The sequence below is a fragment of the Chryseobacterium sp. DT-167 genome, assembly GCF_058310155.1.
This window is the reverse complement of the sequence record NZ_JBZEEQ010000007.1, coordinates 173,015-230,332: the sequence shown is the minus strand read 5'-3', so window position 1 is coordinate 230,332 and position 57,318 is coordinate 173,015. Positions and strand designations below refer to the sequence as shown.

The window sequence follows — 57,318 nt, the reverse complement described above, 5'->3', positions numbered from 1 at the left end:
AGCATATATTGAAGGTATCGAGATGATGAAAGAAGTTGATCCTTCGGTAAGAATTTTAATTACCGAACCTTTAGTCAGCATTGTTTCAAACGACCAGAGTCAAGCAGCAGCAGTTTTATCTGCAGAAAAGAAACATTTTGAGCAATTTCAGGTTCATGATATTTTATCAGGAGCAATGTGTCCAGAACTCAGAGGTAAACCGGAATATCTTGATATTATTGGTGTTAATTATTATTATCATAACCAGTGGATCAATGAGACACACGAGTTTTTACCCTGGGCAAAGGAGCCTCCTCATCCTTTGTCACGTACACTTCATTCTTTAATAGAAACTGTTTTCAGCCGTTATGGAAGACCAATCGTGATTTCAGAAACCAGTCATCCCGGTGAAGATCGTGCAAAATGGATCAACGCGATAGCCAGGGAATGCCTTTCAGTCATAAAAACAGGTATTCCTCTTTTAGGATGCTGCTATTATCCGATTGTTGACCGCCCAGACTGGGATCATGTGAATGTATGGCATCATAGTGGACTTTGGGATGTATTTGATCCGATTTCGCTCACCAGAGAAGCAGATACAGAGAGTATAAATGCTGTCAGTCAATTCAGATCAGAACTTAAAAATATTCATGCTGATGCCTGAATAATGAAAATCAAAGCCTTCTAATTGTATGAAGGCTTTTTTTCTGATAGTATTTGAATGAGCAATCAATGTTGTTGAGGAGGATGAAATATTATATGTTTTTGATGATACACTCCACAATAAGAATCGTTTTTAATAATAAAGATATTTAAAATTCTCCAAAATATCACTGCATTATTCTGCTGATTCTCTGCCTTTTTTATCATCATTACGATGTGTATGATTTAGATCATACATATGAAATGCCCTATACTACTAAATTTGAATAACGGCATAAAATCACTTTTTAGTGATGTATTTATTGTTTAGTATAGGTAGATTTAGATGCATTTTGTTTTTCTTAATTATTTTTAACCAGCATGTTAGTCGATGAAGATTTACTCCTTCTTTACGGAGGAGAACTAGTGAGTTTTGCCAAAAATGATATGATCTTTCGAGAGTCGGAAACTCCGAAATTTTATTATCAGATAAAGCATGGCAATGTGAAGATCAATAATTATCATCAGGAGGGGAAAGAGTTTATCCATAGTTTTCCTTCAGCAGGGCACTGCCTTGGTGAGACTTTCATATTTTCCGACAGACCTTATCCGGTAAATGCTGTTGCTATGACAAATACAGAAATCATTAAAGTCACTATTCCCAGGTTTATGAAGCTCATAGAAAATGACAGAAGTATTCTTTTCCGGCTTTATCAGTATACTTCACAAAGAATGCATTACCGGTATGTGATGCTCAATAATTTATCTTCCACTAATCCTCTGAGTAAAATAATCTGTGTGATGGATTGCCTGAAGCAGTATCATAATGCAACAGAACAATACTCTTATCAAATCCCGTATACACGTCTTGAAATTGCATCACTGACAGGACTTCGGGTCGAGACCGTCATCAGATTGATTAAACGTATGGAACGTGAAAACCTTGTTAAAATCGTCAGTGGCAAAATCTTCTATTGATCTTGCATGTCGTTTAATTTTTACCACTACAGAATTCCAAAATAAATTTAAATAATGCTGAATTTCAGAGCGTAGGTTATTCCGGATGCTAATACTGCAATTGTATCTGGAAATGGACTGTTTTAATAGCTGTATCCGGTTTTGGCAAACCACAAATGTTGTATTATACCCCAAATGGAAATCTATTTATCACCAGACGCAATAAAGGAGATGTACTGAATGCGAAATTTTCAGAGCTTACAGACAGTATCAATGTACCATCAAAAAAAAATGAAATCAGCTATGATTAAAATCATAATCTGGTGAATTGAATTTCAATATTTTTGATTGTGTAAACATTATTCAGTCTTAGCTGAAAAGCAGTTGCTAAATATAATAGGGGAGTCATTGCGCTTATACTTTATAACAGGAAAAAAATATTTTTGAGCAAAAACAGGACAAATTACGGGAGCATTGATAACCTGAAAACAGTAAGAATCCTTAGCATCATTGGGATGACTGTAAGTGCTTTATACATGATTTACCTGATCTTTGTATTATCAGAAAGTTGGCAAATAGGATTTTCAGATCCGGCATTATTATTGAAACATTGAGACAGAATAGGGTTGGTATTCCGGAATTTTCTCCTCTATGATTCAGATCATTTTATTTATCTGAGTTTTTTTCTAATTTCGGGATATACACACAGGCTGTGCAGATTAATATCATATGATACAGACCTTGCACTGCTATTAATTACTAACACCAATCAATAAAATATTAAAATATGAAAGCAGCAGTTTTTCATTCACCAGGTAATATTACCTGTGACACAGTCGATGATCCGAAAATAGAAGATCAAAACGATATTATTTTAAGAGTCACTTCTACCGCAATCTGCGGAAGCGATCTTCACATGTATTCAGGAGGCATTCCCCAACCGAGACCTATGGTCATGGGACATGAGTTTATGGGGATCGTTGAAGAAGTAGGAAAAAACATCAGTCATCTGAATGTTGGTGACCGGGTAGTTGTTCCATTTCCAATTGCTTGCGGAGGCTGTTACTTTTGTCAGAACGATCTCCCTTCAGGCTGTGAAAACTCGAATATTGAAAATTACGGACCCGAAGGAGGTCTTGTAACGGAAAAAGGGGGCGGAATGTTTGGTTATACCGATCTCTATGGAGGATATAACGGTGGACAGGCTCAATATGTACGTGTACCTTACGCCAATTTCGGACCAAGAAAAGTGGCGGACTCACTGAGTGACGAGCAGGTGCTATTTCTTACCGATATTTTTCCGACAGGATATACCGGCGTGATGTGGGCAGATTTAAAGGGCGGGGAGACGGTTGCTATATTCGGAGCAGGTCCTGTAGGGGCAATGGCTGTTAAAAGTGCAATTCTCCATAATGCTAAAAAAGTGATCGTTATTGACACATTGCAATACCGTTTGGATCATATCAAAAATCTGACAGGCTGTGAAACCATCCGATGGGAAGATGCCAAACAAACCGTCGAGCAAATCAGAAGCATGACAAACGGCAGAGGCGCAGATCTTTGCATAGACGCAGTCGGGTTTGAGCCAGACAGAAATCTGGCAGATAAAGCCAAAGCACTTATCAACTTCGAAAAAGGATCTATAAAAGTTTTGGATGCCTGTATGAGTGCGGTACGTCGTGGCGGATTTGTTTCTATACTTGGCGTTTATCCCATGAATTATGACAATTTCAGAGTAGGACAGCTGTTTGATAAAGGAATCACCCTAAAAGCAGGACAGTCCCCGGTACATACGATTATAGATAAATTAATGAAATATGTAGAAACCGGACAGGTGAAGCTTGACGATATTATTACACATCGGCTTTCGCTTGATGAGGTCGCAAAAGGCTACGAAATATTCGATAAAAAGGAAGACGGCTGTGTAAAAGTGGTGCTTGATCCTTGGAAATAGACTGCTTGATCCCGATCTTTTTGGGCAGAATATACAGATACGAAAGATAATAATGAAGCACATATTGTAATTCCTGAGCTGCACCTCTTACCAGTACTGATGGAAGCTCGAAAAAAGTTTGCTCACGGATCGCAAATCAATTTTTTTGACCATCAAAATTGCATCGCATTCATGCTGTCTGGAAACGGGAAAGACGATGGTTGTCTGGTTATTATCTCAAATAGTAAGACGTGTAGTAAAGAGGTGAGCTGGGGAAAAGAATATGCTAATGCAACATTTTATGATTTTTTACACCAAAGGACAGAGGAAATTGTTTTAGATGATGAAGGTAAAGGTACTTTTACAGTCAATGCACAGTCGGTAAGTGTATGGGTGCTGAAAGACCAAATCATTTAGTGGAAATAATCATTCAGTTAATTATAATTAAATATAATATCAATGGCTAAACAGAATTTTTTTTATCGCAACAGTTTAAGCATTGTCCTTCTTTTATTCATGATAATCTGCCTATACGGACAGATAATGACCGGATGGAAAACTGAGAATAATGAATTGGCAGAACTGGGGCAACCCCTCCTGAGTATCGGAGAATATCTGCATAGCGGTCATTTTATTCAGGCAACTTTTGAGAACTGGGAAAGTGAGTTTTTACAGATGATGTTATATGTTTTGCTCACTGTTTTTCTTAAACAGAAAGGATCCAGCGAATCAAAGTCGATGGATGAGGAAGAAGATGTTGATCGAGAGCCTCACCCTCATCCCAATGCACCGTGGCCTGTTAAAAAAGGAGGAATATGGCTTAGATTATACAAACATTCTCTTTCAATAGCATTCGGTATTCTTTTTCTAGCAAGTTTCATTATGCATTTTTACGGAAGTTATAAAGAATACTGCGATGAGCAGATTGCCAAAAAGCTGCCTTTGTTGAGCACTTCAGAATATATGTATGATTCCCGGTTTTGGTTTGAGTCATTCCAAAACTGGCAGAGTGAGTTCCTAGCAGTTGCCTCGATCGTCATTCTTTCAATTTGGCTGCGTGAGAAAGGCTCTCCCGAATCAAAACCTGTTGATATGCCTCATCACGAAAACTGATAAATAAAATTATTATATGAAACCTAAAATAGTAACAGGAGTTCCCGAACATGAAAAAGGCAGCTTTCACGATACCGAAAGCGTCAGGAAGTTAAACGATTTAGAAAACACGATTGAAAATTTTAAAACCTTAAAAGACCGCTTTCTGTCTGTAAATTACTGGAGCTATTATGCCATAGGTACAGGTGCAGATTTTAAGCTTCATGACAGAGACGGAAATCTAAAAAAAAGGCTTCCCGAAAAAGGTGACTTCATCAGGATCGATATCCCCGGACCGGGAAATTTTGAAGCAAGAGGATTTGATTGGGTACAGATTACCGATATGTATGAGAAACAATTTGATGAAGGCGATATTGCTGAATTGTTGCTGATCGAATGCAGACCTTCTGAAATTCCGGGTAAAGAAAATACCAATACTGCACATTTTTATACTGCAGAAGCGACTTCCACATTAATAATCTTCCGAGGAACCGATTATTGCATTAAACTGGGAATCTACGGACGCAACGAGACTCCCAATATGAATGCCGGTATAGCTGATAAAGCACGAAATTTAACGATCGCTTTAGGCGGAATGGTGGGACTTTCAAAAATTCAATGGAAGGCTTTGGCAGATGGTTTAGTCGAATTTTAAAATAACATTATCAGGAAATAGATGAATAAAATCAATGTAGAATAACACAAAATGCTACAATAAAAGAAAATGAAATGAAAATGCGCTATTGCATAAATTTTTGTTGATGCTTTAAAAGATATCTACTATGCAGACCAAGAAGCACATAAGCAGGTTAGAAAAAGTTTCTGGGGCAGCTAAAGCTTCATCATATTTTGAGCATCAGCGAAAAGGAAGACCAATAATTCTTAATCAATGAATAGTTCTATGAAATTTATATCAGTAATTTTTATATTATTTTTCAGCCTCAATTATGCCCAGAGTCTGACTGCCTCCGCAATTCATGAGATTTCGCAATACAATTTTGAACATTTGGATCGCCTGATGATTACCGAGCATGGTTTTAAACGTGTGGAAGATATTGAGGAAGAAAATCAGAAAGTATATACCAATTACAGTGATGAGCCTCATGAGCTTCTGGTAATTACTGTTATCCAAGATTCAAGCGGATGCTCAAATGTACTCAGCATTGTTAATAAATCAGCTGTTGATGTTTAAAAATTACGCAAAGAGCTGCCACTGGAAGGATTTTTATACCATGGGAAGAAAAAAATGTCGGCAGAAATGGTTGTTTCTCAATATGTCAGAGGAAAATTTACGGTATCCATTACTGATCATATAACCTCAACCGGAGCTTATCAGATACTCTTAGTGTGCAAATAATAGATTGATATCGATTTAAAATAAAACAATGGTTCTATCGTTCCTATAGAATCACTAAAGTTGGTCAGGCTCCAATACCAGACCCTGACCAACTTTAAATTCTGGTGCATCTTTATTTTCCATATTGATGTGCCAGGTTTATTTTTCTTAAACTGATCTGTACAGTGAGTGAAAAGACCAGTTTATAATGGAAATGATTATAAATTGTCCTGATCGATTTTCTCCAGATCTGACATAGCCGGACCATTCAGCAACTTACCTTCAGTACTAAAGCGAGATCCGTGGCACGGACAGTCCCAGGAAACTTCTGAAGGATTCCATGCCACATTGCAGCCCGTATGAGGACATACAGGACTTAGCAAATGCAGTTCTGCTTTATGATCCCGATAAGCTGCGTAAGTGGCTCCATCATGCTTGATGATTTTTCCTTCGCCGTTGCTGATTTCATTTAATTCAGAAATTTTATCCGCAGAAAATTTGTCTTTTACAAAATGAAGCGATGCATTCACTACCTCGTCAAGCACCCCTCCCGCACTTGCAATCGGTTTGAGACGTGAAGGAGATAGTAGTTTTGCCAGTTCGGTCTCTTTATCCTCCAGCAGATCCAGAATAATAAGGGAGGTCATCGTTCCGAAAGTCATACCGTTACCAGTAAATCCTGTAGAGATATAAATGTTGTTTTCACCCGGCATTCTTCCTATATAAGGCAATCCATCAGCAGACTGGTAAAACTGGGATGACCATTTTGCCACTATTTCTTTGTATTTAAAATTCTCATTTACATATTCGATGAGGTCTTCAAAATGTTTTTCTGTGTCTTTTTCATCGCCTGTCTTGTGATCAAACCCTCCAACAATTAAGTAATATTTATCATCAGACTTATGATAACGTGCGTAGTGATAAGGATCATAGAGATCTGCTGTCTGTGCCATTGTTTTCACAGGATTCTCAAGTTGTAACGTCACAGCATAACTTCTGTACGGAGCCAGAAGTACACTGAACCGGTTGTTTCCCGGAGGAATATGTGTAGCCCAAACCAAGTTTTTTGAGGTGAATTCCAGATTGTTATCTGTGGTAACGGTAACGACACCGTCTTTGTTTTTAAAATCTGTCACCTGCGTTCCGGTAATGACTGCGCCACCTTCTTTAATATATTCTTTTAACAATTTGTTGATATATCTTAATGGGTGAAACTGTGATTGACCTTTTATTTCTATTGCCTTATCAAATTTTAGGCTGAAAGGTATTGCGAAAGTCTGTTCTGTTTCTATACCGACTTTATGATGGGCTTCTAATATTTTGTCAAGTTTTTTGGTCTGTTTTTCATCGGCGCTGAAAAGATAATAGCTGCATTCATTAAAGTCACACGAAATATGATAATGTAAAATATTCTGCTTGATGTAACGGGTTGTTTCCTTTGCCGAATCGGCAAGTATCACGGCTGACTTTTCTCCGAAGTTTCCGATGATTTCGTCATATGAAGAATCAAAAAAGTTGTTGATATGTGCAGTTGTTCCGCCCGTTGTACCAAATCCAGGATTTTCTTTTTCCAGCAAAAGACATTTCCTTCCCCGGTTCTGAAGTTCTTTTGCTAAAGTAATTCCTGTAATTCCTGCGCCTACGATAATGGTGTCAAAATCACTTTGATCATAAGTTTTAATTTTTTCAATATCAGCTTTACTCTCCCAAAAGCTGACTTTTTTGCCGTCTCTTTTCATATTAAATTGTATTTTGGTTAAATTGGTTATTACAACTGAACCAATTTTGTACCATCAACGCTGAAAAAGGAGCTTTAAAATTTATATTTCAGATACTATGACTATGGTCATATGAATGTATTTTTTACGAAAAAAATATAATAACAAAATGATCATGTTTTTTTATTTGTTTTTAGGTGTTTATCAATGATTTTATATTGCAGATTCCAACTCGCATTACATTTTTAAATTCAATGATACCTATAAATGATTTCTGAAATCTAAGGAAGGAATCAAAAAATCCCCAGATTCATGAAAGATTATCTCAAACGTTTCATAGGAAAATGACGCCGTTCTTCCTTTTTGTTTTTCATTCCCGAAATTTCTGCTATTAGTGAGTCGTTACTGATTTTTGCATAAGATATGATCTGCGGGAAATCGTGTGTTTTATTTTCAAAAATAAGTTGTGTTTGTGAAATTTTTTTGCCTTCAAAACGGATAGGGGAGCCACCGTTTTGATTTTTAACTGTAGGAATGTACAATAAAACACCTTTCTCCTCAACAAGTCTTACGGTTTCAAACACAATAGTATCTTTCTGTTTCAGCATATAAATTTTAGCCTTCAGTTCATTTTTTCCATTTGCACTCCAGGTTTCATATATACTTCCTTTCAGGGTCTTTTGTTCCCACGTTCCGATCAGCCAATCCACGTTTTTGATACTGTTTTTCTTTTTTACGGTACAGGCGCAAAGCAGTAACAGAGCAGCAGCCATAGCTAAATTTGTTTTTGTTGTCATTGTTTTAGAGATTGATGGTAACCATGATATTATCGGCTTATCATATAACAATACAAATTTGCAGGATCTGCGAAGTGCAAAATTGTAAAAAAGCGACATTCTCAATCTTTAATAAAAAAAGAAGTCATTTTTAAACTCTTTTTATAAAACTCTTTTGGGGTAACCCCTACAAATTCCCTGAAATCTTTGATAAAATGTGCCTGATCGTAATAGCCGTTTTCATGAGCTAAAGAAGTAAGATTAGTAAATTCATGAGCAAGGAGCATCTTGAGAGTAGTCTGAATACGGACGGTTTTCAGCAATTGTTTGGGACTTAAACCAATACCTGAATGAAATTTACGTTCAAGCTGCCTTCTGTCGATATTAACCTGCCTTGAAAGCTCAGCCACAGTTAACTGTCCATTGGCCGTTAAAATAGTTTCTACAGTTGATTTTACTATATGGTCGATGGTTTGGGTGTCGGTCAGCCTGTTTGTTAAAAACGTTTCAATCAGCTTTATTTTCTCTGTCGGTGAAGGTGCTTTTAAGATTTTCTCCTCAATCTCCAGTCCTTTTTTTCCGAACAGTTTTTCTAATGAAACTGCAGTGTCTTCCAGCTCTTTTACCGGAAGGTTCGTAAAAGGTAAGAATCCGTTGGGATGGAAGCGGACAGAAAAAATGCCGGTCTTTCCGGTTGGTTTTATCTCAAGCGGACGGGTCAGCTGCCCGATGACAAAGCATCTTGGCTGGATGATGCTATTTCCTTCAGCGGTATATTGCCTGTAAAGATCACCATAATGGAAGATCATTTCCATGCATCCATCCGGAACGACAGATTGTTTTTCGATGGTTTCATTTTCTGAACTTTCCATGATCCAGTAGCATTTGACAAGCATTGCTAATGCCCGGCTTGGCTCAAAGATTTCGTAATTCATTGAGATTTATTCTTAATAAATTAAATTTATAATAAAGAAATGTTTTATTTAAACATTTTGAAATCATCTTTCATACTTTATGAAACGTAAATTTAATGAAACAAAAAGATTCTGTTTTTCAATTTTCAATATGCGAGACACAATAAAAATAATCTTCGCATAATGATAAGTATATAATGTAAAGGTATGTTGTAATTTAAATATTGTGTATTGCAAAGTAGCAAATGTTTGTAATAAATGAGCTACTGTGATTAATCTTCTCAGAATTTAATACTTTATCATTTTATCTGATACTTACAGACAGCAGGATTATTTGCTTTATATTTGATTACAAAATTACAGAATCAAATGAGTCTAGAACTGAGAAAACATATTGAGGAGATTGTATCTCTTACAGATGAAGAGTTTGTGTACATCAATTCTTTTTTTACATTAAAAAAACTCAAAAAACACCAGTATCTTATTCAGGAACGCGAAACGGTTACTTCTATTTATTTTGTAGAAAAAGGTCTTCTGAAAGCTTCTTTGATTTCTCAGGACGGAAAAGAGCATATCATTCAGTTTGCAAGTGAAAATTGGTGGATTTCAGATTTTCAGGCTTTCTATAATAAAGTTTCTTCAGTTACAAATATAAGTTGTCTGGAAGACGTTGTACTTTACGGTATAGAAAAAGAAAACCTGGAAGAAATGTGCAGAAATAATCATAAGATTGAACATTTTTTCAGAATTAAAAACAGTTTCGGATATGTTGCCCTGCAGCAGAGAATTCTCTCATTACTTACCGCAAGTGCAAAAGAGCGTTTTGAGCAGTTTTCCACTCATTATCCGCAGCTTATTCAAAGACTTCCCAAATCAATTATCGCATCTTATCTCGGCGTTTCCAGAGAAACTTTAAGCAGGATTTATCACAAATCGTGAGATGTGTCACACAAAATAAGTGATGTACATCACGTGCCAGACAAATAAAATATGTTGAAATTTGTACTATAGATTTAAAAATTACTAAAATGAACAAAAAGGTTTTATTTGTGCTTACGAGCCACGACGAATTAGGTAATACCGGTTTGAAAACAGGGTTTTGGACTGAAGAATTAGCCGCACCTTATTATGCATTATCAGACCAGGGAATAGAGATTACACTTGCTTCTCCGAAAGGTGGTCTTCCGCCAATAGATCCTAAAAGTGAAGATCCGTCATCTCAGACAGATGCTACAAGAAGGATGGATGGCGATTCTGTTTTACAGGATAAACTCAAAAACACACATCGTTTATCAGAAGTAAAAAGTGAAGATTATGATGCTGTATTTTATCCCGGTGGTCATGGTCCTTTGTGGGATCTGGCTGAAGATGAGACCTCGCAAAAGCTGATTGTCGATTTTTATACCGATAATAAGCCTGTTGGTTTTGTATGTCATGCACCCGGAGTTTTAAAAAATGTAAAAATAAATGGTGAATACCTCGTTAAAGGCAAAAATGTAACAGGATTTACCAATACAGAAGAAGATGCTGTACAACTGACGGATATTGTTCCTTTTCTGGTAGAAGATATGCTGAAAGAGAACGGTGGAATTTACAGTAAAATAGAAGACTGGAGTCCTTATGCAGTCGTAGACGGAAGATTAATTACCGGACAGAATCCTGCTTCTTCTGAGAAAGTAGCTGCAGAGCTGCTGAAACTTATACAGTAAAGAAGGTAAACTTCGTAGTGTTATCACAATAATTCCTTAAAGCTTATGATTTAAGGAATTTTTTTATAAGATAAAATATTGACACTTAAAAAAGCAGTCAGGCTCAGTCAAGGAAATATTAAATGAAATGGAAAATCACTTTCAATACAGATTTTGAAGGATAAAGAGTATATTTATTTTGTTTCAAAAATTGTTGCAGGTTCATATGTGTTGTCAATCATGAATCACCAAAAAAATGCCCCAAAAAGTGTTTCACTTTATTGGGGCAGCTCCTTTATGGGGATATTTTGCTAAAATACAGCTATGGCTTCCAAAAACTCCATACGGTACCGTTGAATACGGCTAATTGTTGCTTTACCGTATCAAATACCATCATTCCCGGAGTCGGATTAATAATGTTCAGATGAGGGCTTGCAACTTTAGGTAAAATCATTGCACGATTTACATCTGTAAGTACCAATATTCCGTTGGTTGTGTCAGTATTTGAGTTGGATCCGATGGCAGCTTTGGCGTCTGTGTTTTCTTTTGCATTGTCTTGCAAAGAACTGTCTACCGTATTGTTTGCACTTATCGTTTGCGTAGTGTTATCAGATCTTTTTACATCAACGGGGTAGGTTACATTTGTAAGATTAAACCAGGCTCCGTCCTTTCTGTATTTTATATTTTTATCTGAAAGATCAAAGATAAAAGTTCCGTTTTCTATTGTGCCCTGCATTCCTCTGTAGCCTGCTCCGGTTGTTGCATTGTAACTTACGGGTTGGTTATTCACCGTTGAAGTCCAAGGAAGAACGATCCCTTTTTTATTATCTGAAGAGTCATAAAACTCTAAAGAAATACTTGGGTTGGTTGTCGTATTGGCAGGTTGTATCCTGGAAAGTTCACTTTTTCCGATAGCAATCTGGGCATGTACGGTGAAAGATATGGCAACGGCAGCTAAGGCAGCGCTTTTTTTGATATTTTTCATTGTAGATTCTTTTTGTAACCTTCAAGGCAAATTCACCTTGAAGGTTTTTAATTATTATTTGTATGCACTCTCAAAAATTTATTTGAAATACTGTGAATTTTTAAAAATTGTAGAATCCACAGTATAATCTTTTTTTTGAGGCTAAATTATAAATCCGGGCATGCCTGCGTTTCAAAGCAGTGCCAAGCAGCATTGGTTTCTCCTGATTTCACAGCATATATTTTCATACATTTTGCTTCAGTATCATAGACCATCATTCCGACTACAGGATTAGTGATATTCGCAAGAGAGGCAGTAGTAGGCACTCTGTTTATAACAAATCCTTTTTCTTTTGATTCCAATACATTCCACGCACTTTGTCTTGTCATCGGCCAGTTTCCATTATCAGCTCCGGCTCTAGAAAGAGCAGTGATACCATGTGTTGAAGGGAAGGTATTTCCAGCATCTGTAATGGCAGGTTTGTAGCAACGCGCATTACATTGGATGATTGCGTTGTTTGTAGAATCGCCAATACCTTGTCCTGTAGTATTGCTATAATTTGCAGGCAATACTGCGAATTGCGGAACACCATTCGGGTTTACACAGGTTGCTGATGCACAAAGATTTTGATTTACTGTAGTGCTGCCTCCCGATAGTGAAGCAGGTGCTGTTGCCAATTGTGCTGACAGAATATCTGCACCTCCTTCTATAGCATCCGAGCATCCGTCACCATCACTGTCAAGGTCTAGCTGATCCGTAATGCCGTCCCCGTCAGTATCACAAGCAAAAGCGCTTCTTACTCTCATACCGGCAGATCTTTCTGCGACATTTGCAGTAGCATTTCCGGTCATCCCAAAAACGAACATTGCAGAAGTGTAGCTGTCATAGCGCATATACACCTTAATGTTTTCGTCGTCTGTGGTGATATTGGGAACAGTTCCTGTCCCGTCATTTGCCAAATTCACATGTCTGTAATAGTTATATGACGCAGGAGGAGTATTTGTAGCACTTGTAAATCCGCCGTTCACAAGGTTACTTCCCACTATAACTGCGCTTGGTGTTGTAGAAGTACTATAACCTGCTACATCTGAAAAAGCTTGATTATTCCCGTCAATATTATTGAATTGAATAGTGACATACGGAAGTGTTGCCGGAGTGTATACTGAGGAAGCATTAGTAACAGTTCCTGTAGGAACAAAGTCTAATTTGAATTCTGCATAAGGATTATCTGAAGCTCTTGTATTCTGCAGAGCCAAAGCTCCTCCCGAAGTTAAAGCTAATGCAGGTGTGCCTGTTCCTGAGCTTGGCGTATTTTTAGAAATTACTGTTAGAATTGCATCATACTGATTTCCTAAGTACGTAAGAGCATTGGCTCTGATAAGCTTGGTTCCGGCAATAAAGTCTGTACTTGTTCCCGCTGAGCCAGACAGAAGGGTAGCTTTGTTTGTTGTGTCTGCAAAATCAAAATAGATTGCAGGACATTCTGTTTCATCTACAATTCCGTCATTATCATCATCAAGATCTGTATCATCCGGAATACCATCTCTATCGGTATCCTGCTTTACAGTGATGCTAAATGTCTGGATAGAAGAAGTATCTGCTCCTCCGTTTGCCGTTCCTCCATTATCCTGAATTCTTACGCTAATAACAGCTGTTCCGCTGGAATTGGCAGCAAGAGTATATTGCAGCTGTCCGTTGGAACTGATCGTTGGCTGTACCGTAAAAATTGCGTTATTGTTGTTGGTAACAATAAAGCCGGAAATACTTTGTAAAGACTCATTAGAAGGCCCTTTGCTGATGTTTGATGCCCATGAGTTGACCACATAAGGCACAGCAGAACTGGTTTGTATATGAATCTGATCAGCTCCTTTTGTGAAAGAAGGAGAATCATTTACAGGATCTACGGTTACTGTAATACTCGTTGAGTTAGATTTGTATCCCAATGAATTTTCTACCGTATAAGATATAGAGTCGGTACCGAAATAATCCTGAACCGGAGTAAATGTTACATTCCCGCTATCATCAACACTCCATGTACCATTGATTGTTGTATAGCTCGTCTGTCTCCCCGCAGTAGCAGGATCCAGATCTACAGTAGTTCCATTCAGTGTTCCTGAGGCTGTCGTATCATTCGTTAATATATTGAATGTTTTAGGAGTATCTTCTGGTGTATTTGTCGTGTCGGCATTTCCTACCGGGTTGCTTATGGCAATACCAAAGTTAACATTCGTATTGTTGGTATTGTTACCTGCAGTCACAACAAGAAAGGGATTCGTAGAACTTCCGCCTGTCAGAGAGTTTGTAGCATCATTATCTATGGATCCGTTGAAGGTAGCTCCCGCAGGAAGATCAGATGTTACAGGCACAGCGATACCATCACCATACGGTGTTGTTTTGATAAATACTCTGTAATTACTTGCTGTAGTACTTGCAAGGTAGCTGAATTTATAGGTTCCATCCGGTGCAACAGTAACAGATGAAATGGCATTGTATGGAGAAGTATTCAGGGTAAGAATCGCATACAGTTGTTGTCCTCCGATCTGTGATACCGGAGTACCGTCTACTTTTAATGGGGCTACTGATCCGTCCTGATCATTATATACTATCCCGGAAATTTCATTGTTTACGTTGTTGGTAACTGCAATTGTCCGGCAGATTTGCGTTCCGCTTCCACAAGAGTTTGTAGGTGTTGCACAGACACTGTAGGTGCCATTTTGTCCGGCATTGTTAAAATTCAATAAAATAGAATCCGTTCCCTGTCCAGATGTGATTGTAGCACCTGAAGGCGCAGTCCATGTATATCCTGTAGCACCTGAAATACCTGTAATTTTAAAGCTTACACTGCTTTGATCATCTCCAAAAGCAGCATAATATACCGTAAATGATACAAAGTCAATGTTTGCAGTTGCTGTACCGGCTGCATTATTATATGCCTGTATTCTGAGTTTTGTATTGGCAAAATCAGAAGATTCCCATGTTGTTCCCCAAAGGTCTGAAGCATCTCCATAGGTAACAGCAGCATCTGTAGTAGGCCAGAATGCACCTGTAACAGCTTTATTGTTTCCAACTGCAATGTTATTTTTCAACAGCTGAACAACATTATCTCTTATGCTATTGGCTCCGGAAGCATTTCTTTCTATATTGATGCTGATTCCCATTATAGAATTTCCTGCAGGAACAGTAATAGAAGGAAAAGGAATTTCCAAATATTGCGATGTTCCGCCATTTGCAGCAATAGTGGTAGCAGAGGTATTGGTGTTGTTACTGCTTACAATATTTCCAAGATTCGTCCATGCGGTTGTTCCTGCTGCATTATTACTTGCGGCGGTGTTCGGAGCTGCTAAAGCCCCTGTATTACCAGCTGTACCGTTAGCTCCTGTAGTGGTTGATATCACCCCTGTTCCTGTGATGCTGCTTGCTGAAGAAACTGTAGCAATTACCGGTGTACGACCAGATTCGCAGCCTGTATCAGGATTATAAAAAGAAACATAATAAGTAGTTGTGCTAGATATATTCGGTGTGGTAAATGATGCTCCTGTTGCTAAAGGAGAGCCTCCTGTAGAAGCAGCATACCAACGGTATTGTTGGTTTCCTTGTGCACCACTTGCTGTAAGAGTAACGGCGCCTGTATTACAACGACTCGATCCGGTTACGTTTACAGGATCTACATATGCAGTATGAGAAGCAGAGATAGTGTCTTCATAAAGCCCTGGACAAGCAGCTGTTGCAGTATTGACAATAGTACCCTGTGCATTACAGTTTACATTGACATCATAGGTAATGGTTGCCTTTGCTCCCGGTAATAAGGTGATGTTATCAGCGCTGACAATTACATTGGGAGGAACACCGTTTACAAGAGTACCGCCCGAAACAGCATTTGTTTTATTTTGTACTGCCTGGCTCAGAGTATATTGTAATACCAAATCATCAACGGTAGTCGTTTTTGTACCCCAAGCACTTCCGCTTGAATTTACCAGACGGATACGTGTATCAGCAGTCAGATAAAGAGGGTTGATTATAGCACTGAAGTTACCGCTGGTGGTTCCGCTGATTGTTCCTAATGAGAAATAGGTCGAACCATTCGGGGAAACCTGAACGTCTAATGTACCATTGGCAGAACTCTGTGTATATGCAAATGATAAAGACGCATTTACTGCTTTCGTAAGATTTGCGGTTCTTTCAATACCACTTCCATTGGGTAAGTTTGCGAAATTTAACCGGTTTGTTGTAACGGTAATTGTACCTGTAGCCGGATTTGTTGTAGTTTCACCAATTTCCGTCCATTCATTTTTCCATAGAGCTGCTCCGTTGTTTCGTGCATAAGAAACAGAGTTGAAATTATCTGCAACATTTTCTACTACGCTCACCGCAGGTACAGAGATAGTCGTGCTGTTCGGAACATAAGTAAGTCCTGCAGGAAGCGGATCTGTAAGTGTTACATTTTCTGCTGTGCTTCCAAGATTATCCAGAACAACAGTGTATTTTTTAGTTGTTCCCGCTAAAAAGTGGTCGGTATCTGCAGTTTTGCTAATATACATTAACTTTACAGGGTTCCTTACGGTAGTAGGGTTTGTAAAAGTACCTCCCGCGGTTCCAAACTGAACTGAAAACTGACGACCCGTTCCTGCGTTGCTTTTGCCGAGTGCAAAGGTAACTTTGGTATACGGAAATTTGTATTGTGCAATAAAAGCAGCTGTGTTGTCAAAGGTTACACCATTTAGTTCAGTTGTAATTCCCCCGAATCTTGTACGTCCGGATGGTTGCTGACTGATCGTAAGACCGCTGGTTGCATCTACCTGATAAGTAGAATATCCTCCTATTTCCACAACTTCGTTTCCGTCGATATCTGCTGCAGTAAAGTAGTACTCCGAAATGTAGGCTCTCTTATTAGTAGTAACTTCATAAAATTCAAGCTCAAACAAAACGTTACCACCTGAAGCTGGGGTAGTTATCCGGGGCTGAAATCTTCCCGGAAGTCCTGTATTCACAGCTTCATCATCCAGAATTGTAATAGTGGTCCCTGTTCCGTTGATTTCTTTTATGGTAAGAATTCCATAAATAGTGATCCCGTTGGTAGTAATCAGATTATCATAACGCCACACAGAACCGGCAGATAAACCGTTGTTTCCTGTATTGGTAATAAGTGTGCGGTTAGCATTCAAAAAGTTGAGATTCTGACCAGGAATTGCAAGAACAAAAGAACTTGGCTGTTGTGCAGATACATTAAGGTAGCTGAGCATCAGTGCCATTGCAAAAATCAAGGGCCTGATTTTTTGTGCTACATATTGTTTTAATGTAGGTCTTTTAAAAGTAGATTTTTTCATTATTTAGCATAAAATTACAATCATCATCGCTTTTTATATAGATTTAATATTGCGAAAATGATTAATCAAAAAAAATGTAATAGCTTTTTAAAAACGTATTATTTCAATACATTTTTTATAATAATGAAAAAGAAGGGGGAGGGCGCGTCCGAAAGCTTCTGCTTGTACGGATTGAGGGATGTATGCAGGTGTAAAAAGATTTATTCTTTTCTACAAAATAAGTAATAGAATATGGGCGGAGAGTTTCAGGTACTTCCCATTTCAAATGATGATCAGGAAAGACTACCGGTTTTTCGGATGAGCCGGCGGGCGTGAAACTTTCATCACTTTTGTTCTTGAAAAGATATCCTAAAGAAACTTTCTTAGGTTTTTGTTTTTTAGGCGCTTGTTGCTTGTTTTTTTGAGAAAGATCGAAAGTGTTTTTTGCTTTAGGCTTTGTCTTTGCACGCTTGGTTACGGAGTTTTTATCATCTCTGTTTTCTTTTTGAGTGACGGATGTTTTATCAGAAGATTCAGGAGCTGCATTGCCGGATGCTGAAATGGCATTTGCTAAGTTTTCTGTAATGACCGTGTTTTTTTCAACGTAGACCGTTACCCCTTGCGGAATATAAACCTGACCGTTAAGAAAGCTGAAAAAACAGAATAGGAAAACAGATAAAAGGAATCCCGTTATCTTCTTGTTTTTCTGGTTTTCTTGAGGTATTAGCATTGCGAAAAAGTAAACACTTTTAAGTTTGCAAATATATACTTATTTATTTATAATTCAAATATTTATTAATATGATTATCAATTTTAAGATAGATAATAAGAGCATAAAAAATTGAAGGTTTATCTTTTCTGAATATGTGGTATCACCATTTTTTTGCAAACATATTTTTAATATGAAATAATATTAAAGCTTTCAAATCCAAAAACTATTATAATCATTACGATTTATTCTGTTTATGTTGCAAAATTCTTTTTAATATGATTGAGCTTTTTTATGTTATTTTAAATGGATATTCAGCTGTTTTATTTATAATTTAGGCTTACAAAAATTCAGTGATATAAGATTATGATTTAAATTTTTATATTCGCATCCATAAAGTAGCTAATAATAATGATTGAGAACAAAACTTTTAGATTCAGCCTGTTGTACATAGGGTGACAATTCTGAAAGATCGTTGACACTGTCTTAAAATTCATAATATGTATATATTGTCAGAACAGTTAAAGAGAAACGGTTTTAATATTGATTTTCTTCATGATGTGATAGAGAGAAATAATTTTTTATTACAATTTAATACTTTAGAATATTACTGTATTTATCTTATTCTTAAAGATCTGGATGTTAAAATTGAAGGTGAATTTAAAAGTATAAAGACAGGAAATGCTATTTTTCTGGGACCGCAGAGGAATATAGAATTTCTGTCTTGCACCGACAACAAGAATATTTACGTTATTGCCTTTACATCAGCATTTTATGAGAGATCAAAAAAAGACAGTGTTTTTTTAAATTCAAAGGTTTTTTACAATCATTTCTCAAATTACGTTACGGCTCCTTATTTCGGAAGCGACGAGTATATCAGGACTATGCTTATAGGTAGACTCACACACTTCAATGAAAAAAATAAAAGTCTTGCTATATATGCCGCTCACAATGCCATCGAAAGTTTAATACTGGATGCTTTGATGTATCTTGAGTCGAATGAAGATACAATGGATGAAAAACTTAATTTTGTATCGAAAATGAATTATTTTAATACGCTTCTTCAGCGGGATTATAAATACCATAGAAATGTTACTTATTATGCTTCTCAACTTTGTATCTCGCCCAAGAAGCTGACAGAAATGACGAGCTACCTTTATGGGAAAACGGCAAAGCAATTTATCATTCAGAAGATCACCAACGAGTCTCTGATTGCTTTGCGTAATTCAAATTTAACGATTTCTGAAATAGGGTATGAAATGGGTTTTAAATGTGAAAGTGTTTTTACTCATTTTATGCGAAAACACACAGGCAAAAATCCTTCAGCATTAAGGGAAGTTTAAACTTTTTTCTTTCTGACCAAGATTCTTACTTGGTTTTTTACTGCACAGGTGCTGTGAACGCCTTAAAACTATTGCTGTTAAGTCATATGAAAATCAAAATAATGGATGAAAATAACAACTTTAAATTCGTTTTTAACAAGATCGATTGGCAGGATACCTATTATATTTGCAGCTGAAAACTAAATATGCTTTTAAGTTGTTGAAATTTAGGGGAAAAGAAAATTAAATGTGGTGTCAAATAAATAGGTTTTGTTGAAGCTGCTTTAATATTTTTTTTGTAAAAATAGACCAATACCTTACCCGAAAATTTAATCAGCCATTTACAATAGCTGAATATATGAGTAAGTGATGATTTGTAAACGATTTGAGTATAAATGCCATGAGAACAAAAACGGAAAACCCTAAAGAGGATTTTTTCTCTTTCTAAATGTTTTTTTTTACGGAAAGTTGATGAGTATGGGATTCAAACAGTCAGTGAATCCCGAAAACAGATTACATATAAATAACACAGAAGTTAATATGCAACCTGATTACTAAGACAAGCTCGTTATACCAAAGAAAAGAATTGTCATGTTCCAAGTTCTTTTGCCGCTGCATAGTTTTGCTCATCTCCGTTTGATTATTCTTTGAATAAGTTTGATCGGGCTGTAAGATATTTAAAACAGAACAGCTAAGCCATATTTATAATATAAATAAAGCATATTTAAGGTCATTTTGGAATTACTGAAATTGAAGAAAAAAGTAAAGACTAATATAAAATGAATTACGAGGAAGCTTTAAGCAGAGTTGAAAAACTTCAGAAATATGCAGACGAATATCAGTATAACGCAAAGTACATCATCGTACCTGCAGCCAAAAACGAAATGGAAAAATATCTGAATGATTACCGCAATACATCTGAGAAAGGAAATCTACTGAGCTCTAAAGAGTATTGCTCTGACGGAAATTTTTTAGTTTACCGCATTGATGTCATTTCCGGCCCGAAAAAAAAGAACAATTTCATTTAAAAGTAAAAGTTTATTTTAAAGATAACTTCATTGCTTTTCTTCATACAGTATTACTGATATCTAATATTCATTAGATGTTATACTATTCATTGCTGCTTTTTCATTTGCACCATTATAAATATTTTCTTTTCAGCCCAAATTATTAAACAGTTCAAGTTTACAAGTGTCTTTGCGCCTTTTAACTTTTTGTAAAAGTATCTGTAATATACTTCTTAGTAAATCTTATCAAATTTATTAATTCTACTTTTCCTTATGTATCTTTTTTTACAAGGTGGTAATTTGCTGTAATACGAGGTTTACTAAATCATTAACTCAAATTTATTACAGCTTAATCTCAAATATTTGATAGTTCTTTTCGAGACATATTGTCATGACTATAATCAGTTTTGATGGATTGAATTTTGTGTTAAAAAATTACGAACACAGTCTTAATTTAGTCAGTCACGCTATAATTTGGTGAAAATTTTTGACGATTAAATGACTAATATCTACGTAAAATCATCATTTATTAATTTATTAATAAAAAATATTATAGAGATTTATAGTGATTGTTATCATATTCTATAATTTAACTAAAATTAACTTAATAAGTGTACGTTTGACATTTAATATCTTTACAGCTAGCGGATTAAGATATTATAATCATACTTTGTATGATAAGCTTATCATTAAAATAATACAATTCATATCATCAAAAATCGGTATGTAAACAGTTGATATTTAATATATAATGTAATTTTATTTTTTTTTCTCAATTGAATTTTTATATTTGTCATGTTACGTAAATGTTAACATGCTTATATGGCTCCAGATTTTATACATACTTATGTTTCGGTTGACTGCGTTGTTTTTGGGTTTGATCTCAATAACCAGTTGAATATATTATTGGTGCAGCGTCATTCTGATGACACCCCTACAGAAGTGCATAGAAAATTGCCAGGAAGTCTGATCTTTAGCAATGAAGACGTTAATGATGCTGCCGGTAGAGTACTGTATGAACTTACCGGCATCAAGAAGATGGTGCTGAAACAGTTTAAATGTTATGCCGATCCGATGCGCGCAAGTAACCAGAATGATATCAGATGGATGGGGAAAGAATACAAGCATAATATAGACAGAATAATCACCGTTGCCTATTTGTCTCTCTGCAAGATCGATCATAAGATCAACAGCTCAAAGTACAGCAATGTTGACTGGTATCCCGTTGATAAAATACCATCCCTTCCGTTTGACCATAATATAATTATAAAAGAGGCACTGGTTGAGATCAGAAGATGGATAGAGATTGATTTTTCAATTATTTTTGAGCTTCTACCCAAAAAATTTACGATAAGACAATTGTATCAATTATACTGTGCCCTGAGTGAAAAGAATATTGACATTAAAAATTTTCATAAAAAAGTTTCTTCATTCAGCTATATCGTAGCGTTGGATGAGATTGAAGACAACGTTCCGCACCGGGCGGCAAGGTTCTACAAATTTGATGGCAAGGCATATAAAAAGAATAATTCAAAATTAATTAAATAAAAAACCATTTTCAATACTATGTATTTATTAGGATACGATATAGGGAGTTCTTCTGTAAAAGTTTGTCTTATTGAGGCATCGAGCGGCAAGGTTGTGGCTTCTGATTTTTCACCTAAAAAAGAGATGAAGATCATCGCGCTGAAAGCTGGTTGGGCAGAACAGAATCCTGCCGATTGGTGGACAAATTTAAAGCTGGCCCATGAATCTGTAATGCATCAGGCCGGAATAGACCCGGAAGACATCAAAGGTATCGGAATAACATGGCAGATGCACGGATTGATTATGGTAGACAAAGATCAGAATCTGCTAAGACCCTCAATCATCTGGTGCGACAGCCGTGCCGTAGAATACGGTGAAAAAGCCTTCGAAGAGATAGGTCCGGAAAAATGTCTTTCACATTTGCTAAACTCTCCGGGAAATTTCACAGCATCAAAACTGGCATGGGTAAAGGATAACGAACCTGAGATTTTTGATAAAATTGATAAGATTATGCTTCCCGGTGACTATATTGCCATGAAGCTGTCCGGAGAGATAGGAATAACAGTTGAAGGTTTGTCCGAAGGGATCTTCTGGGATTTTAAAAATAATTGTATTTCTCAGGATGTTATTCAGTATTTCGGAATTCCTGAAAGTTTCTTCCCTGAGATTGTTCCGACTTTTGGTATTCAGTCAACAGTTTCCGCTGCTGCTGCCAATGAATTGGGATTAAAAGAAGGTACACCCATATCCTACAGAGCAGGTGACCAGCCAAATAATGCCTTATCACTTAATGTTTTTAATCCCGGAGAGATCGCATCTACAGCCGGAACATCCGGAGTTGTCTACGGAGTTTTAGACAAGCTTGATTACGACAGGCTTTCGAGGGTCAATACATTTGCACACGTCAACCACAGTGAGGAACAGATGAGACTTGGGGTATTATTGTGCATCAACGGAACCGGAATTCTGAATTCCTGGCTTAAGCACAACTTTGCCACATCACTTTCTTCATATGGAGATATGAATGAGCTGGCTTCACTTTCGCCTATCGGATCAAAGGGTTTAAGTATTATTCCTTTCGGTAACGGTGCAGAAAGAGTCTTAGAAAACAAGGACACCAGATGCTCTATACACGGAATCAATTTCAATATACATTCTAAAGGTGATGTTCTGAGAGCTGCACAGGAAGCAATTGTTTTCTCATATGAGTATGGGATGAATATCATGAGAAACATCGGGATGGACATCAATGTTATTCGTGCAGGTAATGCCAATATGTTCCTGAGTTCCATTTTCAGGCAGTCACTGGCAAGTGTAAGCAATGCTGTGATAGAGCTTTATGATACTGATGGTGCTGTAGGAGCAGCAAGAGCAGCAGGAATGGGAATTGGCTTTTACACAGATTCTTCAGAGGCATTCGCATCGCTTGAAAAGATTGCAGTTATAGAACCTGAACATGAAAAGGAGGAGCAATATCTAGAAGCATATCACACATGGCAGGATCATCTTAAGGAAATATTATAATCAAATAAAAATAACGGAATTTATCATACTTACTGAATAAAAATTACAGTGAGCAGGGTGATTCCATATCCAAAAAAAAGAAAATTTCAATTAATAAATCAAACTTACATGAACGTTTTAAAGTCAACAAAAGAGTTTTTTTCAGGGATAGATCAAATTAAATTTGAAGGTAAAGAAAGCAGAAATCCAATGGCATTCCGTCATTATGATGCAGAAAGAGTCATCATGGGAAAACCAATGAAAGAATGGATGAGGTTTGCAATGGCTTGGTGGCATACACTATGTGCAGATGGCAGTGATCCTTTTGGCGGACCGACTATTCATCATCCTTGGTCACAAGGTACAGATGCTGTTTCGAGAGCTAAATATAAAATGGATGCCGGATTTGAATTCATGAATAAAATGGGATTCGGTTACTACTGTTTCCATGATATAGACTTAGTAGATCCCGCAGATAACTGGAGAGATTACGAGAAAAATTTGCAGGCAGTTGTAGAATATGCTAAAGAAAAGCAACAGGAATCGGGTATAAAACTTCTTTGGGGTACAGCCAATGTATTTACTCACGAAAGATATATGAATGGTGCTTCTACCAATCCGAATTTCGATGTTGTTGCATGTGCCGCTACGCAGGTTAAAAACTCAATTGATGCAACAATTGCTCTTGGTGGAGAAAACTACGTTTTCTGGGGAGGAAGAGAAGGTTATATGAGTCTTCTCAATACCGATATGAAACGTGAGAAAGAGCATTTGGCAAGATTTCTTACCATGTCTCGTGACTACGCAAGACAACAGGGTTTTCAGGGAACATTTTTAATTGAGCCTAAACCGATGGAACCTACCAAACATCAGTATGATTATGATGCTGAGACTGTAATAGGTTTTCTGAAAAATCATGGATTAGACAAAGATTTTAAATTGAATCTGGAAGTAAATCATGCTACATTGGCTGGTCATACATTTGAGCACGAATTGCAGGCAGCTGTAGATGCTGGAATGTTGGGAAGTATTGATGCAAACAGAGGCGATAATCAGAATGGTTGGGATACTGATCAGTTTCCTGTTGACTATTTTGATCTTGCACAGGCTTGGTTAGTGATCCTTGAAGGAGGTGGTTTAGGATCAGGAGGAGTGAATTTTGATGCTAAAATTCGTCGTAACTCTATCGATGCAGACGATCTTTTCATTGCTCATGTTTCAGGAATGGATGCGTTTGCAAAAGGCTTATCTGTTGCAGCAGATATTCTTGAGGATTCTGATTATAAAAAACTGAGAACTGAAAGATATTCTTCATTTGACAATGGTCTCGGAAAATCTTTTGAAAATGGTGAGCTAACTCTGGAAGATCTTAGAAAAAGAGCTCTTGAGATTGGCGAGCCACAACCAAAAAGCGGTAAACAGGAATTGTTCGAAGCTCTTGTGAATATGTATATCTAAAAGCAAAAAGTTTAATTGATTAATTAGCTTTTTGTTACCCTAATATTTAAAAACAATATAATAATTATGAACCTATTTTATTTAAGTAAAAGCAATAAGGCGGCACTATTTTTTGCCATGACCTTATTACCTTCAGGTCTGGTTTATTCTCAAAGTAAAAAAGATACTATTCCAAAAGAAAAAAAGATTGAAGAGGTTGTGGTAATTGGATACGGTACTCAGAAAAAAGAAGCGGTGACAGGTTCTGTATCTTCTTTAAGTGGAAATGCTTTGAAGGAAGTTCCATCTGCGAATATAACAGATGCAATACAAGGCCGTCTTCCAGGAGTTGATATTGGAAGAACCTCAACGAAACCTGGAGCTGTGCAGCAGATTCGTATCAGGGGAGAACGTTCACTGACAGGATCCAACGATCCACTGATTGTGTTGGATGGAATTCCGTTTATTGGTTCCTTAGCCGACATCAGCCCGTCGGATATCAAAAGTCTCGATGTTTTAAAAGACGCATCAGCGACAGCGATTTACGGATCCCGTGGTGCAAATGGAGTTATTATTGTGACAACCAACAGAGGTGGAAAGGGTCAAAGACCTAGATTTACATATAACGGTTACACAGGCTATCAAAGTATATTTTCAAAATATCCCATGATGGACGGTCCAAAGTTGGCCAAGTTGAGGACAGATGCAAATATGGTCGTCAATGGTCCGGATGAATCAAACAGTAATAATACAGACTGGCAGGATCAATTTTACGGTTTGGGCCTTATGATGAATCATGATGTAGGTGTTAGCGGAGGCACAGAAAAGGGTGGTTACAATTTTGGTGTTGCCTACTTCCAGCAAAACGGGGTAGTACCTTTGCAAAGTTATAAGAGACTTTCAATGAGGGGATCCCTGGATCAGGAGGTTAATAATTGGCTTAAAATTGGTTTCTCTACGAATTCAAATTTTTCTATCAATGATTTTAACAGTGTAAGTGGAGCGCCGACATTAGGATATTCACCACTAACTACACCAAATCTTGCGGACGGAACACCAAGATTGAGAACTGTATTTGCAAATTTAGATCAGACAGCATTGCAGACAAGATCAATCCTGGAAAGTTTAGGAGATGCTTACGCAGACCGTACAAACGCTTTCAGTTCATATAACAATTTGTATACTGAGATCAAAATACCAAGCATCGAAGGGTTAAAATACAGATTAAACGTTGGTCTTACCTACAGGAATTCTAATAGCGGATATTATTTAGGTACAGGAGCTTTAAACTATAATCCTGCAACTTTATCCAATGCGAGCATCGGAAATTCATTAACTACACAATGGGTAATTGAAAACCTTGTTACTTATGACAGAACTTTTGGTAAGCATAAAATTAATGCAACAGGATTATATTCTGCTGAACAGACAAGATTCAACAGTTCTTCAATAGGTGCACGTGATGTGCCAATTGATGCATTTCAATATTTTAACTTGGGTCATGCACAAGGAGAAATTACAATCAACCCAGCCAATCAGGGATATTATAAAAGAGGGCTGATGTCTTTCATGGGAAGAGCCATGTATCAGTATGACAACCGATATATGATCACAGCTACAATCAGATCAGATGGCTCATCAGTTTTAGCACCAGGATACCAGTGGAATACCTATCCTGCAGTTTCTGTAGGATGGAATGTCGCTAACGAAAGTTTTCTACGTGATTCAAAATATATTAATGTATTAAAGTTGCGTGCAGGTTACGGGCAGACTTCTAATCAGGCAATTGCTCCTTATTCAACTTTTGGAAGTTTAAGTACAACACCTTATAATTTTGGAAGCAGTAACGCTATCGGAAATTATGTAAGCAATGCTCCAAACGCTTCATTGGGATGGGAGTTTTCAAAAACGTACAATTACGGAGTTGATTTCACAATTCTTAACAGAAGAATAAATGGTACCGTAGAATATTATCTTACCAATACTGAAAAATTGTTGTTAGGCAAAGGTCTTCCTCCTTCCAGTGGTTTAGGTTCAGTGACAGAAAATGTGGGATCTTCTCAAAATAAAGGTCTGGAAGTTTCTCTTAATGGTATTATCTTTAACAATCCGGATGGTTTCAGTTGGGAAGTTGGTGGTAATTTAGCAGCAAACAGAAACAAAATTACTGCACTTGCTTCAGGGCAGGATAGAAATGTAGGAAACTTGTGGTTTGTAGGATATAACATTAATGCTATCTATGATTATCAATATGTAGGATTATGGCAGCAAGGTGATCCCTACTTAAATATTCTTGAGCCTCAGACAGGTGCTGCACCGGGTATGATTAAAGTTCTTTACACAGGAGGATATAATGCCGACGGCACACCTACAAGACCAATTGGTGAGGCTGACAGACAAATCATCAATACAAATCCGGATTTCATTGGTGGATTTAATACTCGACTTGCTTACAAAGGACTGGATTTAAGCATTGTAGGAGCATTTCAAAAAGGTGGTGTGTTAGTAAGCACAATTTACGGTTCTTCAGGTTATCTTAACAGACTTACAGGAAGAGGAAATAATGTTGACGTTGATTACTGGTCACCAGAGAATACTGACGTTAGAAATCCAAAACCAGGGGGGTTGATGAGTGGTGACAACCCGAAGTATGGCTCTACACTAGCATTATTTGATGGTTCATTTGTTAAGATCAGAACAATAACTTTAGGTTATAATTTTGATAAAAGTGCAATTGATAATTTAGGGGTAAGCAACCTGCGACTGTATGTTACTGTTCAGAATCCGTTTGTATTTGGTTCTCCATATTACAGATATTCTGGAATGGATCCTGAGCCGAATTCAAGAGGTAACGAAAATCAGGCTGTGAATTCTTACAAAGCAAACCAATTGGTGATAGGAACCAATAACCCTTCTACCAGAAATTATATGATCGGATTAAATCTAACTTTTTAAAATCAGAAATTATGATCAATTTTAATAAAAAATTTATTGCTGCTTTATTTTTAGCATCATTAACCTTCAGTACAGGTTGTAATGAGATATTAGATGAGCAGCCGAGAGGTATATATACACCAGAAGACTTCACTACCGAAAGAGGAATTTCACAAGGTGTTACTTCACTGTACAGACAATTGCGTATGCTATATGGAAATGGATATTTTCTGAATGCAAATATGACAGGTACAGACGAAGCTACATGGGCACAAAGTGCAGATGGAAACTTTAAGGATTTAGATATGACTGGTGGAGCTGGCAGTATAAACTCGAACACTTTTCCTACTAGTATGATATGGGGTTCTGTTTTTCCGTCCATAAATACTGCAAATGGAATTATTGAAAACGGTTCTGGAGCAGGTATTGCAGAATCATTAATTTCAGAAGCAAGATTTTTCCGTTCTTTCAACTACTTCTTATTGGTTCAGACCTATGGAGGGGTGCCGCTTGACTTAGGATCTGGTGAGCTAAAGTTTAATATCAATCCTAAAACCACTTCGTCAAGAAATACAGTAACTGAAGTATATACGAAAGCGATCTTTCCAGATTTAATCAAAGCTGTTGCAAATCTCCCTACCAATCCGAGAGTTACCGGTGGCGTTACAAAGAATGTAGCAAGATTATATCTTTCAAAAGCATATTTAACATATGCATGGTGGTTACAAAACCCGAATAGCATCCCGACATATCCTGAAACTCCGAGAACAGATCCGGACGGTCATAATGCTCAATGGTACTTTCAAAAAGCTTATGATGTAGCTTTAGAAGGTATCAATGCTCCTGGACCATATGCTTTAATGCCAACCTATTACGACATTCACCGAGGAGATAATGATCGTAACAAGGAATGTATGCTATATGCTGATCATACAGAAACCAGTGCTTACTTTAATGAAGGGGTTATTCAGGCAAGCTACGGGGATGGGTGGTCCCCAAATAATTTTGCAGCGTGGATGTTTACGTTCAATTACACCAACCTTAAAAGCAGCTTATCAAGTACATCATTTTCTAACGCAAGTTCAGTTCAGAGAGCGGCTACCCAATCTTTAGGAAGACCTTGGGTCCGTATGGCGCCGACGATAGAACTTATTAAAAATACCTTTGCAGATAAAACGAATGATTCACGTTATGACGGTACTTTTGTTACAACGTATAGAGGAAACTGGAATAAAGAAGGTACCGGACTTACCAATGTTTCAACACTATATAATGCAAATAATTTACCAATACAACCTGGAGATGCAGTACTTTCATTCTTAGATAATGATTCTCAGACACCCACTTATCCTTCAAACGGAGGACAGAATGGTGTTGGAGCGGGAGTTTTACCGGGCAGAGCAGACTGGGTAGTTGCACCTAGCGGAATTAGCAGAATTGTTTATCCTGGGATATGGAAAATTGGAACCTACCGTACAGATAATGGTAATGGTTTAGGATATCCGAATCCAAGCTTAACGCGTCCTTTTGTTGCAGCTAAGTTTTCTGAATTTTATTTCCTCGCTGCTGAAGCTGCAATTAAAGGAGCGTCAGGACCATCATCTGCAAGGGATCTTATCAATGTGATACGTGCAAGAGCTGGAAAATGGGTGTGGAGTGTCAACGGGAACGTTTCAAAAGTGCAGGATAATAGTGCTGCAATGATTGCTGCAACGCCGATGACGATAACTTTAGATTATCTTCTGGCAGAAAGATCGAGAGAATATTTTGGAGAGGGCTACAGATGGTATGATCTGGTAAGAACTCAAACTTGGACTCAAAAATCAGCAACGTATTCTATTGGAGGTGTTAACTATGGAAATCATACTCCACAAACTGTATCAAGAACAATACAGCCATACCACTATCTAAGACCGATTCCGCAAGGACAATTAGATGCAATGGAAGTATCGGCCGACATTAAAGCAAAATACCAAAACCCTGGTTATTAAAACAACAAAAATACATTCATGTTAACAGCAGCAAAGTAGGTGTATTCATTGCACCTGCTTTGTTTTAATTAAAATTTCTAAAGTATTATGGAAAAAACCTGGCGTTGGTTTGGTAAAAAAGACAAAATACAATTAAATATGCTCCGCCAAATCGGAGTGGAAGGCATTGTTTCTGCGCTTCACGATATTCCAAACGGAGAAGTTTGGTCGTTAGACGCAATTAATGACTATAAAAATTATATAGAAAGTTTCGGTCTTCGCTGGTCTGTTGTAGAAAGTCTGGCAGTAAGTGAAGCCATAAAATATGGAGGAGAAAACAGAGATCAATTAATAAAAAATTACATCACTAGTCTTGAAAATCTCGGTAAAGCAGGAGTAACAACGGTTTGTTACAACTTTATGCCGGTTTTAGACTGGGCACGTACAGATTTGTTTCATCAATGGGAAGACGGCTCATCGTCATTGTACTTTGATAAGGCAAAATTTGCTTATTTTGAAATTTATATTCTGCAACGAAAAGGTGCAGAAAACGATTATAGTTCAGAGATTCTTCAGAAAGTAGATGAACTAAAAAATACTTTAACGGAAGAAGATAACAATGATTTGATAGACTCAGTCATTGTAAAAACACAGGGTTTTGTTAACGGAAATATCAAGGAAGGAGACCAGAATCCGGTAGCTATTTTCAAAAGTTTATTGGCTTTATATGATGGAATTGATAAAAATCAGCTTCGTCAGAATATGAAATATTTCCTGGAAAAAATAATGCCGGTTTGCGAAAAATGGAACATCCAGATGTGTGTACATCCCGATGATCCGCCATTTTCATTGTTAGGTTTACCAAGAATCGTGACCAACGAAGAAGATATAGACTGGTTCCTGAACGAGGTTGACAATCCACACAACGGACTGACATTCTGTGCAGGTTCTTTAAGTGCCAATCTTCAGAATGATGTTCCGAAGCTAGCTCAAAAGTTTGCGCGCCATACAAAATTTGTTCACTTAAGAAGTACCAATGTTTTTGAAAACGGAGATTTTATTGAAGCTCATCATTTGGGAGGAAGAGGAAAGCTTATTGATGTAATCCGCGTATTTGAAAAAGAAAATCCGGATTTACCAATGCGCATCGACCACGGAAGATTATTGACGGATGATATTGATAAAGGTTATAATCCGGGATATTCTTTCTTAGGAAGAATGCTTGCTTTGGGTCAGATTGAAGGTGTGATGGCGGCAGTACAGTCAGAATTGCAAAGAGATTAATCTAACGTTTGTAATAAATTTTCATAAAAGTAAAAATGAACGAAATATTCAGTATTAAAAATAAAGTAACCGTCATTACAGGTGCTTCCGGGGTTTTAGGCGGAAGCTTGGCAAAAAGTTTCATTGAAGCCGGAGCAAAAATTGTTGCGCTTGGGAGAAATCAACAAACTTTGGATGCCCGTGTAAAAGAACTGACAGATTTGAATGGTGATTCATTTGCGGTAGAAGCCAATGTTACGAATATTGAAAGTCTTGAAGCCGCTTCAAAGAAAATTACAGAAAAATACGGCAGAATCGACATTCTGCTCAATATTGCGGGAGGAAATATTCCTGCGGCAACACTCTCTCCCGAACAATCTTTTTTCGATATGAATGTGAACGGGTGGGATGAGGTGACAAATCTCAATATCAACGGAACTGTTTATCCGAGCTATGTGTTCGGAAAAGTAATGGCAGAGCAGGGAAGCGGAAGTATTGTAAATATTTCCTCAATGGCAGCATATTCCGCAATCACAAGAGTGGCAGGATATTCAGCAGCCAAATCGGCGATTACCAATTTCACACAATGGCTGGCTTCGGATGTAGCATTGAAATTTGGTGACAAAATCCGTGTGAATGCTGTTGCTCCCGGTTTTTTCATTGGCGACCAGAACCGTGCGATTCTATTAAATTCTGACGGATCTCTAACTGACCGAAGCAAAAAAGTAATTGGCAAGACACCAATGCAGAGATTTGGTGAAGTCGAAGAACTGAACGGAGCAGTACAGTTTCTGTGTTCGGATGCAGCAAGTTTCATTACAGGTGCTTTACTGCCGGTCGACGGTGGATTTAGCGCATTCAGCGGGGTTTAGATCGGTATTATTTTCTTTTATATAGTTTGCAGGACCTTAATGATTCTCACAGTTAAGGTCTTGTTTTTAAAATTTTTATAAAATCAAATCAGTTTTTTAAATTAAATAATGACTCATTCTGTTAAGAATAAAAAGTTTGCTGAGAATCGTTTTTTTACTGGAATCTGCAAAGTTTTCTATGTTGCAGCTTGGGGAATTATTAAAACGAAAAGTAAGATGAATTCTGTTGAAAAAAATGAAGCATAAAAAGTAAAAATGAACGTAAAACATTGCATATTAACCATCTGTATTTTCATTAGTGGGTTTTCCTTTGCCCAGAAAGGCGGGAAATACAAGCTTTGGTACGACAAACCCGCCAAACAATGGGTGGAAGCGTTACCTGTTGGAAACGGAAGATTGGCGGCAATGGTTTTCGGCGATCCTTCAAAAGAAAGACTTCAGCTGAATGAGGGCACATTCTGGTCGGGTGGTCCTTCCCGAAACGACAATCCTGATGGTTCCAAAGTGTTGGATTCTATTCGGTATTATTTATTTAACGGAAATTACAAAAGAGCCGAAGTCCTTTCCAATAAAGGTTTAACGGCAAAAACACTTCACGGTTCAGCTTTTCAGAATATCGGAGATTTGAATCTTGATTTTACTAATCTTGGCGATGTTAAAGATTATTATCGTGAGCTTGATATTGAAAAGGCAATAACAACGACCACATTTTACTCCAACGGAATTCATTATAAAAGAGAAGTTTTCGCTTCAATTTCGGATCAGGTAATTGTGATAAAACTAAGTTCAGACAAAAAAAATGCACTGAATTTCAATGCCGGATTCAACAGCGAACTCAAAAAAAATGTAAAAGCGATTGATGCAAATACCTTGCAGATGGACGGACTTTCCTCCACATTAGATGGCATTCAAGGTAAGGTTAAATTCAATGCATTGGCTAAATTTATTACTAAAGGTGGAAAAACTTCTGTTTCAGGAAACGGAATTTCGGTTGCCAATGCAGATGAAGTGATGATTCTGATTTCGATTGCCACCAACTTCACAGACTACAAAACTTTGAACACCGACGAAGTTTCAAAAAGCAAAAATTACATTACTCAAGCAGAAACAAAAAATTTCAATACCTTATTTAAAAATCATCTCAACGCTTACCAGAATTATTTCAAAAGGGTAGATTTCAACCTCGGAACTTCCCCTGCTTCACAATTTCCTACCGATATTCGTGTTAAGAATTTTACCACCAGTTACGACCCGGAACTTGTTTCATTGTATTATCAGTTTGGACGTTATCTCCTGATTTCATCATCGCAACCAGGCGGTCAGCCTGCTAATCTTCAAGGGATTTGGAACAACTCCAACAAACCGGCGTGGGACAGCAAATACACCATCAACATCAATACGGAAATGAATTACTGGTCTGCGGAAAAAACCAACCTGCCGGAAATGCACGAGCCATTGATTCAGATGATAAAAGATTTGAGCGTAACCGGAGCAGAAACAGCAAAAGTAATGTACAAAAGCCGTGGTTGGGTCGCACATCACAACACGGATATTTGGAGAATTACGGGCGTTGTGGACTTTGCCAATGCAGGACAATGGCCAATGGGAAGCGCCTGGCTTTCTCAGCATCTTTGGGAAAAATATTTATACAGCGGAGACAAAAATTATCTCAAATCCATTTATCCCGTTCTAAAATCTGCGACACAGTTCTATGAAGATTTCCTGATTGAAGAACCTACCCACAAATGGTTGGTTGTAAGTCCGTCTATGTCTCCCGAAAATATTCCGCAGGAACATCAGGGAAGTGCTTTGGCAGCAGGAAATACGATGGATAATCAGCTGATGTTCGACCTGTTCAGCAAAACAAAAAAAGCAGCACAAATTTTAAATATAGATTCAGATAAAATTCCGGTTTGGAACAATATCATTTCCAAGTTACCACCGATGAAAATAGGAAGATACGGTCAGCTTCAGGAATGGATGGAAGACTGGGACAACCCGAAAGACAATCACAGACACGTTTCTCATCTGTATGGATTGTTTCCAGGAAATCAAATCAATCCTGTCACAACACCTGAACTTTTTGATGCCTCAAAAACAGTTTTATTACATCGTGGTGATGTTTCTACAGGCTGGTCGATGGGCTGGAAAATCAATCTTTGGGCTAAATTATTAGACGGAAACCACGCAAATAAATTAATAAAAGACCAGTTGACTTTGGTAGAAAAAGACGGTTGGGGCGAAAAAGGAGGAACGTATCCGAATCTGTTTGATGCCCATCCGCCGTTTCAGATTGATGGAAATTTCGGTTGCACATCAGGAATTACAGAAATTCTTTTACAGACACAAAACGGAAGCATTGACATTTTACCAGCACTTCCCGACGAATGGAAAAACGGAAATATTTCCGGACTGAAAACGTATGGCGGTTTCGAGGTCAGCATCTTTTGGAAAGACAATCAAGCTACAGAAGTTGTCATCAAATCAAATCTGGGTGGAAACTGTAGAATCAGTGCACCTAATGAATTGGAATTGAAAGGAAAAAGCTTATTAAAAGTAGCATTGGGAAAAAATGAAAATCTTTATTTTGAAATTCCGAAAATCAAAGAACCTTTGATTTCTCCTGAAGCTCAATTAAATCCGGTGAAAACGAAACAAAGATTCACTTATGATTTTCCGACAGAAGCAGGAAAAACTTACATATTAAAAATTAAATAATAATCTAAAAATATAACAATGAAACAGAGAATAATGCATTCGATTTTTTTAAGAAAGAAAACAACAATGGCTGCTGTTGCCTTACTATCTTTTAGCAGCATTTCCGCACAGACTTTTTCAGACTTTTCCTATCGTGGAAATGATAAAATATACACAAACAATCCACTGAAAGAGAACGAATTTTATTCGCCGATTCTCCAGGGGTGTTATCCCGACCCGAGCATTACCAGAAAAGGAGACGATTATTATCTTGTAAACTCTTCATTTTCAATGTTTCCCGGCGTTCCGATTTTCACTTCAAAAGATTTGGTCAATTGGAAACAGGTTGGTCACGTTCTCGACAGACCTTCTCAGCTTAAGGTAGAAAAAGGTGGCGTTTCGCAGGGAATTTACGCTCCTGATATCAAATATAATAAAAACAACGACACTTTTTATATGATTACTACCCAGATTGCTGGTGGAGTAGGAAATATGGTCGTGAAAACCAAAGACCCTGCAAAAGGATGGAGCGAAGTTCAGAAACTGAATTTTGACGGAATTGATCCTGCAATTTTCTTTGATGATGATGGTAAAGCATACATCGTTCACAATGATGCGCCACCAAAAGGAACTGAGCAGTACAACGGTCACCGTGTCATCAAAATGTGGGATTACGATTTGGAAAAAGACCAGGTTATTGCGGGTTCAGATAAAATTATTGTAAACGGTGGTGTTGACCTTTCCCAAAAACCAATTTGGATAGAAGGTCCACATATTTATAAAAAGAACGGAAAATATTTCCTGATGTGCGCAGAAGGCGGAACTGGCGGTAACCACAGCGAAGTTATTTTTATGTCAGATTCTCCGAAAGGTCCTTTCATTCCGGCACAAAATAATCCTATTTTAACTCAGCGATATTTCCCGAAAGACAGAAAAGATAAAGTGGATTGGGCGGGCCACGCTGATTTGGTGGAAACTCCTGATGGAAAATATTTCGGAGTATTTCTGGCGATTCGTCCAAACGAAAAAGGACGTGTGAATCACGGAAGAGAAACTTTCATTCTTCCCGTAGACTGGAGTGGAACGTATCCTGTGTTTGAAAACGGTTTAGTTCCAATGAAACCAAAATTGAAATTACCGGAAGGCGTAAAAAACCAAACCGGACAAACCGGATTTTTCCCGAACGGAAATTTCACTTACAACGATAAGCTGACGGATAAAAACCTGGATTATCGATGGATTGCAATGCGTGGACCTCGTGAAAACTTTATTACTACAGCAAAAAACGGTGTAAAAGTCACTCCTTTTGAAACCAATATAAAAGCTTTGGCTCCGGTTTCGGCATTATTCCACAGATTGCAACACGAAGATTTTGAGACTTCCGTAACGTTGGATTTCAAACCGAAATCTGAAAAAGAATTGGCAGGAATAACTTGTTATCAAAGCGAAAGATTCAATTACGTTTTTGGAATTACCAAAAAAGATAAAGACTTTTACATCGTTTTGGAGAGAACAGAAAAAGGAGAATCGAAACTTATTGCCAGCGAAAAGATTTCACTTTCAAAAACGATCAAATTGCAGGTAGTTGGTGAAAAAGATGAACATCAATTTAATTATTCTTTGGATGGCAAAAACTTCAAAAACCTTGGAGGTCCGGTTTCCGGAGATATTCTTTCAACCGATGTGGCAGGTGGTTTCACAGGAAGTTTGATTGGTTTGTATAGCACATCTTCTAATGATATTGTGCCAAATTAATATAAAAATGATAATCTCGCAGATTAAACAGATTGAGCTGATTTTTAATAACACAATTATCTGCCAAATCCGTAAAATCTGCGAGAGAAAAAGTTAAAATCACCACCAAAATATTAAAATTTTGAAAATTAATAAACCATTTTATATAGTTTCTTTTTTTGGATTTATCGGGTTGAATCTCCTTTCGGCCCAGGTAAATCCTGCCCAGAAACAGCAGACGACGGCATTTACCAATCCTGTCATTTGGGCAGATGCTCCGGATTTGTCAGTCACCAGAAACGGTGATGATTTTTATCTCATAAGCACCACGATGCACCTGATGCCGGGGGCGCCGGTAATGCATTCCAGAGATCTCGTACATTGGGAAATGTCAAGCTATGTTTTCAATACATTGAATGATAATTCCAAATATGATTTGATTGACGGAACGGTTTACGGTCGCGGACAATGGGCATCTTCCATCCGATATCACAAAGGAAAATATTACGTTTTATTCTCTCCTAATGACGAACCATTTAAATCTTATTTTTATGTAACGGATAATCCCGAAAAAGGAAACTGGAAACTGATCACAAGAACCAGACATTTTCACGATGCTTCGTTGCTATTTGATGATGACGACAGGGTTTATGTCTTCACTTCCAACAAAGTTTTTGAATTAAGTTCTGATTTTAAAGAAGTCATCGGAAATCCTGAAGGTACGGTAGTTTTTGAAAAGGATTCTTCGGAAACCGGACTTCTGGAAGGCAATCAAATCATTAAAAAAAACGGAAAATATTATATGATGATGATTTCCTGGCCAAAAGGCGGGAAACGCCGTCAGGAAGTTTACAGAGCGGATAAAGTGACTGGACCTTATGAGAAAAAAGTCATTCTCGAAGACAACTTTTTAGGATTTTCCTACGCTGGGCAAGGTGCTTTGATTGATGATAAAAACGGGAATTGGTATTCACTGATTTTTCAGGACAGAGGCGGAGTAGGACGCGTTCCGATTTTGATTCCTGTAAAATGGGAAAATGACTGGCCGGTTTTAGGCGGCAACGGAAAAGTCCCTTTAAAAGGTGAAATTCCTCTTCCTCCGTTTAAACCGAAAAATAACATCGTGGAAAGTGATGAGTTTTCAGATAAAAAACTGAAAATCCAATGGCAATGGAACCATAATCCAATGAACGAAGCCTGGTCTTTATCCGAGAAAAAAGGCTTTCTGAGATTAAAAACGAGCCGTGTTGTAGATAATATTTATGCAGCTCCAAATACTTTAACGCAAAGGATGACTGGTCCAAAATCAAGTGCTATTGTTGCGTTAGATTTGAAGGGAATGAAAGACGGTGATGTTGCAGGATTCAGTGCATTTAATGGTGATTCAGGATTATTATCGGTTATAAAAGAAGGGAACCAGAAATTTTTGACTTTTTCTACTAATGAAGTCAGTCTTGATAATAAAACGAAAGCGATTACCGGAGTCAAAAAGGAAGAGAAAAAGCGTATTCCCTTAACTTCAGATAAGATTTTCCTCCGTATTGAAACAGACTTTAATCTTGGAAAAGATTTAGCAGATTTTTCTTACAGTACCGACCAGAAAAACTGGACAGAAATGGAGAAAGATTACAAAATGATTTTCGATTACAGAAGGTTATTCATGGGTTCCAAATTTGCGATTTTCAATTTTGCAACGAAAAGTACGGGAGGTTTTGTAGATATTGATTTTTTCAGAATTACAGATCCTTCAGTCATAAAATAAATATTTTAAATTAATGTTTAAAAATAAAAATAATTCCGTTGGATATTATTTTTTTGTCTAAATTAATAAGTGTAAAAAATACAAATAAAAATTATGAAAAATTCTATTGTATTGGCTTTAGGTTTTATTTTATCAGGAATTTTTATTTCTGCACAAACTTTTGATAAACAGGCACCGCAAGGTTTCGACGTTGAAAAAAAAGAAATTCCCCACGGGAAAATTGATACCATAAAATATGAATCAAAAACGGTAGGAACTCAAAGAAAAGCTTTGATTTATACACCGCCAGGTTTCAAAAAAGGAAATAAATATCCGGTTTTATATCTGCTTCACGGCATTGGTGGAGATGAAAAAGAATGGTTCAGAAACGGAACGCCCCAGATTATTCTCGACAATCTTTATGCGCAGGGAAAACTAATGCCGATGATTGTTGTTTTGCCCAATGGCAGAGCGATGAAAGACGACAGAGCAACGGGAAATATTATGGCAAAAGATAAAGTGGAAGCTTTTGCAACTTTCGAAAAAGATTTGCTGAACGATCTGATTCCTTTCATCGAAAAAAAATATCCTGTTAAAAAAAGCAGAGAAAACAGAGCGATTGCCGGACTGTCAATGGGTGGCGGACAAACCCTGAATTTCGGATTGGGAAATATCGACAAATTCGCTTGGGTAGGCGGATTTTCATCTGCTCCGAATACCAAAGAACCTCAACAATTACTTCCGAATCCTGCAAAAGCTAAAGAATTAAAACTCCTTTGGATTTCCTGCGGCGACCAGGACGGATTGATGCCTTTCAGCAAAAGAACGAGTGATTATCTCACAGAAAATAAAATTCCGCACATCTTTTACATAGAACCGGGCGGTCACGATTTTAAAGTCTGGAAAAACGATTTGTATATCTTTTCACAGTTAATTTTTAAACCTGTCGATAAAACCAAATTTTCTGAATTTACGGTTTTTGGAAGTCCAGCCGAATCAAACGTCAGGAGTGCTCAATTTCCTCAGATTTTACCTAATGGAAAGGCAATTTTCAGAGTAAAAGCACCGGATGCGCAGAAAGTGCAAATCGATTTAGGGAAAAAATATGACCTCAAAAAAGAAACTTCCGGCGTTTGGACGGCAACCACAGATTCTTTGAGTGAAGGTTTTCATTATTACTCATTACTGATTGATAATGTTGCCGTTGCAGACCCGTCAAGCAAATCATTTTACGGAATGGGAAGATACGCCAGCGGAATCGAAATCCCTTTTGCCGGAGACGATTATTATGCCCTGAAAGACGTTCCGCACGGTGATATCCGTATTCAGAATTTGTATTCGAAAATCACAAATTCGTGGAGAAGAATGTTCATTTATACTCCGCCTGGATACGACAAAAATGTGAATGAAAGTTATCCGGTTCTCTACATTCTTCACGGTGGCGGCGAGGATGAAAGCGGTTGGGCAATGCAGGGAAAAACCAATCTGATTCTTGATAATCTGATTGCCGAAGGAAAAGCAAAACCGATGATTGTGGTAATGCCGGATGCGAATATCGGACCTGCCGGATTTGGAAATTTTGGTATCAGAAACCTTCAGATGTTTGAAAAAGAACTGAAAGAATCTGTAATTCCATTTACGGAATCTGGTTTCAGAGTTAAAAAAGATGCTTCTAACAGAGCTTTGGCAGGATTGTCAATGGGCGGGATTTATACGTTATACACAGGAATTCAGAACTCGGAAATGTTTTCTTCTCTGGGCGTTTTCAGTTCCGGATGGATGCTTCCTATGTTGCAGAACGTAGCCGACGACGAGTATAAATTTCTTACCGAAAATAAGGCGAAATTCAATTCAAATATTAAAAATTTCTGGATTGCGATGGGCGGAAAAGATGATATCGCTTACAAAAATGGTCAGATAATGAATAAAAAATTGGATGAGATCGGGATTAAATATTCCTATTCCGAATATACCGGCGGTCACACCTGGCCGGTTTGGAGAAACAATCTGTATCAGTTTGCTCAATTGCTTTTTAAAAATTAAAATTTAATCTTCAGTTTTTAAGCTGTTAAAATTTAATTCAAATCCACAATCACAAAATATGAATTTCAAAAAAATAAACATAAAAGCTTTACTTATTACCATTGTGGTACTATCAGGAATAGAGCAGAACGCCAATGCACAGTCGTATAAAAAAACAGATGCAGGATTGAGCTTTTCTACAGCTGATATGAATGTGGAAGTGAAATTTTACGGACCTCACACGGTGCGAATCATTAAATATCCTGCGGGAAAATCATTTGTAAAAAACAGCCTGTCTGTTATTAAACAGGAACAGAAAACAAAATTCTCAATTACAGAAAATAAAGATATTTTATTATTAAAAACAAATGATTTACAACTTTCCATTAATACAAAAAGCGGAGAAATTGCTTATACAACAACATCCGGAAAAGAACTTCTCAAAGAAAGCGGAAGTAGTTTCAAACCTTTTAACGATGCCGGAAATCCTACATATTCCGTAACCCAATCTTTTCAGTTGGAAAAAGACGAACCGATTTATGGTTTGGGAATTCTTCAGAACGGGAAATTATCCCAACGAAATCAGGATATCAGAATGGTACAAAACAACACCTGGGATTTTGTGCCTTTTTTCCAGTCTGTAAAAGGTTATGGCATTTTTTGGGATAATTATTCGCCAACTCAGTTTACCGATACTACTCAGAAAACATCTTTCGCTTCCGAAGTGGGAGAAGGCGTCGATTATTATTTTATGTACGGCGGAAATGCTGACGGCGTGGTTGCTTCAATGCGTGACCTTACCGGAAATGTTCCGATGTTTCCGCTATGGACGTATGGTTTCTGGCAAAGTAAAGAACGCTACAAAAGTCAGAATGAAATTGTAGATGTGGTCAAAAAATACCGTGATTTGAAAGTTCCTCTGGACGGAATTATTCAGGATTGGCAATATTGGGGAAACAATTATCAGTGGAATGCGATGGATTTTATCAGTCCCGATTTTCCTGATGCTAAAAAAATGATTAATGACATCCACGGAATGAATGCGCATTTGTCTGTTTCCATCTGGTCGTCATTCGGACCGATGACCAACCCTTACCGTGAAATGGACAAAAAAGGAATGCTTTTCAATTTTGGAACGTGGCCGGAATCGGGCAGAGAAGTTTGGCCTCCCGATATGAATTATCCTTCCGGAGTGCGTGTTTACGATGCCTATAATCCCGAAGCCAGGGATATTTACTGGAAATATCTGAATAAAGGCGTTTTCAGTCTTGGGGTAGACACTTGGTGGATGGATTCTACAGAACCAGATCATCTTAGCCAAAAATCTGAAGATTTAGACACGAAAACATATTTAGGCTCTTTCAGAAAAGTTAGAAATGCGTATCCGTTGATGACTGTTGGTGGGGTTTATGACCATCAGCGATCTGAAACAAGTGATAAAAGAGTTTTTATTTTGACAAGGTCTGCATTTGCGGGTCAGCAACGATATGGCGCCAATACTTGGTCGGGCGATGTTAATTCTTCTTGGGAATCTTTGCGAAATCAGGTTCCGGCTGGTTTAAATTTTAGCCTTACCGGAAACCCTAATTTCAATTCGGACATCGGTGGATTCTTTGCCGGAACTTATAAAAAAGGCTGGAGCGAGAGTTCAGGTTCAAAAAATCCGATGTTTCAGGAATTGTATGTACGTTGGTTGCAATACGGAACCTTCACGCCGATGATGCGTTCGCACGGAGCCGATGTACCGAGAGAGATTTACCAGTTCGGAAAAAAAGGAGAGGTGGTTTATGATGCTGTTGAGAAATTCATCAGATTAAGATACAGTATGTTACCTTATATTTATTCTGTTTCTAGGAACGTTTCTAAAAACCAGTCGAGTTTTATGAGAGCGTTGGCAATGGATTTTGCAGAAGATAAAAAAGTTTGGGACATCAATAATGAATATATGTTTGGGAAATCCTTCCTGGTCGCTCCCGTACTGAATGCACAATACACCCCTGAAAAAATAGTAAAGACCAACGAACAAACCGGTTGGGATAAAAAAGAGGAGATTCAAAAAGGACCTTCTGCTACGGATGTAGATTTTACACAAAATAAATCGGTCAAAGTCTATCTTCCATCCGGTTCTGTATGGTATGACTACTGGACCAATGCAAAGCATAACGGCGGACAGGAAATCGAAAAAACGGTCAATATTCAAAGTATTCCTTTGTATGTAAAAGGCGGAAGTATTATTCCTTTCGGTCCCGATGTTCAGTATGCAACTGAGAAAAAATGGGACAATCTTACTATTAAAGTTTATCCGGGTTCAGATGCAGATTTTGTTTTATACGAAGATGAATTTGACAATTACAATTACGAAAGAGGAGATTTTACAGAAATACCAATGCATTGGAATGACAAATGCCATACGCTAACTATTGACACTCGAAAAGGAAAATATAAGGGAATGCTTGAGAAAAGAAATTTTACCATAATTCTTCCTGATGGTCAGCAGAATACAGTTTCTTACTCCGGAAAAAATACTAAAGTCGTAATAAAATAACAGAATCCGAATTTGTAGAATTAAATCAAAAAAGAAGATATGCTAAGAAATACCTTTTATAAAATTTTCATTTTAAACTTCATACTCTGTTTGTCACAAAACGGAAACGTCTTCGCACAACAAACTTCAGGAATCACAGAAAATATCATTTCAGATAATAATGGTTTTCCAATTGTTTCAACGGACGGAAATGTTGCAAATTTATTTTATGATAAATCAGAAAATGTTGCAGTTATTCGTGCTGCGAAAGATTTGCAGTCAGATATCCAAAAAGTAACAGGAAAATTACCCAATCTTTCAACTACGGAAGCTTTCGGAGAATTTGAAATCATCATTGGAACTTTAGGCACAAATAAAATCATTGACAAACTTATTTCATCCAAAAAAATCAATGCCAAAGATTTAAAAGGAAAATGGGAAAGTTTCGTAATTACGACTGTCGAAAATCCAAAATTCAAATCCAAAAAACAGCTCATCATTGCAGGAAGCGACAGAAGAGGAACCATTTACGGAATCTATGAATTATCAAAACAATTAGGCGTTTCTCCGTGGTATTACTGGAATGATGTTCCCGTAAAAAAACGTTCTTCGGCATACGTAATTCCGGGATATTTTGCTTCTGGCGAGCCTAAAGTAAAATACCGTGGAATTTTCATTAATGATGAAGAACCTGCTTTTGGAACTTGGGCAAGAACCAAATTCGGAGACATCAACAGCAAAATGTATGCGAATATGTTTGAGCTTTTGCTTCGTCTCAGAGCCAATTATCTGTGGCCTGCAATGTGGGGAAAAGCCTTCAACGAAGACGATCCGCTCAATCCTAAAGTAGCTGATGAATATGGAATCGTGATGGGAACTTCGCACCACGAACCGATGATGCGTGCCCAAAAAGAATGGGGAAATCACCGCAAAGAATACGGAAACGGCGAATGGAATTACCACACCAACAAAGATGGTCTTCTGAAATTTTGGGAAGACGGTTTTAGCCGAAACAAAAACTACGACAATCTCATAACGATGGGAATGCGTGGCGATGGCGATGAACCGATGAGCGATTTGGGAAGTGCTGAAGCCAATTTTAAATTGCTGGAGAAAATTATGCAGGATCAGCGTAAAATTATCGAAAAAGTAACTAAAAAACCGGCAAAAGAAACACCACAGCTTTGGGCGTTGTACAGCGAAGTTTTGGATTATTACGACCAGGGAATGAAAGTTCCGGATGATATGACGATTCTGCTTTGTGATGACAATTGGGGAAATGTCCGCCGACTGCCTTATCTCGATGCGAAAAAACATCCGGGAGGTTATGGAATGTATTACCACGTCGATTTGCACGGTGCACCAAGAGCCTATCAATGGCTGAATATGACGCAGATTCCGCATATGTGGGAACAGTTGCAATTGACCTATAGTTATGGTGTGGATAAAATCTGGATTCTGAATGTTGGAGATTTAAAACCCAACGAATATCCAATGGATTTCTTCCTGAATATGGCGTGGAATCCGACTTCTTTTACTCCGGATAATCTTGAAAATTATACTGTAAAGTTTGCAGAAGAACATTTTGGAAATCACAATGCGAAGGAAATTGCAGAAATCATCAATCTGTATTGTAAATACAACTCAAGAGTTTCCGCAGAAATGATGAATCACAAAACCTACAATCTCCAAAGCGGAGAATTTCTACAGGTAAGAGATTCGTATTTGGCTTTGGAAACAAGAGCTTTGAGACAGTTTTTGATTTTAGATGAAGCTTACAAAGACACTTACAAACAGATCGTTTTGCATCCTGTTCGTGCAATGGCCAATCTCTACGATATGTATTATGCAGTTGCAATGAACCACAAACTGGCGGATGAAAAAGATACGAAAGCAAATTATTGGGCAGATTATGCCGATGAATGTTTCGCCAGAGATGCCGAATACACGAAAGATTACAACCTGAATATTTCCGGTGGAAAATGGAATCATATGATGGATCAAACACACATCGGCTACAAATCTTGGGACGAACCGAAAGAAGGAAACATAAAGCCAACCGTTTACAGAATCACTTCCGAAGAATCTAAAACCGGCGGTTATATTTTCGAAGAAAAGAATGGTGTAGTGGCAATGGAAGCCGAACATTTTTTTGAAACTAAAAATCCAAAAAACACAAAATGGACAGTCATTCCTGATTTGGGAAGAACGCTATCCGGAATTGCCTTGATGCCTTACACCGAGAAAACAGACGGTTCTTCCATTACATATCAATTCAAATTAAAAAATAATTCTTCCACTGTAAAAGTTCATTTTTTCTTTGATTCTACACTTCCTTTCAAAAAAGGAGGACACAGCGTTAAAGCTTATTTCGATAAAAATGATTCAAAAACGATTGGCATCAATCAGGATTTGACCTGGGCAAATAATTATACCAAAATGTATCCTGCAGCTGCGGCGAGATTAGTGGAAAAAACCGAAATATTTGCAGTCTCTCCGAATGAAAATGGTTTACATACTTTAACAATGGAACCGTTAGACCCCGGAATTGTTTTGTACAAAGTAGTTGTAGATATCGGTGGTTACGAAGAAACGTATCTGAAAATGGATGAAAGTCCTAAAAAAAGATAAAATTAAAATTATGAAGGTTTTTAAAAATATTCTGGTGTTTTCATTATTCATTTTTGCTTTGAATAATGCTTTTGCTCAGGTTGAAAAAAGCAAAACTTCTTTACAGAAAGAATTTCGCTACACGAATCCAATAACGAGAGATTCCGCTATTTCTATGCGTGATCATTTCATCATCAAAGTAGATGATTTGTGGTATTGTGTAGGAACTTCCAACCCGGTTTGGACAGGTCCAAATCCCGGTGTCAGAATGTTGGTTTCTAAAGATTTAATCAACTGGAAACAGCACTCTTTTATCATCGATGCCAAAAAACTTCCGAAAGACACACCTTATAATGGCAGATTCTGGGCTCCCGAAATTCATTTTATTCAGGGAAAATATTGGCTGACCGTAAACAGCGGAAAAGTGACCAAAGAAGATCCGAAAGGAATGGCAACGCACAGCGTCTGGTTGTTTTCAGCAGATGAAGTTACCGGACCTTACAAATTGGTCAATGGTCCTCTGACACCACAATATAACAATGATTCAACTTTGTTTGAAGATGAAGACGGACAGGTTTATCTCTATTGCAGTGGTAACGGACTTTTTCAGGCTAAAATTGATTTGAAGACCGGAAAGTTAACGACTCCTATTCAGAAATTTCTCGATAAAAAACAACCAGGCTGGCCAGAATGGATGGTTGGCGGAATCGAAGGGCCTTTCGTGATTAAAAAAGAAGGAACCTATTTTATGTTTTTTTCAACCTGGACAAGAGGTTATGAAGTGGGATTGTTGAAATCAAAATCACCTCTCGGACCTTGGGAATTGGCTTCCCCAGAACCGATTTTTGGAACTCGAAAAAAAGGTTACCGAACCGAAATGGCAAAAGAAAACGGTTACGATAATCTATTCTTTACAGATACCGAAGATCCTTATCAGGAAACCGGACATAACGCTTTGTTCATCGGTCCGGACGGTAATCTCTGGAATTCCTGCCATTATTTTATGTATGAAAAAAGACCGTATCCGTACAGTCAAACTTTTCAGCCTTGGGAGTTAGGTCCGCAAATGGGAATCGAGCCCGTACACTACAAAGACGGAATGTTTTACATCACAGGTCCAACTTGGACAGAGCAAATCATTACATATTAAATTCAAAAAAAATTAATTATGATTAAGAAAACAATTTTAAAATACACTTTAAATATTGCATTGCTGACAACAGGATTATCGCTGTCTGCCCAGAATCCCATCATTCAGACCAAATTTACGGCTGATCCTGCGCCAATGGTTTACAAAGACACCGTTTTTCTGTACACCAGTCACGATGAAGATGATGCGTTCGGATTTAAAATGAAAGACTGGCTGTTGTACACTTCAACCGATATGGTCAATTGGACAGACCACGGCGTTGTGGCTTCATTAAAGGATTTCAAATGGACAGATCCGGAAAACGGAGCGTGGGCACCTCAGGTCATCGAAAGAAACGGCAAGTTTTATATGTATTGCCCGATGCCGGGACAAAGAGGAATCGGTGTTTTGGTGGCAGACAGTCCGTATGGTCCTTTTAAGGATCCTATCGGCAAACCACTTGTGAAGAATTCAAGCGACGATATTGATCCTACTGTTCTCATTAATGATGATGGACAGGCTTATCTGTACTGGGGAAATCCTAATTTGTGGTATGTAAAGCTGAATAAAGATATGATTTCTGTGGATGGACCGGTCGTAAAAGACCCTTCGATTGCAAAAGTCAAAGGTTCTCCCGACCCATTTCATTATCAGGAAGGACCTTGGGCTTGGAAACGCAACGGCAATTATTATATGGCGTATGCCTCAACGTGCTGTCCGGAAGGAATCGGTTATGCGATGGGCAAGTCGGCAACCGGTCCGTGGGAATTCAAGGGAATGATTATGGACAGCGACAAACGCTCCAACGGAAATCATCCTGGAATTATAGATTATAAAGGAAAATCTTATGTTTTCGGTTTCAATTACAATCTTGGAAAACAAACCATAAGCAAGCATTATGAGCGCCGTTCCATCTGTGTGAGCGAACTGACTTACAATGCCGATGGTACCATTCAAAAACTGCCGTTCTGGAATCCGGAAGGGGTAAAAAGAATTGCAACACTGAATCCATATGAAAAAGTAGAAGCAGAAACCATTGCTTACAGTGAAGGCTTGAAAACAGAAAAAATGACTGAATGGGAAAGAAATAATCCTTACGACACAGGCAAAAAAATCACTGACCGTTTGGTGGTTTCGTCTATCAACAACGGCGATTACCTCAAAGTTCAGGGCGTTGATTTTTCCAAAGGAACCAAATTCCTGGAAGTATCGGTGGCATCAATGAACGGTGGAAGCATAGAAATCCATACCGATGCTGTTGACGGACCAATATTAGGAATCGTTGAGGTAAAAGGAAAAGCAGAAGGCGACATTTTTAAAACCATAAAATCTTCGGTAAAAAATATAAAAGGCGTACACGATGTGTATTTCGTATTCAAAGGAAGCAAAGACCTTTTCTACTTCGATTGGTGGAAATTCAGTTCAAATTAAAGAATTACACAGACACTTCGACTTCGCTCAGTGTGACATCTCTAATACTAGCCGTTTGAATTTTAGCGGTGTCAGTCTGAGCGGAGTCGAAGACCTAGGTGAAGTTATGGACAATTCTATATTTTTTCAAATACAATAGATCATTTTAATCAATTTTAAAAATGTACAGATTTAAACTCTTTATTCTAAGTTTTTTCATAACCGGATGTTGCCTGAATGCCCAGAAAATAGTTTGGCTTGATGAGCTCGATCTCAGTGTTTCCACACAAGGTCACGGAACTCCGGGTATCAATACTTCCGTAGCCGGAAAACCATTGACTATTGCTGGAGAAGTGTTCAAAAGAGGTTTCGGAACACACGCGGAAAGTTCTTTGTTAATTAAGTTAGATGGGAAAGCAAAGACGTTTACGGCAGTGGTAGGACTCGATGATGAGGTTAAAGGGCAAAATCCTGCGGTAGTTTTTGAAATTTACGGCGATAACAAAAAGATTTGGTCAAGTGAATTGATGCATCTTGGCGATAAGGCAAAACCTGTATCGGTTTCATTAAAAGGTATTAATCAATTGGAATTGCTGGTGACCGATGGTGGCAATGGTCCTTATTACGATCACGCCAATTGGGTTGATGCAAAATTTGAAACCACAGGAGTGAATACCTTAAAAACATTCAATCCAATCTCATCGGAAGAATATATTTTAACACCAAAAGCTTCTGCAACGCCAAAAATCAATTCTGCAACAGTTTTCGGCGTTCGTCCCGGCTCTCCGTTTTTGTTCAGAATTCCTGCAACAGGAGAACGACCAATGATATTTTCCGCAAAAGGTCTTCCAAAAGGATTAAAATTAGATCAGAAAACCGGAATTATTACTGGAAAATTGAATAAAAAAGGAATTTATGAAGTGGAATTAATGGCTCAAAATGCAAAAGGAAAAACTTCAAAAAAATTAAAAATTAATTGCGGAGATAGGATTGCACTTACACCAACGATGGGCTGGAACAGTTGGAATTGTTTTGGGCTCGAAGTCTCTGCTGATAAGGTGAAACGTGCTGCAGATGCTTTGGTTAAAAGTGGTCTTGCAGACCACGGTTGGAGCTATATCAACATTGATGATTCCTGGCAGTACAACAGGGATTCCAAAGACCATTCCCAAATGCGTGATGAAAAAGGATTTATCATTCCCAACTCAAAATTCTCCGATATGAAAGGTCTTGCCGATTATGTACACCATAACGGATTAAAGATGGGAATTTATTCTTCTCCCGGTCCGTGGACTTGCGGTGGATGTGTCGGAAGCTACGGCTACGAAAGACAGGATGCAGAAAGCTACACAAAATGGGGCATTGATTATTTGAAATACGACTGGTGCAGTTATGGCGGAGTGATCGACGGTCTGCCGGAAAACGACACTTTCAAAGTTCCTTCCCTTGCATTTCAGGGCGGAGGCGACCCGGAAAAAGGAGTGAAACCTTTTAAGGTGATGGGCGATTTGCTTCGTCAGCAACCGAGAGATATTGTCTACAATCTTTGTCAGTACGGGATGGGAGACGTCTGGAAATGGGGCGATAAAGTGAATGCACAGTCTTGGAGAACGACCAACGATATCACTGATACCTGGGCAAGCGTCAAAAGCATTGCATTGGCCCAGGATAAAGCCGCTCCGTTTGCGAAACCAGGCAATTGGAACGACGCAGATATGCTTGTGGTGGGCGAAGTAGGTTGGGGAAATCCGCACAAAAGCCGTCTGAAACCGGACGAGCAATATCTCCATATCAGTCTTTGGAGCATATTTTCAGCGCCTTTGCTCATTGGTTGTGATTTAGAAAAATTAGATGATTTTACATTAAATCTTTTAACGAATGATGAGGTAATTGCCGTCAATCAGGATGCGTTAGGAAAACAGGGAATGTGTCTACAAACTATCGGAGAACTCAGACTTTATGTAAAAGAATTGGAAGACGGAAGTAAAGCCGTTGCTTTTGCCAATTTCGGGAGAGAAAAAGTGAGTATGAATTATAAAGATTTTTCGAAGTTGGGAATAGCCGGAAAACAAACCGTTCGTGATATTTGGAGGCAGAAAGATATTGCAAAAATGAATACCACAAGCGAAGGTCTGCCACTGGAAATTCCAGCTCACGGTGTGGCTTATTATAAATTTAACGGAATTAAATAATACAATATTCTAAAGTATTTTAATATGAACTGGAAAACCTTAATTTACCTTTTTATTCTCTTTCCTTTAATGGGGAATGCACAGTCCTATATCAATCATACCGTCAATCAAGATGGAGTGGTTGTGAAACTGTCAGAAGGTTTTTTGAAAATAAATCCGGTTCATAAAAACGCGGTAAGAATACAGTGGATAAAAGATTTACCGGTAGAAGAACGTGAGTTTGTTTTGGTTAACAAGCAAGAGATTCCGAAATTCAAATGTTCAGAGAAGAAAGATTTCTTAAAGCTTAAATCCGGAAACGTTACTGTTTTGCTCGATAAAAAAAATTCCAGGCTTACTTTTCTTGATAAAAAAGGAAAAGTGTTGCTGTCTGAAGCAATAAACACTCGAAAATTAACAGACAATACCATTTCATCCGAACCTGGCTATACTGCAGAACAAGGCTTTGAAACAACATCCGATGAATATCTTTTCGGGCTGGGTCAGTTTCAGGACGGTCATTATAATCTGAAAAATATCAGCAGAAAACTGATTCAGGTCAACAGCCAGATTGCGTTGCCTTTCCTTTATTCTTCCAAAGGATACGGTATTTTGTGGCATCAGTACGGATTATCGTGGTTTAATCCGGCGGACAACAATGTATTGCTTGAAAAGGATTCATCTTCAAAAGGAGAAGAAAAAGAAGTGACCACAACAAGCGGAACGGTGAAGGTTTCCCAACAGCAGGCATCATACAAAGGCAAATTATCTTTAGACAAAGATTCCAAATATACGTTTATGCTCGATTTAGGCGATATGGATAACCGTCATCTTTTGGTTATTGATGGAAAACCAGTGATTGACCAATCCAATCTATGGTTACCTCCCGCTGTAAGCACGAAAATTAAATTGAAAGCTGGTGAACATCAGATACAGGTCGTTTGTAAAGCTTCCAAGACACCTACTTTGAAATGGAGTGAAGCAAATAATGTGACGACTTTCCGCTCTCCAAACAGCAAAGCTTTGGATTATATTTTTTTTGCAGGCAATGATACGGATGAAGTCATAGAAGCTTACAGAGAACTTTCAGGTGAAGTTCCGATGCTTCCGAAATGGGCATTTGGATATTGGCAGTGCCGGGAGCGTTACACTTCAGCATCTCATCTTGTTGAGACAGTAAAAGAGTTTCGCAAACGAAAATTGCCAATGGATGTTATCGTTCAGGATTGGCAGTATTGGGGAAAATATGGATGGGGTGTTCCGAAATTTGATGAACAGCATTACCCCAACCCGGAACAATTTATTAAAGAATTACATCAGCTAAATTCAAAATTTTCCATATCCGTATGGGAAAATTTAGATAAAAAATCGGTTGTCGCAAAAGATTATGAAGGACTTTACATCCCGGACAGTCCGTGGATTGATATTTATAATCCGAAAACCCAAAATGTTCATTGGAATGCTTTAAATGATAACCTTTTTAAATTCGGGGTTGATTCCTGGTGGATGGATGCCACAGAACCGGAAAATGATGCATTGGCAGGAAAAAAAACGTATTTCGGAGCCGGAGAATTTTACAGATTGACCTATCCATTGTTCGTAAGCAAAGCAGTTTATGACGGACAAAGGAAAGCAAATCCCGATAAAAGAGTGGTGATATTAACGCGGTCTGCATTCCCAGGTCAGCAACGTTACGGAACCATTAATTGGTCGGGAGACATCGGCTGGGATTGGGATGCCTACAAAAGACAAATCGTAGCCGGACTCAATTATTCTTTGACCGGAATGCCGTATTGGACAACCGATATTGGTGGCTTTTTCCGACCTGGTTCGTCTCAATACACAGACCCGAAATACCACGACATTTTGATGAGATGGTTTCAGTGGGGTGTATTTTGTCCGATTTTCAGGACGCACGGTTACCAGTCCGAAACAGAACCCTGGAAATACGGTGATAAAGTGGAAGCAGAGATGCGGGAATTAATCAATTTGCGGTATCAGTTATTGCCTTATATCTACAGTCAGTCGTGGGAAGTCTCTCATCACAATTCAACAATAATGCGCCCGATGGTGATGGATTTCAAAGATGATTCGGAGGCTGTGAAACAAGCTTATCAGTATATGTTTGGAAAATCCATATTGGTTGCTCCTGTCACGATGCCGGAAGCGAAAGAGTGGAAGATATATCTTCCGAAAGGAAATTCGTGGTATAACTTCTGGACTGATAAAAATTATGATGGAGGACAAAATGTAACGGCTGATGCTTCCAAAAACAAAATCCCTTTGTTAATCAAAGCAGGGTCTATTATTCCTTTCGGACCGATAATGCAGTATTCTTCTGAAAAATCAAATGAAGCAATGACGATTAAAATCTATTGTGGTGAAAACGGTTTTTTTGAACTTTACGAAGATGAAGGCGATAACTACAATTATGAAAAAGGAAATTACAGCATCATTCCGTTTACCTGGAATGAAAAAAACAAAACCTTAAAGATTGGCTCACGTCAGGGAACTTTTGAAGGAATTACAGAAAAAAGAACTTTCAATATTAGCTTAATCGGATTGAATGGCAAAACAATAAACAGAAGCATTCTGTATGATGGCAGTGCTGTTGTGTCAAAATTTTAATGAAAATAAATCTACATATGAAAAAAATAAAAATACTAATTAGTTTGGCTTTGTGTGGTTTCAGCGCTGCCGTTTTAGCTCAGAATCCGGTGATCCAGACCCATTTTTCGCCGGACCCTGCGCCGATGGTGTACAAAGATAAAATGTACGTTTACACAGGAGACGACATTCCGGGATACGATTTTTATTATATGACGAAATGGAGGGTACATTCATCCGAAGATATGGTCAACTGGACAGACCACGGTGTTCCAATTTCCTTAGAATCCTTCAGCTGGGCTCGTGACCGCGCCTGGGCATCACAATGTATACAGCGAAACGGCAAATTTTATTGGTATATCTGTGCTCAAACCATTAATAATGATATGGCAATTGGTGTTGCTGTGTCCGATAGTCCAGTCGGACCATTCAAAGATGCGCTTGGAAAACCATTGATTACAACGGGAAGCTGGGACAATATCGACCCAACAGCTTTCATAGATGATGACGGACAGGCGTATCTCTATTGGGGAAACAGCCATCTTTTTTATGTAAAGCTCAACAAAGATATGGTTTCGTATGAAGGGAAAATTACTGAAATTCCACAGTCGGTGGAATCATTTGGCGGACTCAGACGTCCGGGAAAGAGTGATGAAGTTTTGCAAAAACAAGAGCAATTTGAAGATGTTTTCGTGGAAGGACCTTGGTTTTACAAGCGCAATAAACAATATTATCTGATGTACGCAGGAATGACAGGACGTACAGAATGCCTGTCTTACGCCACAAGCTCATCACCAACAGGTCCCTGGAAATATCAGGGAAAAATAATGACCGACCAGCCGACCAACAGCTTCACCAACCACGGCGGAATCATTGATTTCAAAGGAAAATCCTACCTGTTTTATCACACCGGATTATTGCCGGGAGCAGGTAGTTATGGCAGGTCGACTGCGATTGAAGAATTCGAATATAATTCTGACGGCAGTATTCCAAAAATCACAATGACTAAAGAAGGTGTAAATCCTGTAGCAACGGTAAACCCTTATAAAAGAAATGAAGCAGAAATGATGGCTTGGTCTGAGAAATGCAAAACCGCTGAAAATAAAAAAAACGGAGTCTATGTAACTGAAACAAGAACAGGCGGATTCATAAAAGTCCGTTCTGTAGATTTCGGAAATCAGGGAGTTTCTGCTTTTTCAGCTTCAATAGCTTCTGGGCTTGACGGAGGAATTCTGGAAGTCCGTTTAGACAGTATTAAAGGAATAAAATTAGCGCAAATTGAAGTACCCAGAACAGGAGGCTGGGACGTCTGGAAAACATTGACGGCAAAGATTTCAGAATCTATTTCTGGCGTTCACGATGTGTATTTTGTTTTTCAGGGAAAAAATATCACGGCAGGTCGTGAGCTTTTTAATTTCGATTACTGGAGTTTTCAGAAAAAATAATGTTTGAATGTTAATTATTTAAAAATGAAGAAAAATATAATAAAGTCAGCGTTAAGTACTCTGTTTATAGGATATGCAGGAGTTTTGTCTGCACAGAATCCCATCATTCAAACTGCTTACACAGCCGACCCGGCGCCAATAGTGTTCAATGACCGTTTATATGTTTACACCAGTCACGACGAAGACGATTCTACGTGGTTTACAATGAACAATTGGAAGCTGTTTTCCACCAATGATATGGTCAACTGGACAGACCACGGTGTGATTCTTTCGTACAATGATTTCGATTGGGCAAAACGTGATGCGTGGGCGGCTCAGTGCATCGAAAGAAACGGGAAATTCTTTATGTATGTCCCAATGATTTCGAAAACCAATAATAAAGGTGCGATCGGCGTTGCAGTTGGCGACAGTCCGTTTGGACCGTTTCACGACCCGCTGGGAAAACCGCTTGTTCAGAGTGAATGGGGCGATATCGACCCGACGGTTTTCATTGATGATGACGGTCAGGCGCATATGTATTGGGGAAATCCCAAACTTAAATACGTGAAACTAAATGAAGATATGATTTCCTATTCCGGTGATATTGTTGAAGTTCCGATGACTGAAGAATCTTTCGGAAAACGGGAAGGCAATCCGGAAAGACCAACGAAATACGAAGAAGGTCCGTGGCTTTACAAACGAAAAAATCTTTATTATCTCTTCTGGCCGGGCGGTGCGTTACCGGAATTTATAGGCTATTCCACCAGCAAAAGTCCGCAAGGTCCGTGGAAATATGGCGGAATTATTATGCCTGCAGAAGGAAAATCTTTTACCAATCATCCCGGCGTGATTGATTTCAGAGGGAAAACCTACTTTTTCTATCACAATGGTGCTTTGCCGGGAGGAAGTGGATTCACAAGGTCGGTCAGTGTGCAGGAATTAGAATTTAATAAAGACGGTTCTATTTCACCTTTCAAAATGACCAATGGAATTTCCAAAGCTATTGCAACCGTCAACCCTTACGCAATCAATCAGGCGGAGATGATTTCGTGGTCGGAAAATGTAAAATCTTATCAAAACAAAGTCGCAGGAGTTTTCATCAAAGCAAAGAAAAACGGTGCTTACACAAGCGTAAAAAATGTTGATTTTGTAAAAGATGGCACAACAACTTTTTCTGCAAGAGTAGGAACCACGCACAACGGTGGAGTTACGATGGATGTTCATTTAGACAGTTTGGACGGACCGCTTGCAGGAACTATAAAAGTTCCGATGACCGGAGGAGATGATCGGTATGAAACGGTTAAAATTAATCTGTCAAACAAAATAACAGGTATTCACAATCTTTATTTAGTGTTCAATGGTAAAGCGGAAAAAGACATTATGTTTTTTGACTATTGGATGTTTTCAAAATAATTCAAAATGAAAAAATTTACACTTTTATTTATATTATTCATAAGCTTTTGTTTTTTATCAAAGGTCAAAGCACAAGTTGCCGAAGTTTCAAGTCCGGACGGAAAACTGAAACTGAATGTATTTTCAGAAGACGGAAAAGCATTGTATTCCGTTACTTTTCAAGGAAAAACAATGCTCGAAAAATCTCCTTTGGGTTTAATCACCAATGAATCAGATTTCTCTAAAAATTTAAAATTCATCAACAGCAAAAAAGACATTGTTTCTAAAAAATACAACAACGAAAAAATCAAAAAATCCGAAGTTGAGTACAAAGCAAATAAATTGACCGTCAATTTTACCAATCAAGAGCAGTTTAGTATTGGAATTGAGTTTCAGGTAAGTGACAATAATATTGCGCTTCAATACGACATTCCGCCAATGAAAGACCGTTTCAGTGTTGTTGTGCAATCGGAAGTAACAGGATATCGATTTCCGTCACAAACAACCACTTTTTTGTCGCCAATGATGAAGCCGATGACTGGTTTTGCACGCACAGCGCCAAGCTATGAAAGTGGATATAAAGCCGATGCGGAATTAGGAACGAAAGCTGATTATGGTTACGTTTTCCCTGGGCTTTTTCATATCGGAAACGAGGGCTGGGTTTTGCTTTCAGAAACTGGAGTTAGTAGTTTGTATTGTGCTTCTCATCTCAACACCACTTCAGATAAAAATCTTTATCAGGTTGCCTATCCGAATATGGCTGAAAACAACGGTTTCGGAAGTTCAGGAGCAGCACTTTCTTTGCCCGGAAAAACTCCGTGGAGAACGATTACGATTGGAGATTCTTTGAAACCGATAGTTGAAACGACCATTCCATTTGATGTTGTAGAACCTCTTTATGAACCTTCGCAGAAATATCAGTTCGGAAAATCTACCTGGAGCTGGATTCTATGGCAGGATAACAGTATGAATTATGATGACCAGACCAAATTTATTGATTTGGCATCAAAACTTAATTATGAATTCATTTTGATGGATGCGCTTTGGGATAAAAATATCGGCAAAGACCGGATGAAAGAACTCGTTCAATACGCCAAATCTAAAAATGTGGGAGTAATGCTTTGGTATAATTCCAACGGAGCCGCCAATGATGCGCCAATGGGACCAAGAAACAAAATGAGCACTTCTGTAGAACGCAAAAAAGAAATGAAATGGCTGAAAGAAATCGGTGTAAAAGGTTTGAAAGTCGATTTTTTTGGTGGCGACAAGCAGGAAACGATGCGTCTGTATGAAGATATTTTGTCGGATGCCAATGATTTTGGTCTGATGATTATTTTCCACGGAGCTACTTTGCCGAGAGGCTGGGAAGTAATGTACCCGAATTATGCTGGAAGCGAAGCTGTTTTAGCCTCGGAAATGCTTTACTTTTCGGAAGATGTCCGTAAACAGGAAGCATTTTTTGCAACCTTACATCCTTTCATCAGAAATACGGTGGGAAGTATGGAGTTTGGCGGAACTTTTCTGAATAAATTTTTAACGAAATCCAATAAAGAAAAGAACAGAAGATTAACCACAGATGGTTTTCAGTTGGCGACAGCAGTTTTGTTTCAGAATCCGATTCAGATGTTTGGAATAATGCCGAATAACCTGACTGATGCTCCAAAATTCCAGTTGGATTTTATGAAAGAGGTTCCGACGCTTTGGGATGAAACGGTTTTCATCGATGGTTATCCCGGGAAATATTCTGTGATAGCGAGAAGGCATAATGACAAATGGTATGTTGCGGGTGTAAATGCTGAAAAAACTTCTAAAAAACTTACACTCAATCTTCCAATGTTGGCTGGTAAAAATCTGGAACTGATTAATGATGATAAAAATGGAAACACTTTTACAAAAACGGTTTCCATTAATAAAAAAGGAGAATTTGAAATTGAAATTCAGCCGAATGGGGGATTTGTGTTGAAGAATTAAAGCAGGGATAATTTGGGCAGCTTAATCCGTCTTCCACTCC

The 57,318-nt window shown here is 38.0% G+C and carries 36 protein-coding genes and 1 pseudogene; 31 read left to right on the top strand and 6 right to left on the bottom strand.

Annotation, left to right across the window (positions count from 1 at the left end):
- The 7 genes and pseudogenes from AC4FQ5_RS11510 to AC4FQ5_RS11480 all read left to right on the top strand — a co-directional run.
- Positions 1–643, top strand: a pseudogene (locus tag AC4FQ5_RS11510) (hypothetical protein); the annotation flags it as partial.
- A gap of 359 nt (positions 644–1,002) precedes the next feature.
- Positions 1,003–1,599, top strand: a complete 597-nt coding sequence (locus AC4FQ5_RS11505) for a Crp/Fnr family transcriptional regulator (protein WP_491143422.1) — start codon at positions 1,003–1,005, stop codon at positions 1,597–1,599.
- A 766-nt stretch (positions 1,600–2,365) separates the two neighbouring features.
- On the top strand, positions 2,366–3,532 hold the full coding sequence (locus tag AC4FQ5_RS11500) for a zinc-dependent alcohol dehydrogenase (protein ID WP_491143420.1): 1,167 nt from the start codon (positions 2,366–2,368) through the stop codon (positions 3,530–3,532).
- 171 nt (positions 3,533–3,703) lie between these two features.
- Positions 3,704–3,928, top strand: coding sequence for an alpha-amylase domain-containing protein (locus AC4FQ5_RS11495; RefSeq protein ID WP_491143418.1), 225 nt, complete (start codon positions 3,704–3,706; stop codon positions 3,926–3,928).
- Between the two features lie 42 nt (positions 3,929–3,970).
- Positions 3,971–4,624 (top strand): DUF6766 family protein, encoded by a 654-nt coding sequence (locus tag AC4FQ5_RS11490; RefSeq protein WP_491143416.1) that lies wholly within the window; start codon positions 3,971–3,973, stop codon positions 4,622–4,624.
- 16 nt (positions 4,625–4,640) lie between these two features.
- A complete protein-coding gene (locus AC4FQ5_RS11485) occupies positions 4,641–5,258 on the top strand; it encodes a hypothetical protein (protein ID WP_491143414.1) in 618 nt (205 codons plus the stop codon).
- Between the two features lie 246 nt (positions 5,259–5,504).
- Positions 5,505–5,795, top strand: coding sequence for a hypothetical protein (locus AC4FQ5_RS11480; protein WP_491143412.1), 291 nt, complete (start codon positions 5,505–5,507; stop codon positions 5,793–5,795).
- 362 nt (positions 5,796–6,157) lie between these two features.
- Here the strand turns inward: AC4FQ5_RS11480 and AC4FQ5_RS11475 are convergent, their stop codons facing one another.
- The 3 genes from AC4FQ5_RS11475 to AC4FQ5_RS11465 all read right to left on the bottom strand — a co-directional run bounded on the left by AC4FQ5_RS11475 (position 6,158) and on the right by AC4FQ5_RS11465 (position 9,368).
- The gene (locus tag AC4FQ5_RS11475) at positions 6,158–7,678 is read right to left on the bottom strand and encodes an FAD-dependent oxidoreductase (RefSeq protein WP_491143410.1); all 1,521 of its coding nucleotides are present in this window, start codon (positions 7,676–7,678) and stop codon (positions 6,158–6,160) included.
- A 299-nt stretch (positions 7,679–7,977) separates the two neighbouring features.
- Positions 7,978–8,454, bottom strand: a complete 477-nt coding sequence (locus AC4FQ5_RS11470; protein ID WP_491143408.1) for a DUF6265 family protein — start codon at positions 8,452–8,454, stop codon at positions 7,978–7,980.
- 101 nt (positions 8,455–8,555) lie between these two features.
- Positions 8,556–9,368, bottom strand: coding sequence for a DUF6597 domain-containing transcriptional factor (locus AC4FQ5_RS11465; RefSeq protein WP_491143407.1), 813 nt, complete (start codon positions 9,366–9,368; stop codon positions 8,556–8,558).
- 348 nt (positions 9,369–9,716) lie between these two features.
- Here AC4FQ5_RS11465 and AC4FQ5_RS11460 point away from each other — a divergent pair, with 348 nt between their 5' ends.
- The gene (locus tag AC4FQ5_RS11460; RefSeq protein WP_491143405.1) at positions 9,717–10,286 is read left to right on the top strand and encodes a Crp/Fnr family transcriptional regulator; all 570 of its coding nucleotides are present in this window, start codon (positions 9,717–9,719) and stop codon (positions 10,284–10,286) included.
- Positions 10,287–10,375: 89 nt separating this feature from the next.
- Positions 10,376–11,056 carry a type 1 glutamine amidotransferase domain-containing protein gene (locus tag AC4FQ5_RS11455; protein ID WP_491143403.1) on the top strand — a complete coding sequence of 227 codons (681 nt, stop codon included), beginning with the start codon at positions 10,376–10,378 and terminating at the stop codon, positions 11,054–11,056.
- Between the two features lie 301 nt (positions 11,057–11,357).
- Here the strand turns inward: AC4FQ5_RS11455 and AC4FQ5_RS11450 are convergent, their stop codons facing one another.
- The 3 genes from AC4FQ5_RS11450 to AC4FQ5_RS11440 all read right to left on the bottom strand — a co-directional run bounded on the left by AC4FQ5_RS11450 (position 11,358) and on the right by AC4FQ5_RS11440 (position 18,032).
- Positions 11,358–12,020 carry a phage tail-like protein gene (locus AC4FQ5_RS11450; RefSeq protein ID WP_491143401.1) on the bottom strand — a complete coding sequence of 221 codons (663 nt, stop codon included), beginning with the start codon at positions 12,018–12,020 and terminating at the stop codon, positions 11,358–11,360.
- Between the two features lie 146 nt (positions 12,021–12,166).
- Positions 12,167–17,323 carry a beta strand repeat-containing protein gene (locus tag AC4FQ5_RS11445; protein ID WP_491143399.1) on the bottom strand — a complete coding sequence of 1,719 codons (5,157 nt, stop codon included), beginning with the start codon at positions 17,321–17,323 and terminating at the stop codon, positions 12,167–12,169.
- 115 nt (positions 17,324–17,438) lie between these two features.
- Positions 17,439–18,032 (bottom strand): hypothetical protein, encoded by a 594-nt coding sequence (locus AC4FQ5_RS11440; protein ID WP_491143398.1) that lies wholly within the window; start codon positions 18,030–18,032, stop codon positions 17,439–17,441.
- 479 nt (positions 18,033–18,511) lie between these two features.
- Between AC4FQ5_RS11440 and AC4FQ5_RS11435 the strand changes: the two genes are divergently transcribed.
- The 22 genes from AC4FQ5_RS11435 (at position 18,512) to AC4FQ5_RS11330 (ending at position 57,278) form a co-directional block, all read left to right on the top strand.
- On the top strand, positions 18,512–19,354 hold the full coding sequence (locus AC4FQ5_RS11435) for a helix-turn-helix domain-containing protein (RefSeq protein WP_491143396.1): 843 nt from the start codon (positions 18,512–18,514) through the stop codon (positions 19,352–19,354).
- Positions 19,355–20,112: 758 nt separating this feature from the next.
- A complete protein-coding gene (locus AC4FQ5_RS11430) occupies positions 20,113–20,361 on the top strand; it encodes a hypothetical protein (RefSeq protein ID WP_491143394.1) in 249 nt (82 codons plus the stop codon).
- Positions 20,362–21,162: 801 nt separating this feature from the next.
- Positions 21,163–21,888, top strand: a complete 726-nt coding sequence (locus AC4FQ5_RS11425) for an NUDIX hydrolase (RefSeq protein ID WP_491143392.1) — start codon at positions 21,163–21,165, stop codon at positions 21,886–21,888.
- A gap of 18 nt (positions 21,889–21,906) precedes the next feature.
- The gene (locus AC4FQ5_RS11420; RefSeq protein ID WP_491143390.1) at positions 21,907–23,391 is read left to right on the top strand and encodes a xylulokinase; all 1,485 of its coding nucleotides are present in this window, start codon (positions 21,907–21,909) and stop codon (positions 23,389–23,391) included.
- Between the two features lie 108 nt (positions 23,392–23,499).
- Complete coding sequence (gene xylA / locus AC4FQ5_RS11415; RefSeq protein WP_491143389.1) at positions 23,500–24,828, top strand: xylose isomerase; 1,329 nt, start codon at positions 23,500–23,502, stop codon at positions 24,826–24,828.
- A gap of 66 nt (positions 24,829–24,894) precedes the next feature.
- Positions 24,895–27,762, top strand: a complete 2,868-nt coding sequence (locus AC4FQ5_RS11410) for a SusC/RagA family TonB-linked outer membrane protein (RefSeq protein ID WP_491143387.1) — start codon at positions 24,895–24,897, stop codon at positions 27,760–27,762.
- An 11-nt stretch (positions 27,763–27,773) separates the two neighbouring features.
- Positions 27,774–29,732 (top strand): RagB/SusD family nutrient uptake outer membrane protein, encoded by a 1,959-nt coding sequence (locus AC4FQ5_RS11405; RefSeq protein ID WP_491143385.1) that lies wholly within the window; start codon positions 27,774–27,776, stop codon positions 29,730–29,732.
- Between the two features lie 87 nt (positions 29,733–29,819).
- The gene (uxuA, locus tag AC4FQ5_RS11400; RefSeq protein ID WP_491143384.1) at positions 29,820–30,995 is read left to right on the top strand and encodes a mannonate dehydratase; all 1,176 of its coding nucleotides are present in this window, start codon (positions 29,820–29,822) and stop codon (positions 30,993–30,995) included.
- Between the two features lie 35 nt (positions 30,996–31,030).
- Entirely contained in the window at positions 31,031–31,846 is an 816-nt protein-coding gene (locus AC4FQ5_RS11395; RefSeq protein WP_491143382.1) for an SDR family oxidoreductase, read from the top strand.
- Positions 31,847–32,101: 255 nt separating this feature from the next.
- The gene (locus tag AC4FQ5_RS11390) at positions 32,102–34,564 is read left to right on the top strand and encodes a glycoside hydrolase family 95 protein (protein ID WP_491143380.1); all 2,463 of its coding nucleotides are present in this window, start codon (positions 32,102–32,104) and stop codon (positions 34,562–34,564) included.
- Between the two features lie 18 nt (positions 34,565–34,582).
- Entirely contained in the window at positions 34,583–36,298 is a 1,716-nt protein-coding gene (locus AC4FQ5_RS11385; protein ID WP_491143378.1) for a glycoside hydrolase family 43 protein, read from the top strand.
- A 121-nt stretch (positions 36,299–36,419) separates the two neighbouring features.
- Positions 36,420–38,039, top strand: a complete 1,620-nt coding sequence (locus AC4FQ5_RS11380) for a glycoside hydrolase family 43 protein (RefSeq protein WP_491143376.1) — start codon at positions 36,420–36,422, stop codon at positions 38,037–38,039.
- 93 nt (positions 38,040–38,132) lie between these two features.
- Entirely contained in the window at positions 38,133–40,061 is a 1,929-nt protein-coding gene (locus AC4FQ5_RS11375) for an alpha/beta hydrolase-fold protein (protein WP_491143374.1), read from the top strand.
- Between the two features lie 58 nt (positions 40,062–40,119).
- Positions 40,120–42,585, top strand: coding sequence for a glycoside hydrolase family 31 protein (locus AC4FQ5_RS11370; RefSeq protein WP_491143372.1), 2,466 nt, complete (start codon positions 40,120–40,122; stop codon positions 42,583–42,585).
- Positions 42,586–42,624: 39 nt separating this feature from the next.
- Positions 42,625–45,195: a glycosyl hydrolase 115 family protein gene (locus AC4FQ5_RS11365; RefSeq protein WP_491143370.1), complete on the top strand. Its 2,571-nt coding sequence runs from the start codon at positions 42,625–42,627 to the stop codon at positions 45,193–45,195.
- Between the two features lie 10 nt (positions 45,196–45,205).
- On the top strand, positions 45,206–46,324 hold the full coding sequence (locus AC4FQ5_RS11360) for a glycoside hydrolase family 43 protein (protein WP_491143368.1): 1,119 nt from the start codon (positions 45,206–45,208) through the stop codon (positions 46,322–46,324).
- A gap of 18 nt (positions 46,325–46,342) precedes the next feature.
- Positions 46,343–47,734 (top strand): glycoside hydrolase family 43 protein, encoded by a 1,392-nt coding sequence (locus AC4FQ5_RS11355; RefSeq protein WP_491143366.1) that lies wholly within the window; start codon positions 46,343–46,345, stop codon positions 47,732–47,734.
- 161 nt (positions 47,735–47,895) lie between these two features.
- Positions 47,896–49,905: an NPCBM/NEW2 domain-containing protein gene (locus tag AC4FQ5_RS11350; protein ID WP_491143364.1), complete on the top strand. Its 2,010-nt coding sequence runs from the start codon at positions 47,896–47,898 to the stop codon at positions 49,903–49,905.
- Between the two features lie 24 nt (positions 49,906–49,929).
- Complete coding sequence (locus AC4FQ5_RS11345; protein WP_491143363.1) at positions 49,930–52,512, top strand: glycoside hydrolase family 31 protein; 2,583 nt, start codon at positions 49,930–49,932, stop codon at positions 52,510–52,512.
- Between the two features lie 17 nt (positions 52,513–52,529).
- On the top strand, positions 52,530–53,936 hold the full coding sequence (locus AC4FQ5_RS11340) for a glycoside hydrolase family 43 protein (RefSeq protein WP_491143361.1): 1,407 nt from the start codon (positions 52,530–52,532) through the stop codon (positions 53,934–53,936).
- 24 nt (positions 53,937–53,960) lie between these two features.
- On the top strand, positions 53,961–55,328 hold the full coding sequence (locus AC4FQ5_RS11335; protein WP_491143360.1) for a glycoside hydrolase family 43 protein: 1,368 nt from the start codon (positions 53,961–53,963) through the stop codon (positions 55,326–55,328).
- Positions 55,329–55,334: 6 nt separating this feature from the next.
- Complete coding sequence (locus AC4FQ5_RS11330; RefSeq protein ID WP_491143358.1) at positions 55,335–57,278, top strand: glycoside hydrolase family 97 protein; 1,944 nt, start codon at positions 55,335–55,337, stop codon at positions 57,276–57,278.
- The last annotated feature ends 40 nt before the right edge of the window (positions 57,279–57,318 follow it).

Bases quoted from the DNA above. Each gene is read 5' to 3' on its own strand.
- AC4FQ5_RS11365 (WP_491143370.1), top strand. From the start codon at position 42,625: ATGCTAAGAAATACCTTTTATAAAATTTTCATTTTAAACTTCATACTC.
- AC4FQ5_RS11340 (WP_491143361.1), top strand. From the start codon at position 52,530: ATGAAAAAAATAAAAATACTAATTAGTTTGGCTTTGTGTGGTTTCAGC.
- AC4FQ5_RS11420 (WP_491143390.1), top strand. From the start codon at position 21,907: ATGTATTTATTAGGATACGATATAGGGAGTTCTTCTGTAAAAGTTTGT.
- AC4FQ5_RS11465 (WP_491143407.1), bottom strand. From the start codon at position 9,368: ATGAATTACGAAATCTTTGAGCCAAGCCGGGCATTAGCAATGCTTGTC.
- xylA (WP_491143389.1), top strand. From the start codon at position 23,500: ATGAACGTTTTAAAGTCAACAAAAGAGTTTTTTTCAGGGATAGATCAA.
- AC4FQ5_RS11470 (WP_491143408.1), bottom strand. From the start codon at position 8,454: ATGACAACAAAAACAAATTTAGCTATGGCTGCTGCTCTGTTACTGCTT.
- AC4FQ5_RS11475 (WP_491143410.1), bottom strand. From the start codon at position 7,678: ATGAAAAGAGACGGCAAAAAAGTCAGCTTTTGGGAGAGTAAAGCTGAT.
- AC4FQ5_RS11490 (WP_491143416.1), top strand. From the start codon at position 3,971: ATGGCTAAACAGAATTTTTTTTATCGCAACAGTTTAAGCATTGTCCTT.
- AC4FQ5_RS11445 (WP_491143399.1), bottom strand. From the start codon at position 17,323: ATGAAAAAATCTACTTTTAAAAGACCTACATTAAAACAATATGTAGCA.
- AC4FQ5_RS11335 (WP_491143360.1), top strand. From the start codon at position 53,961: ATGAAGAAAAATATAATAAAGTCAGCGTTAAGTACTCTGTTTATAGGA.
- AC4FQ5_RS11450 (WP_491143401.1), bottom strand. From the start codon at position 12,020: ATGAAAAATATCAAAAAAAGCGCTGCCTTAGCTGCCGTTGCCATATCT.
- AC4FQ5_RS11430 (WP_491143394.1), top strand. From the start codon at position 20,113: ATGAATTACGAGGAAGCTTTAAGCAGAGTTGAAAAACTTCAGAAATAT.
- AC4FQ5_RS11425 (WP_491143392.1), top strand. From the start codon at position 21,163: ATGGCTCCAGATTTTATACATACTTATGTTTCGGTTGACTGCGTTGTT.
- AC4FQ5_RS11395 (WP_491143382.1), top strand. From the start codon at position 31,031: ATGAACGAAATATTCAGTATTAAAAATAAAGTAACCGTCATTACAGGT.
- AC4FQ5_RS11405 (WP_491143385.1), top strand. From the start codon at position 27,774: ATGATCAATTTTAATAAAAAATTTATTGCTGCTTTATTTTTAGCATCA.
- AC4FQ5_RS11505 (WP_491143422.1), top strand. From the start codon at position 1,003: ATGTTAGTCGATGAAGATTTACTCCTTCTTTACGGAGGAGAACTAGTG.
- AC4FQ5_RS11360 (WP_491143368.1), top strand. From the start codon at position 45,206: ATGAAGGTTTTTAAAAATATTCTGGTGTTTTCATTATTCATTTTTGCT.
- AC4FQ5_RS11410 (WP_491143387.1), top strand. From the start codon at position 24,895: ATGAACCTATTTTATTTAAGTAAAAGCAATAAGGCGGCACTATTTTTT.
- AC4FQ5_RS11500 (WP_491143420.1), top strand. From the start codon at position 2,366: ATGAAAGCAGCAGTTTTTCATTCACCAGGTAATATTACCTGTGACACA.
- AC4FQ5_RS11455 (WP_491143403.1), top strand. From the start codon at position 10,376: ATGAACAAAAAGGTTTTATTTGTGCTTACGAGCCACGACGAATTAGGT.
- AC4FQ5_RS11485 (WP_491143414.1), top strand. From the start codon at position 4,641: ATGAAACCTAAAATAGTAACAGGAGTTCCCGAACATGAAAAAGGCAGC.
- AC4FQ5_RS11370 (WP_491143372.1), top strand. From the start codon at position 40,120: ATGAATTTCAAAAAAATAAACATAAAAGCTTTACTTATTACCATTGTG.
- AC4FQ5_RS11385 (WP_491143378.1), top strand. From the start codon at position 34,583: ATGAAACAGAGAATAATGCATTCGATTTTTTTAAGAAAGAAAACAACA.
- uxuA (WP_491143384.1), top strand. From the start codon at position 29,820: ATGGAAAAAACCTGGCGTTGGTTTGGTAAAAAAGACAAAATACAATTA.
- AC4FQ5_RS11330 (WP_491143358.1), top strand. From the start codon at position 55,335: ATGAAAAAATTTACACTTTTATTTATATTATTCATAAGCTTTTGTTTT.
- AC4FQ5_RS11440 (WP_491143398.1), bottom strand. From the start codon at position 18,032: ATGCTAATACCTCAAGAAAACCAGAAAAACAAGAAGATAACGGGATTC.
- AC4FQ5_RS11350 (WP_491143364.1), top strand. From the start codon at position 47,896: ATGTACAGATTTAAACTCTTTATTCTAAGTTTTTTCATAACCGGATGT.
- AC4FQ5_RS11495 (WP_491143418.1), top strand. From the start codon at position 3,704: ATGCTGTCTGGAAACGGGAAAGACGATGGTTGTCTGGTTATTATCTCA.
- AC4FQ5_RS11345 (WP_491143363.1), top strand. From the start codon at position 49,930: ATGAACTGGAAAACCTTAATTTACCTTTTTATTCTCTTTCCTTTAATG.
- AC4FQ5_RS11355 (WP_491143366.1), top strand. From the start codon at position 46,343: ATGATTAAGAAAACAATTTTAAAATACACTTTAAATATTGCATTGCTG.
- AC4FQ5_RS11480 (WP_491143412.1), top strand. From the start codon at position 5,505: ATGAAATTTATATCAGTAATTTTTATATTATTTTTCAGCCTCAATTAT.
- AC4FQ5_RS11460 (WP_491143405.1), top strand. From the start codon at position 9,717: ATGAGTCTAGAACTGAGAAAACATATTGAGGAGATTGTATCTCTTACA.
- AC4FQ5_RS11390 (WP_491143380.1), top strand. From the start codon at position 32,102: ATGAACGTAAAACATTGCATATTAACCATCTGTATTTTCATTAGTGGG.
- AC4FQ5_RS11435 (WP_491143396.1), top strand. From the start codon at position 18,512: ATGTATATATTGTCAGAACAGTTAAAGAGAAACGGTTTTAATATTGAT.
- AC4FQ5_RS11375 (WP_491143374.1), top strand. From the start codon at position 38,133: ATGAAAAATTCTATTGTATTGGCTTTAGGTTTTATTTTATCAGGAATT.